Source organism: Pseudomonas graminis (assembly GCF_001705435.1).
In the GTDB taxonomy this organism is placed as follows: Bacteria; Pseudomonadota; Gammaproteobacteria; order Pseudomonadales; family Pseudomonadaceae; genus Aquipseudomonas; species Aquipseudomonas graminis_B.
In genome coordinates, this window is record NZ_MDEN01000061.1 from 227,798 (window position 1) to 285,468 (window position 57,671).

49 protein-coding genes (1 of these 49 cut by a window edge) are annotated in these 57,671 nt (G+C 61.8%); 35 read left to right on the plus strand and 14 right to left on the minus strand.

The features are described from left to right. Positions 1-251 precede the first annotated feature (251 nt). The 3 genes from BBI10_RS11700 to BBI10_RS11710 are packed head-to-tail and all read right to left on the minus strand — an operon-like array spanning position 252 to position 2,319. Positions 252-1,022 (minus strand): molybdopterin-dependent oxidoreductase, encoded by a 771-nt coding sequence (locus BBI10_RS11700; RefSeq protein ID WP_065988663.1) that lies wholly within the window; start codon positions 1,020-1,022, stop codon positions 252-254. After that, positions 1,015-1,638 (minus strand): cytochrome b/b6 domain-containing protein, encoded by a 624-nt coding sequence (locus BBI10_RS11705; protein ID WP_065988664.1) that lies wholly within the window; start codon positions 1,636-1,638, stop codon positions 1,015-1,017. Before BBI10_RS11705 ends, BBI10_RS11700 begins: the two co-directional genes overlap by 8 nt. A 57-nt stretch (positions 1,639-1,695) precedes the next feature. After that, positions 1,696-2,319: a hypothetical protein gene (locus BBI10_RS11710; protein ID WP_065988757.1), complete on the minus strand. Its 624-nt coding sequence runs from the start codon at positions 2,317-2,319 to the stop codon at positions 1,696-1,698. Between the two features lie 324 nt (positions 2,320-2,643). On the opposite strand from BBI10_RS11710, the gene BBI10_RS11715 reads away from it, so the two are divergent. Together BBI10_RS11715 and BBI10_RS11720 are read left to right on the plus strand one after the other, a co-directional pair. Next, complete coding sequence (locus BBI10_RS11715; RefSeq protein ID WP_065988665.1) at positions 2,644-3,339, plus strand: heavy metal response regulator transcription factor; 696 nt, start codon at positions 2,644-2,646, stop codon at positions 3,337-3,339. Further along, on the plus strand, positions 3,312-4,739 hold the full coding sequence (locus BBI10_RS11720) for a heavy metal sensor histidine kinase (RefSeq protein WP_065988666.1): 1,428 nt from the start codon (positions 3,312-3,314) through the stop codon (positions 4,737-4,739). Before BBI10_RS11715 ends, BBI10_RS11720 begins: the two co-directional genes overlap by 28 nt. Positions 4,740-4,742: 3 nt before the next feature. Here the strand turns inward: BBI10_RS11720 and BBI10_RS11725 are convergent, their stop codons facing one another. After that, positions 4,743-5,411: a polysaccharide lyase family 7 protein gene (locus BBI10_RS11725; protein ID WP_065988667.1), complete on the minus strand. Its 669-nt coding sequence runs from the start codon at positions 5,409-5,411 to the stop codon at positions 4,743-4,745. 570 nt (positions 5,412-5,981) lie between these two features. On the opposite strand from BBI10_RS11725, the gene BBI10_RS11730 reads away from it, so the two are divergent. The 10 genes from BBI10_RS11730 to BBI10_RS11775 all read left to right on the plus strand — a co-directional run bounded on the left by BBI10_RS11730 (position 5,982) and on the right by BBI10_RS11775 (position 17,746). Further along, entirely contained in the window at positions 5,982-6,434 is a 453-nt protein-coding gene (locus BBI10_RS11730; protein ID WP_065988668.1) for a MarR family winged helix-turn-helix transcriptional regulator, read from the plus strand. After that, positions 6,431-8,530, plus strand: a complete 2,100-nt coding sequence (locus tag BBI10_RS11735; RefSeq protein WP_065988669.1) for an FUSC family protein — start codon at positions 6,431-6,433, stop codon at positions 8,528-8,530. The genes BBI10_RS11730 and BBI10_RS11735 overlap by 4 nt, the downstream gene beginning before the upstream one ends. After that, a complete protein-coding gene (locus BBI10_RS11740; protein ID WP_065988670.1) occupies positions 8,527-8,736 on the plus strand; it encodes a DUF1656 domain-containing protein in 210 nt (69 codons plus the stop codon). Before BBI10_RS11735 ends, BBI10_RS11740 begins: the two co-directional genes overlap by 4 nt. Beyond that, positions 8,733-9,653: an efflux RND transporter periplasmic adaptor subunit gene (locus BBI10_RS11745; protein WP_065988671.1), complete on the plus strand. Its 921-nt coding sequence runs from the start codon at positions 8,733-8,735 to the stop codon at positions 9,651-9,653. The genes BBI10_RS11740 and BBI10_RS11745 overlap by 4 nt, the downstream gene beginning before the upstream one ends. Next, a complete protein-coding gene (locus BBI10_RS11750) occupies positions 9,650-11,074 on the plus strand; it encodes an efflux transporter outer membrane subunit (protein WP_065988672.1) in 1,425 nt (474 codons plus the stop codon). Before BBI10_RS11745 ends, BBI10_RS11750 begins: the two co-directional genes overlap by 4 nt. Before the next feature lie 236 nt (positions 11,075-11,310). Beyond that, positions 11,311-12,144 (plus strand): aldo/keto reductase, encoded by an 834-nt coding sequence (locus BBI10_RS11755; RefSeq protein WP_065988673.1) that lies wholly within the window; start codon positions 11,311-11,313, stop codon positions 12,142-12,144. 107 nt (positions 12,145-12,251) lie between these two features. Continuing rightward, positions 12,252-13,268, plus strand: coding sequence for a transporter (locus tag BBI10_RS11760; protein WP_065988674.1), 1,017 nt, complete (start codon positions 12,252-12,254; stop codon positions 13,266-13,268). A gap of 130 nt (positions 13,269-13,398) precedes the next feature. Then, positions 13,399-15,015 (plus strand): inorganic phosphate transporter, encoded by a 1,617-nt coding sequence (locus tag BBI10_RS11765; protein ID WP_065988675.1) that lies wholly within the window; start codon positions 13,399-13,401, stop codon positions 15,013-15,015. 345 nt (positions 15,016-15,360) lie between these two features. Continuing rightward, positions 15,361-16,497 (plus strand): FMNH2-dependent alkanesulfonate monooxygenase, encoded by a 1,137-nt coding sequence (gene ssuD / locus BBI10_RS11770; protein WP_065988676.1) that lies wholly within the window; start codon positions 15,361-15,363, stop codon positions 16,495-16,497. 145 nt (positions 16,498-16,642) lie between these two features. Beyond that, positions 16,643-17,746, plus strand: coding sequence for a sigma-54 interaction domain-containing protein (locus tag BBI10_RS11775; RefSeq protein WP_065988758.1), 1,104 nt, complete (start codon positions 16,643-16,645; stop codon positions 17,744-17,746). A 31-nt stretch (positions 17,747-17,777) separates the two neighbouring features. Here BBI10_RS11775 and BBI10_RS11780 read toward each other — a convergent pair whose 3' ends face one another. Then, a complete protein-coding gene (locus BBI10_RS11780; protein WP_065988677.1) occupies positions 17,778-18,119 on the minus strand; it encodes an antibiotic biosynthesis monooxygenase in 342 nt (113 codons plus the stop codon). 179 nt (positions 18,120-18,298) lie between these two features. On the opposite strand from BBI10_RS11780, the gene soxR reads away from it, so the two are divergent. Next, the gene (gene soxR / locus BBI10_RS11785; protein ID WP_065988678.1) at positions 18,299-18,760 is read left to right on the plus strand and encodes a redox-sensitive transcriptional activator SoxR; all 462 of its coding nucleotides are present in this window, start codon (positions 18,299-18,301) and stop codon (positions 18,758-18,760) included. 89 nt (positions 18,761-18,849) lie between these two features. Here the strand turns inward: soxR and BBI10_RS11790 are convergent, their stop codons facing one another. Together BBI10_RS11790 and rlmM are read right to left on the minus strand one after the other, a co-directional pair. Then, the gene (locus BBI10_RS11790; RefSeq protein WP_065988679.1) at positions 18,850-20,277 is read right to left on the minus strand and encodes an FAD/NAD(P)-binding protein; all 1,428 of its coding nucleotides are present in this window, start codon (positions 20,275-20,277) and stop codon (positions 18,850-18,852) included. Positions 20,278-20,353: 76 nt separating this feature from the next. Further along, positions 20,354-21,421, minus strand: a complete 1,068-nt coding sequence (gene rlmM / locus BBI10_RS11795; RefSeq protein ID WP_065988759.1) for a 23S rRNA (cytidine(2498)-2'-O)-methyltransferase RlmM — start codon at positions 21,419-21,421, stop codon at positions 20,354-20,356. Between the two features lie 235 nt (positions 21,422-21,656). On the opposite strand from rlmM, the gene acnA reads away from it, so the two are divergent. The 5 genes from acnA to BBI10_RS11820 all read left to right on the plus strand — a co-directional run bounded on the left by acnA (position 21,657) and on the right by BBI10_RS11820 (position 29,154). Next, positions 21,657-24,398, plus strand: a complete 2,742-nt coding sequence (acnA, locus tag BBI10_RS11800; protein ID WP_065988680.1) for an aconitate hydratase AcnA — start codon at positions 21,657-21,659, stop codon at positions 24,396-24,398. 276 nt (positions 24,399-24,674) lie between these two features. After that, positions 24,675-25,466: a CPBP family intramembrane glutamic endopeptidase gene (locus tag BBI10_RS11805; RefSeq protein WP_065988681.1), complete on the plus strand. Its 792-nt coding sequence runs from the start codon at positions 24,675-24,677 to the stop codon at positions 25,464-25,466. 101 nt (positions 25,467-25,567) lie between these two features. Further along, positions 25,568-27,133, plus strand: coding sequence for a methyl-accepting chemotaxis protein (locus BBI10_RS11810; protein WP_065988682.1), 1,566 nt, complete (start codon positions 25,568-25,570; stop codon positions 27,131-27,133). Positions 27,134-27,412: 279 nt separating this feature from the next. Then, positions 27,413-28,066, plus strand: coding sequence for a hypothetical protein (locus BBI10_RS11815; RefSeq protein WP_065988683.1), 654 nt, complete (start codon positions 27,413-27,415; stop codon positions 28,064-28,066). A 422-nt stretch (positions 28,067-28,488) separates the two neighbouring features. After that, on the plus strand, positions 28,489-29,154 hold the full coding sequence (locus tag BBI10_RS11820; RefSeq protein WP_065988684.1) for a hypothetical protein: 666 nt from the start codon (positions 28,489-28,491) through the stop codon (positions 29,152-29,154). Positions 29,155-29,230: 76 nt separating this feature from the next. On the opposite strand, the gene BBI10_RS27945 is transcribed toward BBI10_RS11820, so the two are convergent. Further along, entirely contained in the window at positions 29,231-30,652 is a 1,422-nt protein-coding gene (locus tag BBI10_RS27945) for an autotransporter outer membrane beta-barrel domain-containing protein (protein ID WP_244160345.1), read from the minus strand. A 1,254-nt stretch (positions 30,653-31,906) separates the two neighbouring features. Between BBI10_RS27945 and BBI10_RS11830 the strand changes: the two genes are divergently transcribed. The 3 genes from BBI10_RS11830 to BBI10_RS11840 all read left to right on the plus strand — a co-directional run bounded on the left by BBI10_RS11830 (position 31,907) and on the right by BBI10_RS11840 (position 36,413). After that, complete coding sequence (locus BBI10_RS11830; RefSeq protein WP_065988685.1) at positions 31,907-33,772, plus strand: hypothetical protein; 1,866 nt, start codon at positions 31,907-31,909, stop codon at positions 33,770-33,772. Positions 33,773-33,835: 63 nt separating this feature from the next. Next, the gene (locus BBI10_RS11835; protein ID WP_244160346.1) at positions 33,836-35,746 is read left to right on the plus strand and encodes a hypothetical protein; all 1,911 of its coding nucleotides are present in this window, start codon (positions 33,836-33,838) and stop codon (positions 35,744-35,746) included. A gap of 169 nt (positions 35,747-35,915) precedes the next feature. Next, entirely contained in the window at positions 35,916-36,413 is a 498-nt protein-coding gene (locus BBI10_RS11840) for a hypothetical protein (protein WP_065988687.1), read from the plus strand. On the opposite strand, the gene BBI10_RS11845 is transcribed toward BBI10_RS11840, so the two are convergent. Then, a complete protein-coding gene (locus tag BBI10_RS11845; protein WP_065988761.1) occupies positions 36,388-37,077 on the minus strand; it encodes an alpha/beta family hydrolase in 690 nt (229 codons plus the stop codon). The genes BBI10_RS11840 and BBI10_RS11845 overlap by 26 nt on opposite strands. 856 nt (positions 37,078-37,933) lie before the next feature. Here BBI10_RS11845 and ccoN point away from each other — a divergent pair. The 12 genes from ccoN (at position 37,934) to BBI10_RS11910 (ending at position 49,883) form a co-directional block, all read left to right on the plus strand. Beyond that, complete coding sequence (ccoN, locus tag BBI10_RS11855) at positions 37,934-39,376, plus strand: cytochrome-c oxidase, cbb3-type subunit I (protein ID WP_065988689.1); 1,443 nt, start codon at positions 37,934-37,936, stop codon at positions 39,374-39,376. Continuing rightward, entirely contained in the window at positions 39,376-39,987 is a 612-nt protein-coding gene (gene ccoO / locus BBI10_RS11860; RefSeq protein ID WP_208600750.1) for a cytochrome-c oxidase, cbb3-type subunit II, read from the plus strand. Before ccoN ends, ccoO begins: the two co-directional genes overlap by 1 nt. 5 nt (positions 39,988-39,992) lie before the next feature. Beyond that, positions 39,993-40,214 carry a CcoQ/FixQ family Cbb3-type cytochrome c oxidase assembly chaperone gene (locus BBI10_RS11865; protein WP_065988763.1) on the plus strand — a complete coding sequence of 74 codons (222 nt, stop codon included), beginning with the start codon at positions 39,993-39,995 and terminating at the stop codon, positions 40,212-40,214. Further along, the gene (gene ccoP / locus BBI10_RS11870) at positions 40,211-41,191 is read left to right on the plus strand and encodes a cytochrome-c oxidase, cbb3-type subunit III (protein ID WP_065988690.1); all 981 of its coding nucleotides are present in this window, start codon (positions 40,211-40,213) and stop codon (positions 41,189-41,191) included. Before BBI10_RS11865 ends, ccoP begins: the two co-directional genes overlap by 4 nt. Before the next feature lie 56 nt (positions 41,192-41,247). Then, positions 41,248-42,663, plus strand: a complete 1,416-nt coding sequence (ccoG, locus tag BBI10_RS11875) for a cytochrome c oxidase accessory protein CcoG (RefSeq protein ID WP_065988691.1) — start codon at positions 41,248-41,250, stop codon at positions 42,661-42,663. Positions 42,664-42,675: 12 nt separating this feature from the next. Next, positions 42,676-43,209, plus strand: coding sequence for a FixH family protein (locus tag BBI10_RS11880; protein ID WP_065988692.1), 534 nt, complete (start codon positions 42,676-42,678; stop codon positions 43,207-43,209). Between the two features lie 19 nt (positions 43,210-43,228). After that, positions 43,229-45,694 carry a heavy metal translocating P-type ATPase gene (locus BBI10_RS11885; protein ID WP_065988764.1) on the plus strand — a complete coding sequence of 822 codons (2,466 nt, stop codon included), beginning with the start codon at positions 43,229-43,231 and terminating at the stop codon, positions 45,692-45,694. 25 nt (positions 45,695-45,719) lie between these two features. Continuing rightward, complete coding sequence (gene ccoS, locus BBI10_RS11890; RefSeq protein ID WP_065988693.1) at positions 45,720-45,935, plus strand: cbb3-type cytochrome oxidase assembly protein CcoS; 216 nt, start codon at positions 45,720-45,722, stop codon at positions 45,933-45,935. Positions 45,936-46,169: 234 nt separating this feature from the next. Then, positions 46,170-46,916, plus strand: coding sequence for a sulfite exporter TauE/SafE family protein (locus BBI10_RS11895; RefSeq protein WP_083233090.1), 747 nt, complete (start codon positions 46,170-46,172; stop codon positions 46,914-46,916). A gap of 89 nt (positions 46,917-47,005) precedes the next feature. After that, positions 47,006-48,388 (plus strand): oxygen-independent coproporphyrinogen III oxidase, encoded by a 1,383-nt coding sequence (gene hemN, locus BBI10_RS11900; protein ID WP_065988694.1) that lies wholly within the window; start codon positions 47,006-47,008, stop codon positions 48,386-48,388. A 148-nt stretch (positions 48,389-48,536) separates the two neighbouring features. Next, positions 48,537-49,271: a fumarate/nitrate reduction transcriptional regulator Fnr gene (fnr, locus tag BBI10_RS11905; protein ID WP_065988695.1), complete on the plus strand. Its 735-nt coding sequence runs from the start codon at positions 48,537-48,539 to the stop codon at positions 49,269-49,271. A 63-nt stretch (positions 49,272-49,334) separates the two neighbouring features. Continuing rightward, positions 49,335-49,883 (plus strand): adenine phosphoribosyltransferase, encoded by a 549-nt coding sequence (locus BBI10_RS11910; protein WP_065988696.1) that lies wholly within the window; start codon positions 49,335-49,337, stop codon positions 49,881-49,883. A 179-nt stretch (positions 49,884-50,062) separates the two neighbouring features. On the opposite strand, the gene recR is transcribed toward BBI10_RS11910, so the two are convergent. The 4 genes from recR to dnaX all read right to left on the minus strand — a co-directional run bounded on the left by recR (position 50,063) and on the right by dnaX (position 54,519). Beyond that, positions 50,063-50,665, minus strand: coding sequence for a recombination mediator RecR (gene recR, locus BBI10_RS11915; RefSeq protein ID WP_065988697.1), 603 nt, complete (start codon positions 50,663-50,665; stop codon positions 50,063-50,065). Between the two features lie 69 nt (positions 50,666-50,734). Next, positions 50,735-51,763 (minus strand): NADP-dependent oxidoreductase, encoded by a 1,029-nt coding sequence (locus tag BBI10_RS11920; protein WP_065988698.1) that lies wholly within the window; start codon positions 51,761-51,763, stop codon positions 50,735-50,737. Positions 51,764-51,943: 180 nt separating this feature from the next. Beyond that, positions 51,944-52,270 carry a YbaB/EbfC family nucleoid-associated protein gene (locus BBI10_RS11925; RefSeq protein WP_065988699.1) on the minus strand — a complete coding sequence of 109 codons (327 nt, stop codon included), beginning with the start codon at positions 52,268-52,270 and terminating at the stop codon, positions 51,944-51,946. 95 nt (positions 52,271-52,365) lie between these two features. Further along, positions 52,366-54,519 carry a DNA polymerase III subunit gamma/tau gene (gene dnaX, locus BBI10_RS11930; RefSeq protein ID WP_065988700.1) on the minus strand — a complete coding sequence of 718 codons (2,154 nt, stop codon included), beginning with the start codon at positions 54,517-54,519 and terminating at the stop codon, positions 52,366-52,368. A gap of 231 nt (positions 54,520-54,750) precedes the next feature. On the opposite strand from dnaX, the gene BBI10_RS11935 reads away from it, so the two are divergent. Further along, entirely contained in the window at positions 54,751-55,506 is a 756-nt protein-coding gene (locus BBI10_RS11935) for a substrate-binding periplasmic protein (RefSeq protein ID WP_244160347.1), read from the plus strand. Between the two features lie 236 nt (positions 55,507-55,742). After that, a complete protein-coding gene (gene acpA, locus BBI10_RS11940; RefSeq protein WP_065988702.1) occupies positions 55,743-57,449 on the plus strand; it encodes an acid phosphatase in 1,707 nt (568 codons plus the stop codon). Between the two features lie 46 nt (positions 57,450-57,495). Here acpA and BBI10_RS11945 read toward each other — a convergent pair whose 3' ends face one another. Then, on the minus strand, positions 57,496-57,671 hold the end of the coding sequence (locus BBI10_RS11945) for an MFS transporter (RefSeq protein ID WP_065988703.1). 1,021 nt of this gene lie beyond the right edge of the window; 176 of the gene's 1,197 nt are visible here — the last part of the coding sequence; its start codon lies off the right edge, out of view — the gene reads right to left on this strand; the stop codon is at positions 57,496-57,498.

Sequence of the window (57,671 nt, forward strand, 5' to 3'; positions counted from 1 at the left end):
CGCAGACGACGCGGAGTGGGCCGAGCGGCATGGATGCCGCGAGAGCGCCGTCAGGACATGGATGTCCGTTCGGCGCGGGCCCACGGAGCGTCGTCGGAGTGAGGGAACCCGACGAAGTCGGGCCAAACCAGGAGCAGGCACCCTTGGTTACTTGGGGTGCTTTTCCAAGTAACTCGCCGAAGGCGAAACCCGAGGCCGTTAGGCCGACGCTTGTGATCTTGATCTTGATCTTGATCCTAAAAAGCCCGGGCTCAAATCCCGCTAAACCAGTTGTACCCCTGATCTTCCCAATACCCCCCGGGATAATCATTGCTCACCACAATCTCAACGATGTGCTTCGGATTCTTGAACCCCAGCTTCGTCGGCACCCTCACCCGCAACGGATAACCATACTCCGGCGGCAGCGCCACCTCGGCGAAATCCAGCGCCAGCAGCGTCTGCGGATGCAACGCCGTCGGCATATCCAGACTCGAGTAATACCGATCCGCGCACTTGAACCCGACAAACTTCGCCGTCGTGTCCGCCCCCACATGCTCCAGGAAAGTGCGCAACGGCACACCGCCCCACTGCCCGATCGCGCTCCAGCCCTCAACGCAAATCAACCGCGTGATATCACTGCGCTGGGGCAACGTGCGCAACCCCTCCAGCGTCCACGGCGCCTTGTCGCGCACCAGCCCCGACACACCCAGCTTCCAGTCCGCCGTGTCCAGCTCCGGAATATCATCCTCGCTGTAAAACGCATTGAACGGGAACGGAGTGCGGACCTGATCCTTGGTGAACGTCGGCGCCAGCTTCTGCCCGCTGAACAGCCAGGCCTGAACCCGATCGTTCCAGCGCGACATGCTCCACAGCACCTTATCCACCTGATCGCCGTCCTGCAGGTTGCAACCGGTGAGCATCGCCATCGCGCCCACGGTCAGGCCGCCTTTCAGGAAATGCCGACGCTGCAGGCTCTCCAGCTGGATCTGCTGGGCCGGCTCCAGTTTGATGCGCGCAATGGCGCGTTTCTTAGGCTCAATCATGCTCGACCTTCCCGCTCTCAATCCCACGCGTACCGCCGGTGATCATCGGCATCAGGGTTTTCGGCACCATCAGCACCAACGCCAGATGCACCACCACGAACGCGCCAATGAACGCCATCGCCGCAAAATGCACGTACCGGGCGAAGTCGTAGCCGCCGAACACGGCAGTCAATTCCTGCAACTGAATGGGCTTCCAGATCGCCAGCCCCGTCAGCACGATCAACACGCCGGCGGCCAGCACCAGCCAATACATCAGGCGCTGCACGGCGTTGTAGACGCCCTTCTCGTGCTTGAGTCGAAAACGCAGCGCATCGAGCATGTCGCGCTTGACGGCCTTGGGGGTGACCGGAAGGAAGTCGCGCTTGAAATGCCGGGTGAACAAGCCATACAGCACGTAGATCAAGCCATTGATCACCAACAGCCACATCACTGCGAAGTGCCACGCCAGCGCGCCGCCCAGCCAGCCGCCCAGGGTGAAATCCCGGGGGAACGTGAAGCTGAACAGCGGCGATGCGTTGTAAATGCCCCACCCGCTCATGAACATGCAGACCATGCCGGAGGCATTGATCCAGTGCGTCAGGCGGATGGGCCATGGATGAATTCTGGTTTTTTTCATGGTGCGAGACTCATCACGGATTCGGTGAAAGCGGCGCCGTGAGACGCCGCAACCCGCTTACATCGGCGGCTGGAAGCCGTCTTTGCCGACCGCGACACCGCGTGCGGTCTTGCCGTCTTCGCCCGGGAACACGACGATTTTCGCGCCCTTGACCAGCTCATCGACCTTGCCCGACTGCACGTAGGCAATGGGCACGTCTTCCGGCACGACCAGTTGCTTCTCGCCGCCTTTGTAGCCGACGCTCAGGGTACGGCCGTTGGCCTTGCCGCTCAGCTTGCCGACGGTGCCATTGGTCATGGTGCCGGTGGTGCCGTCAGCGTTTTCCCAACCGTAGTGGCCTTCACCGCTGCCTTTCAGGCTCGGTTCGAACACCGTCACTTCCAGGGCCTTCAGCGTGCCGTCGGGCTGTGGAGTGGCGGCGGAGCCGATGAAGCTGTCCGCTTTGATCGACGCGATGTCGGCCTTGGAGACCAGACGGATGCCGGTCTTGTCGGTCAGGCCAATGCTCTGATGGGCGCCGGAACGGGTGGTGAAATTCAGGGTGTTGCTGTCGACGCTGTCGACCGTCCCGCGCAGTGGCTTGACCACCGGCATGTCACCGGCGGCCATGCCGGCGGCGGATGCCATGACGGCGGCGCTGAGCATCAGCATGCCGAACGTGGTGGTCAGGGCTGTCTTCATCTTCATCGGTGGATTCCTTCAGGCAGTTGGGGAAAGGTGAAGCTGAGGGTCATGTGTGTTGCATGACGGCCATCCTGTACCCGCAACCGGCACCCGAGAATGACCGCCCGATTACATTTTTGTCATTCAAGCACACCAGCGTTGAGCGTGTCCGCCAGGGCGCAATCAATGACAAAAATGTAACCGACCGCGCGCCATCCGTTGGTTACACTCCACATCCGGCGCGGCCTGCAGCCCTTCGCGCCGCTTCTGTCCAATCTGATCACCCACCTGACAGCCCACGCCGGCGACGTTGCCAATGACGTGAAGCGAGCCTGACCGACGATGCACATTCTGCTTATCGAAGACGACACCAAGACTGGCGAGTACCTGAAGAAGGGCCTCACCGAGTCCGGTTACAAAGTCGACTGGACCCAGCACGGCACCGACGGCCTGCACATGGCCCTGGAGCACAGCTACGACCTGCTGGTGCTGGACGTCATGCTGCCGGGCATCGACGGCTGGCAGATCATTGAAATCCTGCGGGCGAAGCAGGACGTGCCGGTGCTGTTTCTCACCGCCCGCGATCAGTTGCAGGACCGTATTCGCGGCCTGGAACTGGGCGCCGACGATTACCTGGTCAAGCCGTTTTCATTTACCGAACTGCTCCTGCGCATACGCACCATCCTGCGGCGCGGGGTGGTGCGCGAGGCCGATCATTTCCACCTCGCCGATCTTGAACTGGACCTGCTGCGCCGTCGGGTCACGCGCCAGCAACAGGTCATCACCCTGACCAACAAGGAATTCGCGCTGCTGCATCTGTTTCTGCGCCGCGAGGGCGACGTGCTGTCGAGGGCGCAGATTGCTTCGGAAGTCTGGGACATGAATTTCGACAGCGACACCAACGTCGTCGACGTGGCGATCAAGCGCCTGCGCAGCAAGGTCGACACGCCCTACCCGATCAAACTCATCCACACCGTGCGCGGCATCGGTTACGTCTGTGAGGTGCGGCCATGCGAGCCCGACGCCAGCCATCCCTGACCCTGCGCGCGACCCTGGCGTTTTCGGTGGTGGCCATGCTCGCCGTCGCCAGCGCCGGCATGTACCTCTACGAGACCATGAAGGGCGCGGTCATGACCCGCAGCGACCATGCGGTGCTGGCGCGCCTGGATCACTTTCGCAAACTGCTGCAATACGACCTGACCCTGACCACGCTGCAAAGCAGCCCGCAGCTGTTCGAGAACATGCTCGACAGCGAAGACGACATTTTCATCATCGCCGAGCCGGGCAAGCCTGCGGTGATCATGGTCAATCCGCTGCATGCGCCGCTGCCGCCAATGCCGGTGGTGCCGGCCAACATGCCGCTGGGCGTGGCCGACATGCGCAGCGGCCTGCTGGATTCCGGCGTGCCGATGCGCGCGGCGACGGTCGAAGCGGTGTCCGGCGGCAAGGTTGTGCACCTGACGGCCGCGCACATTGCGGTCAAGGAGATGGCCACCCTGGCGGGCTTCCGTAACCGCATCCTGCTCGCTGTGTCGCTCGCGTTTGTGCTGACGGCGTTGCTCGGATATGTGTTGCTGCGACGGGGTCTGCGGCCGTTGCGCAGAATGGCCAGCCATGCCGCGGCCATCACCCCGGCGCAACTGGACAGCCGCATGGACAACCGCGACACACCGGTAGAGCTGCAGCAACTGGGCGAGGCGTATAACGCGATGCTCGACCGGCTTGCCGATGGCTATCAGCGGCTGACGCAGTTTTCCGCCGACCTGGCCCATGAAATCCGCACGCCGGTGGGTTCGTTGATGGGGCATTGTCAGGTGGCCCTGCGGCAACCGCGCACCGAGGATGAATACCAGGCGTTGCTGGCCTCGAACCTGGAGGAGCTGGAACGGATCTCGCGAATGGTCGAAAGCATCCTGTTCCTGGCGCGCGCCGATGAAGCCAAGGCCGCGCTCAATCGCCAGACGCTGGACCTGGCGGATGAAATGCAACGGGTCGCGGGCTATTTCGAAGGGTTGGCGGAAGAACGGGACATCGCCCTGCACACCGAAGGCGACGCTCGGATCGAGGCCGATCCGCTGCTGCTGCGAAGGGCCCTGAGCAATCTGGTGGCCAACGCGATCCGCTACGCCGACGAAGGCAGTGTGATTGACATTCGCGTAATCGAGAGCCGAGTGGTTGAGAACGGCAGGCAGTGCCGCATCGAAGTAGAGAACCAGGGCCCGACGCTGGACGGCGCCACCCTGGGCAAACTGTTTGACCGCTTCTATCGCGGCGACGCCTCACGGCACCAGAGCTCCGATTCCAACGGACTCGGCCTGGCGATCGTGGCCGCGATCATGCAGTTGCATGGCGGCGAAGTGTCGGTCAATCAGCCTGCGCCGGGGCGGATCTGTTTCGCACTGATGTTCCCACGCCAGCCCGGAGCCCGGCTGCTGTAGCCCTCACGCCTTCTTGTCGTGGGTGGCCTGCAGTTTGTAGAACGTCGCCGCCCCGCCTTCGGTGGCATAGCCAGCGTTGTCCTGGGTGTACACGCCCGCCTTGAAATACAGCGGCTTGCCTTTCCAGGTCAGGTCCAGCTTGGCGCCCCACTGCATGTCGTAGGCATTGACGGTCAGGTTGCCAGCCTGGGTCAGGTGGATGGTGTAAGTGAAGCGTTGCTTGAGCAGCACGCCGGTTGCCACTTGAATGACTTCGGGCTCGGACGTCGGCGTCGCGCGATACTTCACCACGAGGTTGCCGGTCTTGGTTTTTTCCTTGTACTGGTATTCGAGCTTGAGGAGCGGCTCGGTACTGCCAAAGGCGTGGATCTGACCGATGACGATTTTGCCCGAAGAAGGCACTTGGTCTACGGTGAGCGCGGCACGCAGGAAGTTGTCCGCGTCAGAGTAGGTCCAGTTGTGAACCGCACCGTTGGCGTAGGTTTCACGCAGCTCCGTGCGGGGAAATTTGGCATTGTCAGTCCTTGACCCTGTAACCGGCGCCCAGAAGAACAGCGTGTCCCCTGAACGGAAGTAACCATCCTGGTAACCGCCGACGAGTTTCGGCGTGTCGATGGTGGCGGCTGCGATACCGACCGGTATAGAAAGATTCCAGATGGCGAGATCAATCATGGGTGCACTCATGGTGCGCGAGGCGCACAGCAAAGAAGGTGTCTGGAACAGGCCTGTCACTGCCGTTCCCGTCATCTTTGCTATCGGCTGAACCGTTTGATCTTTAGTCGCCCCCGGAGTCAAGAAACCGCCGAACCTGCAGAAGCAGCCCCCAAAGAAAGCACAGTGCCACTATTAAGGCAAAGTGGCTCATTGCCCCCATGTTTTGCCCAACCAGCGGAAACCGGGGAGAAGGGCTAATAATTTGGCGCCATTTTTTTGGAGGAGCGCTTAGACGACGCTCAGAAAATTAGTTCAGCCAGCGAGGATTCAGCCGACAGACGGTATCGGAAAATTCCTGCTTCGGGTCGTCTCGCCTTCCTACTCAGCGATGAGAGCCATCTGGCGCGCCCTATGCTCTCTGTCAGACATCCGGCCAGACCGTCCTGCGACAATCCGCCCGGCGCTCCAGGACAGATTCCATTTGACGACCCCACAGTGTTACAAGATATTATTAGTTAGCAACCTAATAATGCAGCGCCTAATCATTCAGGCCCTAACCAAACTCCGTATCGTTCCAATGGCCTCTTCATGAACCCTGACACCCTGCAAATGCGCATTACCGGCGGCGTCGTCGCGGCCTCCCGGCAGTGGCGTCGTGTCTGCCAGACCACGCTGATCAACGTTGGCGTCACCGAAGCCTGCGCCGGCCCGTTGCTGATGATCGCGCGCCTGGGTGAAGGGGTGCGTCAGGTGACGGTGGCCCAGGCCTGCGGGCTGGAAAGCCCCTCACTGGTGCGCCTGCTCGATCAGCTGTGCAAGGCCGGACTGGTGCAGCGCACCGAAGACCCCACCGACCGCCGCGCCAAAGCCTTGAGCCTGACCGATCAGGGCCGGGCGTTGGCCAACGCCATCGAGGAGGAGCTGATCCGCCTGCGCCGCGACATCTTCAGCAATGTTGACCCGGCCGACCTGGAGGCGACGTTACGGGTGTTCAACGCCATCGCCCAAGCCACGCCAATGGCGCCGGAGTCGTCATCTTGAGCGGCAGGTTCAACGGGTTTTTCGACGGCGTACCGCCGGGTCGCGACTGGTTCTACGGCGTGCGCACGTTCGCGGCGTCGATGCTGGCGCTGTACATCGCGCTGATGATGGAACTGCCCCGCCCCTATTGGGCGATGGCAACGGTGTACATCGTTTCCAGCCCGTTCGTGGCGCCGACCAGTTCCAAGGCGCTGTACCGCGCCGCCGGCACGCTGCTCGGCGCCGCAGCGTCGGTGATGCTGGTGCCGATGTTCGTGCAGACGCCGTTTTTGCTGGCCGTGGTCATCGCACTGTGGACCGGCACCCTGCTCTTCTTGTCCCTGCACTTGCGCACCGCCAACAGCTACGCGCTGATGCTGGCGGGTTACACCATGCCGCTGATTTCCTTCCCCGTGGTCGACAACCCCCAGGCGGTGTTCGACATCGCCGTCTCGCGCACCGAGGAAATCTTCCTCGGTATCGTCTGCGCCGCGGTGGTCGGCGCGATGTTCTGGCCGCGTCGGCTGGCGCCGGTGCTTGTCGACGCCATGGGCAAGTGGTTCAAGGACGCCTCGGCCTACAGCGACCTGTTCCTCTCGCGCAGCGCCACGCCGGAAGCCGTCGGCGGCCTGCGCACGGCCATGGTCGGGACCTTCAACAGCCTGGAGCTGATGATCGGCCAATTGCCCCACGAAGGCGCCCATCGCCAGACCGTGCGCAACGCCAAGGAACTGCGCGGACGGATGATTCATCTGTTGCCGGTCATCGACGCCCTGGACGATGCACTCTGGGCGCTGGAGCGGCGTTCGCCCGAGCACGTCGCCGACCTCGCCCCGTTGTTGATCGAGTGCCGCAACTGGGTCGAGCAGACCGCAGAAGGTGCACCGATCACGTATTGGAAAGCCCTCCACACCGAGCTTGATCGCCTGCAACCCACCCCTGCGCAGATTGACGATCGCCGGCACCTGCTGCTGTCGAACGCGCTGTATCGCCTGCGCGAGTGGATTGACCTGTGGCAGGACTGCCGCAGCCTGCAGCACGCCATCGAGACCGATGACCACTCGGCGTGGCGCGCGGTGTATCGCCATTGGCGGCTGGGGCGGCTGTCGCCGTTTCTCGATCGCGGGATGATGCTGTATTCGGTGGCGACCTCAGTCAGTGCCATCATCGTCGCGTCGGTGCTGTGGATCTTGCTGGGCTGGCAGGATGGCGCGAGCGCAGTGGCGCTGGCGGCGGTGTCGTGCAGCTTCTTCGCGGCGATGGACGACCCGGCGCCGCAGATCTACCGCTTCTTCTTCTGGACCATGATGTCGGTGATCTTCGCCAGCCTCTATCTGTTCGTGGTGCTGCCTAACCTGCACGACTTCCCGATGCTGGTGCTGGCGTTTTCAGTGCCGTTCATCTGCGTCGGCACCCTGACCGTTCAGCCGAAGTTCTACCTCGGCACGCTGCTGACCATCGTCAACACTTCGTCCTTCATCAGTATCCAGAGCGCCTACGACGCCGATTTCGTCAACTTCGTCAATTCCAACCTGGCCGGGCCGGCGGGTCTGGCATTCGCCTTCGTCTGGACGCTGATCGTCAGGCCGTTCGGCACCGAAGTGGCGGCCAGGCGCCTGACCCGCTTCAGCTGGCGCGACATCGTCTCCCTCAGCGAAGACGCCACCCTGGCCGAGCACCGGCACATGGGCGTGCGCATGCTGGACCGGCTGATGCAGCACCTGCCGCGCCTGGCGATCACCGCGCAGGATTCCACCACTGCACTGCGCGAAGCGCGGGTTGCCCTGAACATGCTGGACTTGCTGGCATACATGCCACGGGTCGACCCCGCGCCGCGCCAGCTGTTGCGCCAGGTCGCGACCGAAGTCGGTGCGCATTTCCGCGCCTGCCTGAAAGCCCGGGAGCGTTTGCCCGCCCCTAAAGGTCTGTTGATGACCATGGACCGCGCCCGCCGCGCGCTGGCGTTCAACGGCGAAGATGATGACGACGCGCGGCTGAATCTGCTGCACGCCCTCAGTGGCTTGCGCCTGGCGCTGCTGCCGGGTGTGGAGATCGTCGATGTGCTCGCCGAGCAGGAAGAACAACCGCCCTATGGCATCGATGGAGCGCCCTTATGATCGGTGATGTGGACATCAGCGGGATCTTCCTGCCGACCTTTCTGGTGCTGATGGGCATCGCTTACCTGATTTTTCTGGTGGTGCACGCCGTGTTGACGCGCGCCCGCTTCTACCGCCTGGTCTGGCACCGGGCTTTGTTCAACGTCGGTCTATACGCTCTGTTGCTCGGCGTCGTGGATACCCTAAGTCGATACCTGATGAAATGAAAAAACCTCTACTGACGCTGGGCCGCGTGGTCCTGACCCTGCTGGTTGTCACCCTCGCCGCGATCGTCGTGTGGCGCATGGTGATGTATTACATGTACGCGCCCTGGACCCGCGACGGGCACATCCGCGCCGACGTCATCCAGATCGCGCCGGACGTTTCGGGGCTGATCGAGAAGGTCGCGGTGAGCGACAACCAACTGGTCAAGAAAGGCCAGTTGCTGTTCACCATCGACCAGGACCGTTTCCGTCTCGCCTTGCGCCAGGCCCAGGCGACCGTGGCCGAGCGCAAGGAAACCTGGGAACAGGCCCAGCGCGAAAACCGGCGTAACCGCAGCCTCGGCAATCTGGTGGCCCGCGAGCAACTGGAAGAAAGCCAGTCCAGGGAAGCCCGCGCGTTGTCGGCCCTGAACGAAGCCCAGGTGGCGGTCGATTCGGCGCAACTGAACCTGGACCGCTCGGTGATCCGCAGCCCGGTGGACGGCTACCTCAACGACCGTGCGCCCCGGGACCGCGAATTCGTCAGCGCCGGGCGGCCGGTGCTGTCGGTGGTGGACAGCAACTCCTTCCACATCGACGGCTACTTTGAAGAAACCAAACTGGACGGGATTCACATCGGCTCCGGCGTGGACATCCGCGTGATCGGCGACAACGCCCGCCTGCGCGGCCATGTGGTGAGCATCGTCGCCGCCATCGAAGACCGCGACCGCAGCAGCGGCTCGAACCTGCTGCCCAACGTCAATCCGGCGTTCAGCTGGGTGCGTCTGGCCCAGCGGATTCCGGTGCGCATTGCGTTCGACGACGTGCCAGCGGATTTCCGCATGATTGCGGGGCGCACGGCGACGGTGTCGATCATCGATGACGCCCGCGCAGATACTCAGGGAAATGATCAAACCGTCCAGCCAGGAGCGCCCAAATGAAACACCGCGCACGCCTGCTCACCGTCGGCATGGGCTTGCTGCTGTCGGCTTGCACCGTGGTCGGCCCGGATTACACGCTGCCTGAGAAAGCCGCCGTGAATCGACCCGATCTGCAAGGCGAGCTGGCCGGTTCGTCGACCAATGTGGTGTCGGCGCCGGTGCCGGCTGACTGGTGGCGGCTGTATCACGATCCGAAGCTTGATGAATTGGTGGGTCAGGCGCTGGTGTCGAGCACCGATTTGCGCGTCGCGGCGGCGAACCTGCAACGGGCGCGCTTTCAGATGAACGAAGCCGATGCGGCCGGCGGCTGGAGCGGCACGGCCAAAGCCGGTGCGCAGCGCTTGCAGGAGTCCGGCCAGGCCTATCTGCTGCCGGAGAAAGTACCGGTGGCGAACGTCGGCGATGTCGGCCTGACCACTTCGTATCAGTTCGACCTGTTCGGCGTGCTGCAGCGCGGGATCGAAGCGGCCCAGGCCAACGCCGACGCGACCCAGGCGGCGGCCGACACGGCGCGCATCACGTTGGTGGCCGATGTGGTCCGCGCGTACACCCAGGTGTGCGCCGCCAACGAAGAACGCAACATCGCCCTGCACTCCCTCGACCTGCAGAAGCAGGGCCTGAGCCTGACCCAACGCCTGCGCGATGCCGGCCGTGGCGATGAAACCCAGGTGACGCGCTCGCAAACCCAGTTCCGCTCGCTGCGTGCTGACTTACCGCGTTATGAAGCGGCGCAGAAGTCGGCGTTGTATCGGTTGTCGATGCTCCTCGCCCGGCCGCTGAACCAGTTGCCGCAAGGGGTGGCGGAATGCGCCGAGCTGCCGCACATCGCTCAAGTCATGCCGGTGGGCGATGGCGCCGCGCTGCTCAAGCGTCGCCCCGATGTCCGTCAGGCAGAACGCCGCCTGGCGATGTCGACCGCGGCCATTGGTGTGGCGACCGGCGAGTTGTATCCGGACATCAGCATCGGCGCGACCGTGGGCACTGTGGGGATTCTCGATGAACTGGGCGATCCGTCGACCAATCGCTGGGGCTTTGGTGGGGTGATCAATTGGACCATCCCGTCCAATGGCGCACGGGCGCGAATTCACATCGCCGAAGCGTCGAATCAGGTGGCGCTGGCGCGTTTTGATGGCGTGGTGCTGAACGCGATCCGCGAAGCCCAGACCGGGCTGTCGCAATACACCGCGCTGCTGGAACGCCGCGATGCGTTGGTTGAAACCGAGGAGTCGGCGCGCCAGGCTGCGGACCAGACCCATCGGTTCTTCCTGGCCGGCCGCGAATCCTTCCTCGCCGACCTGCAAGCCACCCGCACCTACACCGACGTCACCGCGCAACTGGCGGCGGCGAATACCCAAGTGGCAATGGGACAGATCGACCTGTTCCTGGCGCTGGGCGGGGGTTGGGGGAACGGGCATCAGTGAGTTCTCGCGGGTTGGCACGCACTGCTTTTTGTGGGACCGGCTTTAGCCGGGAAGGCGTCATCTGTCACGCCGCAAAACTGATGTCGTTCACGCAGGCCTTTTCCCGGCTCAAGCCGGTCCTACAATAGACACGCAGTCACGCTCACGCACTGCGCATTCGCTTGAAATTGAACCCCTGCCGGCCAGTACTGCCTGACTCTTAATCATTCAGTCCTATCCGCCCGGAGGCACCCCCGATGCGCACGCTTGAACTGGCAGACAAAACCGTCCCCGTTATCGGTCAGGGCACCTGGCACATGGGTGAGGACCGCCATCAGTTCGAGGCGGAAGACTCGGCGCTGCAACTGGGCATCGACCTCGGTCTGACGCTGATCGACACCGCCGAGATGTACGGCGAAGGCGGCGCTGAGAAAGTCGTCGGCCAGGCCATCGCCGGGCGCCGCGACGAGGTCGTGCTGGTGAGCAAGGTCTACCCGCACAACGCCAGCCGCGCGGGCATTCCGGCGGCGTGCGAGCGCAGCCTCAAACGCATGAACACCGACTATATCGATCTGTATTTGCTGCACTGGCCCGGTCAGTACCCGTTGGAAGAAACCGTTGAAGCCTTCGAGCGTCTGCGTGAAGCGGGCAAGATCGGTCGCTGGGGCGTGTCCAATTTCGACGTGTCAGACCTGCTTGAGCTCGACGCGTTGGGCCTCGGCGGCGGGTGCGCCACCAACCAGGTGCTGTACAACCCGGAAGAACGCGGCATCGAATACGACCTGCTGCCCTGGATGCAAACCGCCCGGATGCCGCTGATGGCGTACTGCCCGATCGGCCAGGCCGGCAACTTGCTGATGAACCCTGCCATCCTCGAAGTCGCCGAGCGCCACGACGCCACCCCGGCGCAGATCAGCCTGGCGTGGGTACTGCGTCAGGACGGCGTGATCGCCATTCCCAAGGCCGTCACTCCCCATCACCTGGAATTGAACGCTGCGGCGGTTGATATCGAGCTGTCCATCGAGGATGAATTGCTGATTGATACCTCATGGCCGGCGCCCCTGCGCAAGACGCGGCTGTCAATGGTCTGAACAAGATCGCTGACAGACACAAACCGTCACAAAACTGTCAAAACCCCTTGCGATGATGCCGCTTTCGATCTCGTGCCCTGCGGGGCACTTCCCGTCTGCGAGCCTTCATGAATCAACGCATTGCCCATCACCAGGACTCAGATCTGTTTGGCTTGCTGTACGGGTTCCGCTTCCGTCCCGAGGAACCCGGCCGTGAGCTGGATTCGACGTCTGCGCTGGAGTGCCTGCGCCACCCGACCGAGCCCGACGAGTTCGTCTGGCTGCACCTGAATCTCGCACACGCCAGCTGCGAACGCTGGCTGAAAACCAACCTCGACCTGCCCGACGAGTTTCTCGAAGCCCTGCACGAAGGCTCACGCTCCACGCGCATCGAACACGTCGACTCCGCCCTGCTCGCGGTGGTCAACGACGTGGTCTTCGACTTCAACCGCATCTCCACCGACATCGCCACATTGTGGGTGTGCGTGCGCAGCAACCTGATGATCTCCGCACGCCATCAGCCGCTGCGCTCGGTAGACCGGCTGCGCTCCTCGGTCAAACAAGGCGAAACCTTCCGCTCCCCCCTCGAACTGCTCGCCCACCTGCTGCGCGATCAGAGCGACGTGCTGAGTCAGTTCATGCGCAAGACCAGCCTCAGCGTCGACAAAATCGAAGACCAACTCCTCTCCCAACGCCTGAGCAACAACCGCTCGGAACTGGGCGCCATGCGTCGGGTGCTGGTGCGCCTGCAGCGGCTGCTGGCGCTGGAGCCCGGCTCGCTGATGCGCCTGCTGCACCGACCGCCGCAATGGCTGCTGGAAGACGACCTGCAAGAACTGCGGCAATCCACCGAAGAGTCGGCGCTGGTGATCAGCGACCTCACCGCCTTGGGCGAACGGATCAAACTGCTGCAGGAAGAAATCGCCGCCAACCTCAACGAACAAAGCAGCCGCACGCTGTTCACCCTCACCGTCGTGACCGTGCTGGCGCTGCCGATCAACATCGTCGCGGGTTTCTTCGGCATGAACGTCGGCGGCATCCCCCTGGCCAGCGATCCCCACGGGTTCTGGGTGCTGGTCGCGCTGGTGGCAACCTTTACGTTTATTGCGGGACGGTGGGCGTTTCGCAAGAGTCGGGATTATTGACGGCAGCATTATTGGCGCGCCCACTGGTCCCTAACCCCAGTAAATCCAGCCAAAACGTGACCCGTGTCGCATCTCTGTCACATTTTGTAATGATCATGGTCACCATCCCACCTCAACAGGATCGCGACCCATGGCAACCCCCTCACTGGCTCAACGCCCTCTGCAACAGGGGCCCGGACTGAGTGCTCAATTCGGGCGCAAGCCTGGCGTGCTGACGATGGTGATTTTCTGCGTCGTACTGGTATTGGGCCTGTTTTACACCGGCTACAGCCTCAAGCAGGACATGGACGATCTGGGTACCGTCGTGCTGACCTGGACGCCGTTCATTCTGCTCGGCGTGGCGCTGGTCATCGCGCTCGGCTTTGAGTTCGTCAACGGTTTCCACGACACCGCCAACGCCGTCGCCACCGTCATTTACACCCACTCCCTGCCGCCGAACTTCGCCGTGGTCTGGTCGGGAACGTTCAACTTCCTGGGTGTGCTGTTTTCCAGCGGCGCGGTGGCGTTCGGCATCATTGCCCTGCTCCCGGTCGAGCTGATCCTGCAAGTCGGCTCATCGGCGGGTTACGCGATGATCTTCGCCCTGCTGATCGCGGCGATCCTGTGGAACCTCGGCACCTGGTGGCTGGGTCTGCCGGCCTCCTCTTCCCACACACTCATCGGCTCGATCATCGGCGTCGGTATCGCCAACGCCTTGATGCACGGCCGCGACGGCACCAGCGGCGTGGACTGGTCTCAGGCGACCAAAGTCGGTTATTCCCTGCTGCTCTCACCGCTGGTGGGCTTCACCTGCGCCGCGCTGTTGCTGATGGCGCTGCGCATGTTCGTGAAGAACCGCGCGCTGTACAAAGCGCCGGAAGGCAACAAGCCGCCACCGATCTGGATTCGCGGCCTGCTGATCCTGACCTGCACCGGCGTGTCATTCGCCCACGGCTCAAACGACGGTCAGAAAGGCATGGGCCTGATCATGCTGATTCTGGTGGGCACGCTGCCGATGGCCTACGCGTTGAACCGCGCCATGCCGGCCGACCAGTCGGTGCAGTTCGCGGCGGTCGCCCAAGTCACCCAACAGGCCCTGAGCAAAGCGGCGCCCCTGCCCGCGCCGGCCGATTCCCGACAGACACTTTCCGTTTACATCCGCGACAAGCAGGCGACCCCTGAACTGGTCCCGGCGCTGGCCGTCATGGCCGGCAAGATCGGCGATCAGGTCGCCAGTTACGGGTCACTGGCCAAGGTGCCGGCCGAGGCCACCGCCAACGTGCGGAACGACATGTACCTGACCTCCGAAGCCATCCGCCTGATGGACAAAAACAAGGTCGGCAACTTCGACGCGGACACCCAGGCCAAGGTCGACACGTTCAAACAGCAGATTGATACCGCGACGCGCTTCATTCCGCTGTGGGTCAAGGTGGCGGTAGCGATCGCGCTGGGCCTGGGCACCATGGTGGGCTGGAAACGCATCGTGATCACCGTCGGTGAGAAAATCGGCAAGACTCACCTGACCTACGCCCAGGGCGCATCGGCTGAAGTCGTCGCGATGCTGACCATTGGTGCAGCGGACATGTATGGATTGCCGGTGTCGACCACCCACGTTCTGTCCTCCGGGGTGGCCGGCGCCATGGTCGCCAACGGCTCCGGCCTGCAGATGCGCACCCTGCGCAATCTGGCGATGGCATGGGTGCTGACCCTGCCTGCCGCGATCCTGTTGTCGGGCAGCCTGTACTGGCTGTTCACCCAGATTTTCTGATTTCGAAGAGTCTCCCGTACTCTCTTTCAGGCGCTTCGGCGCCTGTTTTTTTTTGCGCGGTGCTTTTCAGTGGGACCGGCTTCAGCCGGGAAGAGGCCTGTGTCGACACCCTCAATCCTGCGGCGTGACGCCCGCCGCCCTCCCGGCTAAAGCCAGTCCCACAAAGCGCGCTCCTGCAGGTTTATTCGCCACTCAAGCATTCTTTTCCCTCTTGATAAGCAAGAAACAGGGCATATCACTAACGGTTATAAAAATATGGAATTCAGTTCTTTTACGGAATAAATCGGAGCCTTTATAACGGGTGCACTTGTCACAAGCCCACCGATTCCGCTCGAAGGATTTCTCATGGATGTTTTCTGGTTTCTACCGACACACGGCGACGGCCATTACCTGGGCACGACCAAGGGCGCGCGCCCGGTCACGCTCAATTACCTGAAGCAGGTCGCCCAGGCCGCCGATGATCTGGGTTACCACGGCGTGCTGATTCCGACCGGCCGTTCCTGCGAAGACTCCTGGGTGATCGCCTCGGCCCTCGTGCCGTTGACCGAGCGTTTGCGTTACCTGGTGGCGATTCGTCCGGGGATCATTTCTCCGACCGTTTCCGCGCGCATGGCCGCGACCCTGGATCGCTTGTCCGGCGGACGCCTGCTGATCAACGTCGTGACCGGCGGAGACCCTGATGAGAACCGTGGCGATGGCAGCTTCCTCGATCACAGCGAACGTTACGAAGTCACCGACGAATTCCTGAAGATCTGGCGCCGCGTGTTGCAGGGCGAAGCCGTGGACTTCGAAGGCAAGCACCTGAGAGTGCAGAACGCCAAAGCCCTGTATCCGCCGATCCAGAAGCCCTATCCGCCGCTGTACTTTGGTGGTTCCTCCGAAGCGGCCCATGAACTGGCTGCTGAGCAGGTCGATGTTTACCTCACTTGGGGCGAGCCCCCTGCCGCCGTGGCCGAGAAGCTGGCGGACGTGCGTGAGCGCGCCGCGCGCAACGGCCGTACGGTCAAATTCGGCATCCGTCTGCACGTGATCGTCCGGGAGACCAGCGAAGAAGCCTGGAAAGCCGCCGACACCCTGATCGAGCACATCAGCGACGACACCATCGCCGCCGCACAGAAATCTTTTTCGCGTTTCGACTCCGAAGGCCAGCGCCGCATGGCCGCATTGCACGACGGCCGTCGCGACAACCTGGAAATCGCCCCCAACCTGTGGGCCGGCGTCGGCCTGGTACGGGGCGGTGCGGGCACGGCGCTGGTGGGTAATCCGCAGGAAGTCGCCGAGCGGATCAAGGAATACGCGGACCTGGGCATCGAAAGCTTCATCTTCTCCGGCTACCCCCATCTGGAAGAAGCCTATCGCTTCGCCGAGCTGGTGTTCCCGCTGTTGCCCGAGCCGTATCGCAGCCTGGCAGGCCGCGGCATCACCAACCTCACCGGCCCGTTTGGCGAGATGATTGCCAACGACTTGCCACCGCAGAAGTAAGTTTCGCCGACCCCCTGGAAACACCCGTTTGCTGCGCAACCGCGCAGCGCGTGGGAAACGGTTGATCTGCCATCGCGACAACGGCCATCGCGACAAGGAGTCCTTCATGACAGCCAGCTTACCGTTCCAACCACAAGTGACCCCCATGCAGCTATTGACCCTACCGCCCTCGCCGGCCCTGGCGACTTCGATTCGTGCCACCGCGCAGGTGTTCGAAGACCCGAGATCCCAGGCGCTGCTGGCCCATATCGAACAAGTCGCGCCCAGCGATGCCAGCGTGCTGATCATCGGCGAAACCGGCACCGGCAAAGAGCTGGTGGCGCGTCACATTCACAACTTGAGCAGCCGTCGTCATCAGCCATTCGTGGCGGTCAACTGCGGCGCGTTTTCGGAATCACTGGTGGAAGCGGAGCTGTTCGGCCAGGAAAAAGGCGCGTTCACCGGTGCCCTCACCGCCAAGGCCGGCTGGTTTGAAGAAGCCAACGGCGGCACGCTGTTTCTCGACGAAATCGGCGATCTGCCCCTGGCCATTCAGGTCAAGCTGCTGCGCGTCCTGCAGGAGCGCGAAGTGGTGCGGCTGGGCTCGCGCAAAAGCACGCCGATCAACGTGCGGGTGCTGGCCGCGACCAACGTGCAGCTGGAACGCGCGATCAACGCCGGGCACTTTCGCGAAGACCTGTTCTACCGCCTCAACGTCGTCAATCTGGAGCTGAGCACCCTGCGCGAACGGCCGGGCGACATCATGCCGCTGAGCCGGCACTTCATCGACGTCTACAGCCAGCGTCTGGGCTGCGGACCGATCCAGATCAGCGCCGAGGCCGAGCACAAGTTGCGGACCTACGGCTGGCCGGGGAATATTCGCGAGCTGGAAAACGTCATTCACCACACCCTGCTGATCTGCCGCAACGGCGTGATTCAGTCCAGCGATCTGCGCCTGTCGAACCTGCGCCTTGAGCGTCAGGAAGATTCTGCCCCCATCGTCGACGATTCAACCGAAGCGCTGCTGGCCAGGGCGTTCCAGCGCCTGTTCGAAGAGCAGGCCGGCGCGCTGCACGAAAAGGTCGAAGACGCCTTGTTGCGCGCGGCCTATCGCTTCAGCCACTGCAACCAGGTGCACACCGCGCAGTTGCTGGGGTTGAGCCGCAATGTCGTGCGCGCGCGGCTGATCAAGATCGGTGAACTGGCCGTCAACAAGCGCCGCCCCGGCGAGCAGACCCAGGGTGAACGGATGCTGCATTTGTCGGTGTGAACCTACAGCGATGCAACCGGTGGGACTGCGCTCATCCCTGACGCGGTCCTACGATTTCCCCCGCCACTTCGTACGCGTTGAAGATCATCGACGTCGCCCGGTGTTGACGAATCAACTCCCACAAATCCCCTTCGCCCTGCTCGGCGTTTTCGAACGCGCGCTCGCAGTCGGTCTTCGACAGCCATTGCACGTGGCTCAGCACCCGCTGGCGGTCTTCACTGACCTGCACGCTGGCGCGGACAAAACCTGGGTAGGTGCGGGTGAATCGCTCGAAACGCTCGTTGAGCGCCCCGACCAGCCCGGCCTGATGTCGGGGGTCGACGGCGAACTCGACGAATTGACTGAAAGGGAGATGAGCGGCTGCTGGTGTCATGAACGTTCTCCACGGATGACGGTTGTTGCTGAACAGGATGCTGCGCAAACCGGCATGGCCCCATACGTTTCTTGCGCCGGTGCCCCACTTGCCAAGCCGGTCCGGCCAAGCGATGCTGCGCAGGATAAAACCTCCAGTTAACTGGAGGTCAAGCGTCGTTCGGCACACAGGAAGATTGCATGCTCACCCAGGACATCCCGCCCATCGCCCGCGAACTCACCGTCGGCCAGTTGTCCGCGCGCAGCGGCGTGGCCATCACCGCGCTGCGCTTTTATGAGGCCAAAGGCCTGATCAGCAGCCAGCGCAACGCCGGCAATCAGCGGCGCTACCCCCGGGATGTGCTGCGTCGGGTGGCGTTGATCAAAACTGCCCAGCGCCTGGGCATTCCGCTGGCGACCATTCAAACCGCGCTACAAACCCTGCCCCAAGACCGCCCGCCCAGCCTTGACGACTGGACGCGGCTGTCCGAGCGCTGGAAAGCCGATCTGGATGAACGCATCAACCGTCTCACCGCCCTGCGCGACCAGCTCAGTGGCTGCATCGGTTGCGGCTGCCTGTCGATGGAGGCCTGCCCGCTGCGTAACTTCGGTGACAGCCTGAGCGAGCAAGGCGCCGGGCCGCGCCTGCTGGATCAGGATTGAAGGTTTTGCGGACTGACCCGGGTATCGGCAAGAGTCTGGTCGACCAGTGACAGATAATTGCGTCGTGGGGGACGCAATCTCCTGGTTATTCAGATTGGCACGTTGCACACCGCCGCCAGTCGCGCCGCCAGCAGCTTGGCCTGCAACGCCACGTCGGTCACCGCGGTGCTTTCCCACCACAGCCCGCGCAAGGGCGGGCCCATGGCGTAGAGCCGCGCCGAAATCCGTCCTTCGGCGTCCATGACCGCACCACCCGCGTCGGCGGCAATGCCAAGCGCCAACGGCCCCGGCTGAATCAGGCCATGGGCCAGCAGATTGCGCGGCAAGGCCCGGTCAACCCGGCGCCAGTCGTATTGAATGCCGGTCGAGTTGATCAGCGCTGCGCCACTCTCCGTCGTGGCCATGTCCTGCCCGCGATAGCGAACGCTGATGGAAATCTGCCCGGCCTCGGCGCCCTCCACCCTGAGCAACGAGGCGGCGTGGATGTGCAGGCGCCCTTCGTCGATCAGCCGCTCCAGCAACTTCGCACTGGGCGGCGGCGAGCGGTGATGATGGCTTTCCCACCACGGCCGCACGTGGCGTACGAATTGGCGGCGCTGCAGGTCAGAGGCCTGACTCCACAGCCGTGGAATATGCACGCGCACAGTGTCGAGCGGCGCCTGCCAGTCGATGCCCTGCTCCGCCGCTTGCGCGCACTGCTCGCGCAAGGCCCTGACCAGTTGCCGGGTGCTGCGTATGTTCAGGTCGGCGGCGAGAAAGTCCGGCCATGTCGGCGGTTGGCGGCGAACGTGGGGCAGCAGGCCGTGGCGGGAAAACACGTCAATGGGCCCACGGTGACCGGCTTGCTCCAGGGACACCACGGCGTCGACCATGGTCAGGCCCGAGCCGATGATCAGCACCCGGCCTTGGGGGGCGAGCTGGCCCATAGCATCGACATCCCATGGATCGACGGCAGCGGCGTTGAGGGCGTTTGAATCGCGCTGAGGCGTGCGCGCGGCGGCGAACATGCCCGTTGCCAATACGCCGAATCGGCCAGTCAGGTGTTCGCCGCTGGCGAGGGTCAGGCGCACGCCGGCTGCGTCAGCCTGCAGGTCGGTCACTTCGCCGCGCACGTGCTCGACGGTGGAACCATAGCGCTCGCCGACCACCCGTGCCTCGGCCAGACGCTGCTGAACGTACAGCCCGAAAATCCCGCGGGGCGGAAACAGCTCGGCCACCGGCACGTGCTGCTGGTCAGACTCCGGCCAGCCACCGGCGGCAATGTAGTCGGTCAGCCAGCGGGTGAGATCGTCGACGTCGTCCGGGTCGACGCTCATGCGTGCGGCGTTGCCGTTCAGCGTGTGGCCCGGCTCGGTGGCGCTGTAGGCCTCACCCCGGCCCAACTCGCTGCGTGACTCGACGATAACGATGCGCCGTTGCCCCGGCAGGCGCAGCAGCTGCACCGCGAGCATGGTGCCGCTGAGGCCACCGCCGACGATGAGGATGTCGGCATCAGGTCCATTGTGTTCAGCGCTCATTGCTTCCCCCCTTCTCTTCGCCTCGCAGGCGCGCATGGCTGATTATGGACAGCGTGGCACCGGATTCAACCCAACGTCAGCCCTTGCGTTTCATGTCCAGGCGCCGCAGATGGCAGGTCACTTCTTCGCGGTCGTGGTACAGCTGCTTGCAGCCGATGGAAACCTTGACGCCGCGGGCCTTGAAGCCGTCTTCGATGCGCTCCAGCAAGCGTCGCACTTCGGCGTAACGCTGCTTCATCGGCAACTTGAGATTGACCACCGCCTCGCGGCACAAACCCTCGCCCAGCCAGGTTTCCAGCAGCGCGGCGTTGCGTGCGGGCTTTTCGACGATGTCGCAGACCATCCAGTCCACCGGCTGACGGGGCTTGAAGGTAAAGCCGTCGGCCATCAGGTGCTGCACCAGCCCGGTGTCCATCAGGCTTTCGGCCATCGGACCGTTATCGATGGCGGTGACCAGCATGCCGCGCCGCACCAGTTGGTAGGTCCAGCCCCCGGGCGCCGCGCCCAGGTCGACGCCGGTCATGTCGCCCGACAGGCGCTCGTCCCACTGATCACGGGGGATGAAGTGATGCCAGGCCTCTTCCAGCTTGAGGGTCGAGCGGCTGGGCGCTTCCCGGGGGAATTTCAGGCGCGGAATGCCCATGGGCCACATCGCCGAGTTGTTCGCGTCGGCCAGCCCAAGGAACACTTCGCGCCCGCTTTTAAAAGTCAGCAGCAAACGCGGCAGGCTCGGGTTGTCGACCAGTTTGCCGGCCTTCTCCAGCGCCTTGCGCAATGGCGCCTCGAACTTGCGGCAGAACGTCGAAAGCTCCTTGCCGTCGTTGGTGTCGACCACTTCCAGCCACAGGCTGCCGCACGGCGCAAAGCCGGCCATGTACTCGAGGATCACACTGATGCGGTCGGTTTCCGGCAGCTGGACAAACACGCCACGGGCCCACTGCCGGGGGAAAATCAGCTCGCGGAACTTCAGGCTGTTCATCAGCCGCTCTGCACCCTCGGGCTCGGTGCAGATGAATTCCGCAAAGGCGGCGTCGGTCTTCGCCTTGGCGTAGCCGGACACCTCAAGGCGGGCGGCGTACTCGCTGAGCTCCGAGCAGACCTCGCTTTCGAAGCCGGGGCGGCAATGCATGAAAAGGGTGTTCACGGGACGGTCTCCTCGCGCGCCACGAATCGAGTCGCGGCGCAAGCTGTACATGAGGATTAACCTCAATGACTCGAAAGCGGCGCATGATAGCCGAATCAGGAACCACTGGCTCAGCCGGTGGGTCCAGTACTACTCAACGATCATTTAAAGCCGCCAACCAGAGCGCTGCTGCAAGCCCCGTCTTACCGTCGATCGCCCGTCCGCGCGTGCTGCGCGGACCGTCAAGGAGTCAGTCATGCCCTCCCTCGATAGCCTGAAAAGCCTCAAAACCCTCGAAGTCAGCAACAAGACCTACCACTACTTCAGCCTCCCGGATGCCGCGCGCACGCTGGGCAATCTCGACAAACTGCCGATGTCGCTCAAGGTGCTGCTGGAAAACCTGCTGCGCTGGGAAGACAACCACACGGTGACCGGTGACGACCTCAAGGCCCTCGCCGACTGGCTGACCGAGCGCAAATCCCACCGGGAAATCCAGTACCGCCCCGCGCGCGTGCTGATGCAGGATTTCACCGGCGTGCCGGCCGTGGTTGACCTGGCCGCCATGCGCGCCGCCGTGGCCAAGGCCGGTGGCGATCCCCAGCGCATCAATCCGTTGTCGCCTGTGGATCTGGTCATCGATCACTCGGTCATGGTCGACCGCTTCGGCGACGACAAGGCCTTCGGCGAAAACGTCGACATCGAGATGCAGCGCAACGGCGAGCGTTACGCGTTCCTGCGCTGGGGCCAGAACGCGTTCGATAATTTCAGCGTAGTGCCGCCGGGCACCGGGATCTGCCATCAGGTCAACCTGGAATACCTCGGCCGCACCGTGTGGACCAAGGAAGAAGACGGCCGCACCTACGCCTTTCCGGACACGCTGGTCGGTACCGATTCCCACACCACAATGATCAACGGCCTCGGCGTACTTGGCTGGGGCGTCGGCGGCATCGAGGCGGAAGCGGCCATGCTCGGCCAACCCGTGTCGATGCTGATTCCGGAAGTCATCGGCTTCAAGCTCAGCGGCAAACTGCGCGAAGGCATCACCGCCACCGACCTGGTGCTGACCGTGACGCAAATGCTGCGCAAGAAAGGCGTGGTTGGTAAGTTCGTCGAATTCTATGGCGATGGCCTGGCGGACTTGCCGCTGGCGGATCGGGCCACCATTGCCAACATGGCCCCGGAATACGGCGCGACTTGCGGCTTCTTCCCGGTCGACGACGTCACCCTGGATTACCTGCGCCTGTCGGGCCGTCCGGACGAAACGGTGCAATTGGTCGAGGCCTACTGCAAGGCCCAGGGCCTGTGGCGTTTGCCCGGTCAGGAACCGGCGTTCACCGATGCGCTGGAGCTGGACATGGGCTCGGTGGTCGCGAGCCTCGCAGGGCCTAAACGTCCGCAAGACCGCGTCGCCCTTCCCGATGTGTCCAAGGCCTTCAGTGACTTCCTGGGCCTCGCAGTCAGCCCGAGCAAACACGAAGAAGGCCGACTGGAAAGCGAAGGCGGCGGCGGTGTCGCGGTGGGCAACGCCGCCCAGGTGGGCGAGGCTGAGTATGAATACAACGGCCAGACCTATCGCCTGAAAAACGGTGCAGTGGTCATTGCCGCCATCACCTCCTGCACCAACACGTCCAACCCGAGCGTGATGATGGCGGCCGGTCTGCTGGCGAAAAAGGCCGTGGAGAAAGGTCTGCAGCGCAAACCGTGGGTGAAGAGTTCGCTGGCGCCCGGCTCGAAGGTCGTGACCGATTACTACAACGCCGCCGGTCTAACGGAGTACCTCGATAAGTTGGGCTTCGACCTGGTGGGCTACGGCTGCACCACCTGCATTGGTAACTCCGGGCCGCTTCCTGACCCGATCGAAAAAGCCATTCAGCAGTCGGACCTGACCGTCGCGTCGGTTCTCTCGGGCAACCGAAACTTTGAAGGCCGCGTGCACCCGCTGGTGAAAACCAACTGGCTGGCCTCACCGCCGCTGGTGGTGGCTTACGCCTTGGCCGGCACCGTGCGCACTGACCTGAGCAGCGAGCCTCTGGGCGAAGGCAGCGACGGCCAGCCGGTTTACCTCCGTGATATCTGGCCGACCCAGCAGGAGATCGCCGACGCGGTCATGAACGTCAGCACCGGCATGTTTCACAAGGAATACGCGGAGGTCTTCGCCGGCGACGAGCAGTGGCAGGCGATTGAGGTGCCCGAGGCGGCGACCTATGTCTGGCAGCCGGACTCGACCTACATTCAGCACCCGCCTTTCTTCGAGGAGGTCGCCGGGCCATTGCCGGTCATCGCCGACGTGCAGCAGGCTCGCGTGCTGGCGGTGCTGGGGGATTCGGTGACCACTGACCACATCTCGCCCGCCGGCAACATCAAACTGGACAGCCCGGCCGGGCGCTACCTGCGCAGCAAGGGCGTGGAATACAAGGACTTCAACTCCTACGGCTCGCGGCGCGGCAACCATGAAGTGATGATGCGCGGCACCTTCGCCAACATCCGCATTCGCAACGAAATGCTCGGCGGCGAAGAAGGCGGCTACACGCTGCATGTCCCCACTGACGAGAAGCTGCCGATCTATGACGCGGCCATGCGTTACCAGGAAGAAGGCACGCCGCTGGTGGTCATTGCCGGTCAGGAATACGGCACGGGCTCCAGTCGCGACTGGGCGGCGAAAGGCACGAATCTGCTGGGCGTCAAAGCGGTGATTGCCGAGAGTTTCGAGCGTATCCACCGTTCCAACCTGGTCGGCATGGGTGTCCTGCCGCTGCAGTTCAGGGCGGGCGAAAGCCGCAAAACCCTGGGCCTGACCGGCAAGGAAGTGCTGAACATCACCGGGCTGACCGGTGCCACCCTGCAACCGGGCATGGGCCTGGCGGTGCAGATCACCCGCGAGGATGGCCAGCAGGACAACATCGACGTGCTGTGCCGGATCGATACCCTGAATGAAGTGGAATACTTCAAGGCGGGCGGGATTCTGCATTACGTGCTGCGGCAGTTGATTGCGTCCTGAGGCGATGTCTGGCTAGAAGATGATGGCGCTTGTCCGGGCCTCTTCCCGGCTGAAGCCGGTCCTACATGTGGGACCGGCTTTAGCCGGGAATGCGTCGTCTGCCTCACCGCAAGTTGCCAGTGTCCAAACCAAATCCGTCGTTATCAGAAACGCCCTACACAACCTCCGCCCTGCATCCCCGAAATAATCGGACCAACTCCACGTTTGATCCGACATACACCCGTGTTTAATCAACGTTAAAATCGCCAGCCTATTCCGACACTCAAGGTCGACTCCATGTCGGTGCAACGCTGGACTTCCCTCTTTCTGCTCTCTCTCGGCTACTGCCTGGCGCTGCTCTACGGCCAGCTCAGCGTGCCCGTGGTTATCACGTTCGGACTGCTGATCATGGCCGGCATCTGCGTCAGCCATTTCCAGCACCGCGCCGTGCGCCTATTCGGTCACGCCCTGTTCATCGCCATCGCGGCGGGGCTGGCCAGTCACTGGTTGCCCGGTTTCCTCAGCGCCAGAGCGATTGCCGGCGTGCGCCTCAGCCCCGAGGCCGCGCCGTATTCGATGTACCTGAACCTCGACAATCCTCTCATCGGCTTCTGGATCGCCATCGCCTGCCCCTGGGTGTTTATCGCGTTGAGTCCCAAACGCTGGCTGGGCGTCACCAGCATCGCGCTGCCCGTCACCGCCGCCGCGTGTTTATCAACCGCAATGTTGATGGGCCTCGTCGGCTGGTCGCCCAAGTGGCCCGAGCAAACGGGCATCTGGGCGCTGAACAACCTGCTGCTGGTCGCGCTGACCGAGGAACTGCTGTTTCGCGGTTACCTGCAGGGCAGTTTGAAAAGATGGCTGCAACACTTCCCCTGCCACGACGCCCTCGCAATCGGGGCGGCATCTGCGCTGTTCGGCCTCGCGCACATCGGTGCCGGGTGGGAATGGGCGCTTGTGGCGGGCATCGCGGGCGTGGGTTATGGCGTTGCCTGTCGCCTGGGCGGTCTGCCCGCTGCCGTGCTCACCCACTTCGGCCTGAACCTGCTGCATTTCAGCGTGTTCACCTACCCGATGTTCGACCGGTAAACGCCTCCACGACACCCGACCTATGACGCAGTTCACAAAAGCTTAATATTTTTTCGCATCGGGCCGATAACCCTTCACAGCCTTCCTGGATCGAATAGCTCATGCGAAATAACCAGCCCATCACTCAACGCGAACGGACCTTCCCGGCGCAGCAACGGTTGATCTCTACCACCGATGCGCGCGGCGTCATCACCTATTGCAACGACGCCTTCATTGAAATAAGCGGTTTTTCCCAAGATGAACTGATCAAGTCGCCCCACAACACCGTGCGTCATCCGGACGTGCCGGCGGCGGTCTTCGAACACATGTGGGCCACGCTCAAGCAGGGCCTGCCGTGGATGGGGATCGTCAAGAATCGCTGCAAGAACGGCGACCACTATTGGGTCAACGCTTACGTCACGCCGGTCTTCGAGAACAAGCAGGTAGTGGGCTTCGAGTCCGTGCGCATCAAGCCAACCGCTGAACAGGTGCGCCGCGCCGAAGCACTCTACAAACGCCTTAACAGCGGCAAAAGTGCCGTGCCAAGCCGCGACAAATGGCTGCCGATGTTGCAGGACTGGCTGCCGTTCATTCTGGTCAGCCAAGTGAGCTTTTTGATTGGTGTGTGGCTGAATTCCCATTGGGGCTTCCTGCTCGCCGCCGGGCTGTCGGTCCCCCTTGGCCTGCTGGGGTTGAGCTGGCAACAGCGTGGCCTCAAGCGCCTGCTGCGCCTGGCCGAGCAAACCACGTCCGACCCGCTGATCGCGCAGATGTACACCGACAGTCGCGGCGCACAGGCGCGGCTGGAAATGTCGATCCTCAGCCAGGAAGCGCGTCTCAAGACGTGCCTCACCCGCCTGCAGGACACCGCCGAACACCTCAACGCTCAGGCGCGTCAGTCCGACACCCTGGCCCAGGCCAGCTCCTGCGGCCTGGAACGTCAGCGCGTCGAAACCGAACAGGTCGCCACCGCCGTCAACCAGATGGCTGCGACCACCCAGGAAGTCGCCAATCACGTGCAGCGCACCGCTGACGCCACACAGCAGGCCAACGAGCTGACCCGTCGCGGCCGCGAGATCGCCAGTGACACCCGCGAAGCCATCCAGCGCTTGTCCACGTCGGTGGGCGAAACCGGCCTGACCGTGACTCAGCTGGCCAAGGACAGCAACGAAATCGGTGGCGTCGTCGATGTCATCAAAGGCATCGCCGACCAGACCAACCTGCTGGCCCTGAACGCCGCCATCGAAGCCGCTCGTGCGGGCGAAATGGGTCGTGGCTTTGCCGTCGTCGCCGATGAAGTCCGACAACTCGCCCAACGCACCACAGAATCCACCGGCCAGATCCACGCCCTCATCGCCAAGCTGCAACAGACGGCCACCAACGCGGTGCAGACCATGGACACAGGCCGGCGCCAGGCTGAAGAAGGTGTCGAGCAAGTCATGGAAGCCGACAGGGCGCTGGTGGGCATCAGCGACGCGGTGGCCAACATCACCGACATGACCACGCAGATCGCCGCTGCCACTGAGGAGCAAAGCTCGGTCGCAGAAGAGGTCAGCCGCAACATCAGCACCATCGCGCATCTGGCCGACCAGACCTCCGACGAGGCCCGTCGCTCTGCCGCGCTCAGTGCGGAACTGACCCACACAGCCAACACGCAATACTCACTGGTGGAACGCTTTAACCGCTGAGTGATTGACGGGTTAAACGAAGGCCCCGGCAGATCGTCTGCCGGGGCCTTTTTGTTTGTGTCGGGGTTTAAGTAGGACATTTCTGAAAATCATTTGGGAGTGCGGTTTTTGGTTTGTAGCGGGGGGTTGGGTGTTGACAGGATTTGTAGAACTCTATTAGTTGATTATTGAAAGACGATAGATAGTTACCACCATTAGTGGGGTATTTGTTGATCTGAATAATTAATCATATGCACTTTCTGCAAATAGCGTGTAGAGATGCGTCAAGTGGAGATACTTATGAAGTCGGCAGGTCTAGCTGCACCTTCTGTACCCGTGGCTGAGAGTGATGGCCTCATAAAGCTCGCGAATATAACCCAGAACCTTTCTGTAGTTGTGGAGGCATGGGCGTACTCAGATGAGGGGGATGTCTTTCAGCTGATGGTCAACGGCATTACTGTTGGGCAGGCCCAACCAATACCTGTGCCGCTGCCGCTACCAGGAACGCTCTTGTCACTTACATTGCCCATAGAAGAACTGGAGAAAGGAGGACACTACCGAATCGCTTACAGAGTCACAAACATGCCAGGTGGCATTACCGTTGAGTCGCCGTCGACCACAATTCGCATAGACCGCACAAAACCCGGCGCCACCCTCCTCGCCCCCCTCATCTTCCCCACCGCCACCCTCGGTGATCAACTCATTGGCCTCCTGCCAAGCTACGCCGGCATGGCACCTGGCGATGTCATCCAGACATTACTCAACGGCGTTGCAGGCCCGTCCCATCAGGTCCAGGCGGATGAGCTCACCCTCAGACCCGTCGAAATCGCGTTCAGCCGCGAACACCTGCAAGCCCATGCAGCCGAAACGGTGTCCGTCGAGTACTTCGTCACCGACCGGGCGGGCAACGTCTCCATCACCAGCCTCCCGACCCTGGTTTCAATTAAATTGTAACCGGCGTTCGCGCCATTCATCTGAATACCAAAAGTAACCACCTCCACGCTAATGCGTGGAGGTTTTGTCAACAAATTCGCCTTAAGAAAATAATTTAAATTATTTTTGGGCATCTCGATTCCACAGAACCTACATCTCCGTAGGAAGTGTCTGATGGACTACCAAAATTTTATAGACTACGCGCGATACATAATTATTTAAATCGCTCAAAAAACCCCTGAAAACGGCCGGACTCACACATTAAAGATCTATTCAACCGCGAATTTTTTTCAAAGAAGCCATGCAATCCCATGCACTTCGCTTGTTTGACAGTACTATTTTTCGAATCGATCATAGGCATGTGCAGCGCCGCAGTCCTACAAGCAAGCGCACAACACACAATCCTGTAATCCTCGCACTAGCGATCTGATCAAGGAGTTCCAATGGAAGATGAAACGGATATCCAGCCGTCACCCCACTCACAACCGATCGAGCCAGATAACAATAAAAAATTAACAGTACCAAACCCGAAAAATACTCGCAGGACCAAACGCAAACCACCCGGCAAGAGTTCAATCCCGCTCTACGAAGATCTGCAGGCGGTGCCACCCGTGGCCAAGAGTGCGGCTGAACAGGCGATGGTCTACGCCGGCCAGCTTCAAAACGCCCCAGGATTTCCCTGGCATCACGAAATGAAGGACCCACCTCCGGCGCCTGTATTCGAAGCGCCTTTCATCACCGGTGCCGACCCCGAAGGCCCGACCGACGCCCAGTTGAACGTGGGCATCTACATCAACATCCCGCGCTCTCCGAAACTGTGGTTTGGGGATCACCTGAAGCTGCGCTGGGGTCACAACACGTTCTACACCACCGTCGGCAAGGTAGAAGGTCGCAAAGGCCCTCGCCTGGTTCAGTACCTCAACAATGAAACTCTCGCGGACTACGAGAGCGGGTGCGTCGAGGTGCGCTACGAAGTGGTGAGGCGCGCCAGGCTCGTGGGCATTTCGGAAACGCTCACCGTCAACCTGCCCCGCCTGAGGAAGCGACGCGGCAAAGGCTCGCCCCTTGGCCGTCCACCGCGACGGCGCCGGATGCAGCCCAAACCCTGAGCCCACGTAAAAAAGCCCCGACTGCATCGCTGCAGCCGGGGCTTTGGAACCGCGTTTCAATCAACTGACGCGAATGTCAGAACGCCAGACGCACCCCCACGTTCGCACCCCAAGGCTGCTCAACATGCTCACCCTTCATGTAATCGAAATCAGCGTGCACCTGGAGTCGCTCGGACAGCGACACCGAAACACCTGCACCCAATTCCGCGCGGGAGCCGAACAAGTCGTTGTCAAAACGCTGACCGTTCACGCTGACGTCATTACTGCGGGAGAACTCGTGGGCCATCGCCACTCGCGCGTACGGTTTAACAATGCCGCCGTCTTTCAGCGTGAAGCTGCGCCCCACGGTAGTGCCGACCTTGCCCAGCATAGACTGCGTCTGGTTGGTCCTGGCCTGCATGCCGTTGTCCAGCGCGTAGCTGCTGCCATCGATCCAGACGCTGGACACCTGCGCGAACGGCTCGACGAAATACTCATCGCCCAGCTTTATATGCTTGCCGACTTCCAGCGATCCACCCAATGCCTTGCTGCTGTAATCGCCTTTTGCTTTGGTGCCATCGCTCATCGCCACCTTGGACTGGTTATGGAACTGGTTCAGTTTCACCACGCCGTCCAGGTAATAACCGCCCTCCGACAACCACGTGCCATACGCGCCGACGTAGTAGCTGTCGACCTGACCCGACGTGCCTCGACCGATGTCCAGATCCGACTTGCTGTAACCCCCCATCAAGCCGAGCAACAGCTGACCGTTGCTCACGGGCACGGGCGCATCCGCACCGAACGACAAACCCTGCTGCTTCTGGCTGTAGTCGACACCGGAATCCAGCGCCGCATTGAAACGACTGCCATAGGTACGCATCCAGCCGCCGCCCTGCCCTTGGCCGCGCACCTCCCCCATGCGACTGCGCAACGTCGTCAACTCGCTGTTCCATACCGTCGGTGCGGTATTGAACAACGCCAGCGCACTTTTCGTGGAAGGGCTGATCTCCTTGCCGGAGCCGACGATAAACCAGTCAGAGCCCTGGCGTTCGAGCTCGTAGGAATACACCCCAAGATCTGCCCGACCGCCCACCAGCCCGAACTCCGCATCCCCGCCTTCGGTGTGAACCACCCGAAGCGGATCGAACTCGGCGGGGACGGCTTCAGTGCCGGTGTTCTGGATACGCAGTCGATGCCTGCCCGACGCCTCCCCATTCACGCTGAGCAGGTCGCCGGTGCCGTCGTCGAGGTTGATACGCATATCGAACAGCCCGGAGCCGGACAGCTTGCCCAGCGAAAGCGAATGAAAGCCGTCTCCGGTGAAGCCAACGCTGCCGCCGTCCAGCGCGAGCGAATTAACGCTGTTATCCGCCGCAAGCTGCCAGCGACCACTGGAATCGATGGTCACGGAATCGCCATTGACGATATTCCCGTTCAACTGCCCGTGATTGCGCAGCACCACGTTGAGGGTGCTGGTGTCGTCGGCGACGAAATCACCGGAGAGGGTGCTGTTGATCACTTTTACGTTGGCGGTACTTTCTGACTGGACACTAATAAGTACTCCCGAGCCTGACTCAAGGCTAGATCCCTCGCGAATTATTATGTCCGCTGTCGTCTCTTGAGCCCTGCTGCTAAGCCTATCAACCACTATCGCGGCCCCAGTTCCAGCGCTTATAGAGGAATTAGCAATATCCAGATGGTTTTCCTGCTCGGTTATGTTAGATGCACCGTTAACTATGTAGATGGCATTCACTTCACCCACGATGCTGCTGTTATCCGTTACATGAGCGACTCCACCGCTAAGACGCATACCTCCGGCCTTAAGCGCCCCATCAGCACTGATTCCCTTCACTACTGAATTGGCGAGCCAAATCTCCCCCGTTGCACCGACCCCCAGTCCGTACAGACTTCCAGTGATAGAGCTATTAGTAACATGAGCTTGAGAGCGCGTGATCAGATCGGTTTCAGTAAGCAGGAGTTGCAATCCCAGCCCTTGCGCATTTTCAACTGTTGTGCCGACTAGTTTCAGGTCTCCAGAGCTTACAGCAATCCCATTCCTCACTAATCCAGCATGAACATTCACCTCCGAATGACTCATAGCGATGGAGTTAACGACCCCGCCTTCCAAGACATTTAATATGCCACCGTTCGTCACCAAATAACTTTGAGAGGCCGCTGAAGAATCCACGTTAACAATAGTGTCGTCGACTGGCACGAAGGACTCGTCGGATTTCTTCGGCGTCGGTAGGTTATAACGGTCGACATCCGCGAACTTGGTAAATTCAAGCGCCGTCGGCACGAAGCTTACCTGTTGAGCCCAAAGCGCTGGCGAAATCACACCCATCGCCAGTGCTAAAACGTTTGGTTTCGCTCCTAATAGCAAAACTTCCCTGAGTGACGACACATCGCCTCCGATATCTGTGTATGGAAAGCAACGAGTATGGGCGCGCGATCGGCAACTAGGGAAAGTGGCCAAAAAATATCGAGTAGGAAACATCCGAAAAATATGAAGTCTGCGGCCTACATCTTTGAGGCTGAAACGCTAGCAAAACCGAGGATTCACGACCTAATAAGTGCATGACTGTATTACGACAAGGAAATATTCATCTTACACAGACCTGGCTTTCCTACAAATCCGATCTTACCGCTTCGTTGACACGCCCTAGAAAACGCTATTATTTAAATCAGGAAATGGCACTCCACCACTTCACAAAGATCCTGTCGGATGCATACAAATCCGAACAACAAAATAAGCGAACTCAAGGAATCAAACATGTCCAATATCAAAATAGCACCCACCATTATCCGCTCTCGAAGCAGCCGAGAGCCGCTGCCATTAAAAGCTCCCGACGTTGCAGTCGCATTTCATGACGCAGACAATCTCGGTCTGATCCCTGTGGTAAACCTGAGTACCCCTGTAATTGTCGACCTCGAGGTATGGGATGCCGCTGAACCCGGATATACCTATCAATTAACATGGAACGGAACTCCGTCCGGACCAGAAAAGGTCATTCAGGCGAATGAGAAACCGGGAGATCCCCTTACTCTCGAGATACCGGTCGACTTTCTCAAAGAGGGCGTCCATAGACTGACGTACCGAACTTACAGTCCTGCTGCCGACTCAGAAAATTTCTCCGAAGAGTTTCCTGTGGTTATCGACCGCACGGCTCCTGGCATGCCTCAGCTCGCCGCAATCCAGTTCCCTGTGGAAGTTCAGAATGGCCTGACGTCCGTTGAGCTGGCCCAGCTGGGCAATAAGCTCGAGGTTCAGGTTGCTGGGTACACTGGCATGGCGAAGCATGACGTCATCCATACGTACTGGGGTGAGGTGGCTGGTCCGATAGCCGTCGTAGACCAAAATGACATGGGCCTCAACAAAGTGGTGTTCAACTTCGAGCGGGACTTTCTTGAATCAATTACATCTGGAGGCCACGATGTACTCTATCGGGTGGTAGACAGGGCGGGCAACATTTCTGAGGAGTCGCTCGCGGTAAACGTGGTGCTGTTGCTTGAGGAGATTCCGGATAACTATCCGGCACCTCTACTTGATCCTGCCATCGGTTCACTGATTGACTACATGGAAGCCAAACCCGGAGTACAAGTGGATATTCCACACTACCCAGGGGCGGCAGCGTTTGATCAAATTACACTGTACTGGGGTAAGAATTATCCGATGCTCCCAGTCCAAATCCCCCCTGGCAATGAAAACGAAGATATTTTGCTATCCCTGAAGGTTCCTTACGAAACCTTAGCGGTGGCGCCGATCGGTAATATTTCGATCACCTACAGTGTTACTCGACAGAACCAGCCAAATGGTACTTCGCTGCCAACTGTAGTAGACGTTTATCTCACCCTACCAGTACCTGAACTCTCAAAAGCACCCACCATTCAGGGTACCAGCCTTGCAAGCCCAAACAAGGATGATAATTTTATTGATGAGGAAGATTACGAGTACAACAGTAGGGCAATCATCAGTTGGAGCGAATCTTTCAAAGTAAATGACGACCTACATCTTTTTTGGGGAGATCAGCAGCGACTGCAATGGTACCAGATTAAAGAAGAGGATCTTATTGCTTCATCGGACCTCGTGATTCCGGTCGCTAACTCGATTATGAAAGCGCAAGGCACAGGGGCCGAGATCCCGGTCCGTTACGCAGTGGCTCGGCAGGGTAACCCTAACCTGACTCTATCCCCAGTTCAGCAGGTTACTGTCCGCTCAAAAGAGAATCTTCCGGGTGGACCGGAAGGAATCGAAGGTCCGGCGTTTAAGCTGAACCCGGCAGGCTATATCTCTCAGAGCGTAGCGCCTGACGGCACTGATGGGTACGTAGTGCCCTACGCCAATATCACCGAAAATCAAAAATTGTTTTTTACTTTCAAGGGCTTTGATAGAGAAAACAACCCACTCGATTCTGCCACCTACACCGCGAGTCGCGAGCTTGATGATCAAGACATTGTGAACGGGTACAGCTTCCGAGTGCCATACAATATTTTGAGAACCATTTGTCGCGGATTTTGTGAAGCATATATCAGAGTTGATCCAGCGCCTGGCAGCAACCAAAGCTCGGTAACTTCAAAGGTCACACGCGTGCCTGTTGAGATGCGCGAGTCGAGCGAAGCAGTCTGTTCCATTAACTAACGAAACTAGCGGACAGGACTGATTCAACCGGGCCTGTCCGTCTATTCTTAAGAGGCAATACTAATGACATCGCAGCATGTGACCAGTGCAACCGCTCCAATCCCGTTGGCACTGCCAACTATTCCAGCAGCACTCGCCGAAGGATTAATTCCTAACAGCGAGTTGACCACGCCGATTACTGTTAACTTTCCGGTTTGGCAGGCAGCTGAGCCGCAATACACTTACCAGCTAGTATTTGATGGGGAGCGCGTCTTGCCGGAAAAGGAAATCCAGTCAACGGATAAGCCTGGAGACTTGCTGACCGTTCAGATCCCTGTGTCGCTGCTCTCAGAGGGCACTCATGCCGTCTCTTACCGTGTCTACAGTCCGTTCAGCGACTCTGAAGTTTTCTCCGGCACAACCCCCATCCAAATCGACCGAACCGCCCCAGGCGCACCACAACTCGCCCCCATCATCTTCCCCGACGTGATCCAGAACGGCCTGACCTCCTCCGAGCTGGAAGGCCTCAACAATATCCTCCCGGGCAAGATTGCAGGGTACAGCGGCATGGCCGCTGGCGACGAAATCCGCACCTATTGGGGTCCGCTGGAGGGGCCGATGACCGTCGTTGATGCCAACGACATGGGCCTGAACCGGGTGATGGTGGACTTCACGCGTCCGTTCATGGAACAGGCGGACTGCCAGACGTCCGCGGTCACCTATACCGTCACCGACCGCGCGGGCAACGTGTCGATGGTCTCCGATCCGGTGATGATCCAGCTCGACCTGGGGATGCGCCAACCGCTGCCGGCACCGGTCATCCGCGAAGCCAATAATCAGATCCTGGACCCGGCCGATGCGGTGAATGGCGCCACATTGGTGATCGATGCCACGGCTGATCTGCGCGAAGGCGAAACGGTCATTGCTCACTGGAATGGTCCGAAGGGCAACGATCGCCAGGAGAACATCATTTCGGCCGCTGAAGCCGGGCAGGCCCTGGCGCTGGTGTTCCCTGGCAGCGTAGTCGCGGTCAATGACGGGCAAAACGTCGAGGTGTCATACACCGTGACGCGCGGCAGCGGCATCGTGCAGGAATCGGCCAAACTTGCGCTGAAGATCATGAGTGCTGCGCTGGAACTGCCCGCGCCAACGGTCGACACGGTCGGGCCAGACGGCGTTCTGCGTCCTTCACTGATTACCGGCTGGGACGCGATGGTGCGTGTCAGTTATCGCGGGATGGACCCTAGGGATCTGGTGCGAGTGCGCTGGGTCGGCGCACGCACGTTCGAGACCATGATGATGAATGTCGGCAGCATGACGGAACTGGTCTTTGGCGTGCCCAAAATGTTGATCGAGATGAGCATCGGCAGCACCGCGACCCTCAACTACATTGTGACGCGCAATGGCGTCGACATGGAGTCCGAGCCCCTGCAACTTCAGGTGCGCGAGGGCATGATGTTTGACACGTCTCCGGTGACCCTGGCCGGTAAGGTCTACCTGCTGCCCGCTTATCCGGATTTGCTGCCGGCATTCCCGAGTGGTACTACGGTCCATCGCATCGCCAGCGGCGGTAGCCCTCCTTATACCTATTCGACCAGCGATGCGAAGGTGGCCGTCGTAGCAGCGTCCGGCTGGACATCGGTGCGCGGCAACGGCGTGGCAACCATCACCGTCACCGATTCAGCAGGCGAACAGCAGAGTTACGACGTAACCGTCACCGGCGTCATCGAATGCCACGGCATCGGCTCCGGCAACCTGACTCAAATCTCCAACGCCGCGAACCGCATCGGCGGGCGCATCCCGAGCATCCATGAGCTGATCGAGATCTATAACGCCTATGGAAACCGCTGGCCGATGGGCAACGGCAACTATTGGTCCTCCACCGTTGCCAAGAACGTGTTCGGTGCGAAGTGGTACTACGTGAAGAACCTCAACACCGGCAAGGATTTCAAACTGCTGCACATCAATGGCAGCCTGGGCGTTGCAATTCGCTGATTCGCCAGTTCGCTAATCTGTCACTCGCGCGAGCCTGCGAGCTTCACCACCTGGCATTAATGAAATAAGCAGCACCCCCTTTCAAAGACGTCGTCGCCACCCGACGGCGTCTTATAAGTGTGCGGTGCCCACCCAGCCCCTAAAACCCATTCACGGAAATCTCGGAAAAATGCCGGCAAAACCACCCCTTCGACGACCGCAGGCAGCGGCGGCGCGCGGCACGTTCAGCGCCACTGTCAACGGCCACCCTTTCATCACCCATAGCCTGAGTGCCATGGCGTGCCTGCGCCCGGGCCGGTCGGATCCGACCACGTGCCGAATCTGGAAGATCCTCGCCACCGGCACGGTTCGTCGGCACCGCACCATGATCGGCCTGTTCATCGACGAAACGGTGCAGCCCGGCAACCACAACCTGCTGCGCAACGATCAGATCACCGTTATCTATCACCTGACCCCCACGCGGATGGCGAAGATTTATCACTCGCGTGATCTGCAGCAAGGCAACCTGACGCTGCTGGGCTGCGATGCCGCATCCGGCGCGCTGCACGGCAACTTCGAGTTTGCGGTCCCGACCAAGGACTTCCACGTGACCGACGGCCGGTTCGACCTGGTCTGTGACCTAAACGCCGAGGAACATCCTGCTATCCGATCAGCCGACGCGCCATAAGCTCGGCGATTTCCTGCATGCACGCCTCGACACTGAGGCCGGATGATTTCAACGGCTTGAGGTCATGGTTGGCCGTCGGCACCCAGTGCACGTCAATGGCCTTCGACAGCTCGTACGCTTCAACTGCCTCTCGATTGCCCAGCGCATCCCGTTCGCCCTGAATGATCAGCGTCGGCGTCTTAAGTTCCGCCAGGTGCGCGACCCGCGGCTTCTCGGGTTTACCTGCCGCGTAGAACGGATAGCCCAGACAGAACAACCCATCGGCTTCCACGTCGTCAGCAATGACACTGGCCATGCGTCCGCCCATGGATTTGCCACCGATCGCCACTCGCCCGCTCACTCCCCCACGCACCGCGGCGTACACCCCGTGCCAGCACTCCAGCAATTTCGGCTGAGGATTGGGAGGTCGTCTGCGCCCGTCGATTCGGCGCTGGGCCATGTAGGGGAATTCAAAGCGCAGCACGCCAACACCCAAGGCCGCCAGACGCGTGGCGATGTCGTTCATGAAGTCGCTGTCCATCGGGGCGCCCGCGCCGTGAGCGAGAATCAGCGTCGATGGTGCGTCCGCCGCCGGGCCGGTCGGCGCATTCCAGACCCAGCCGTGCTCATGCGCCAGTTGCGCGCAATGATCGGCCGTTCGCCTCGCCGCCTGTTGTTTGCTCATGCCGGTCTCTTCTTTCAAAACATTGATCACCCACCGACTGAGGCGGGCACCACGGCCGCCATTATGCAGCAACGTCGGCGTGCCATGACCCTGCGCGCCAATTGCCCCGTGCCGACAGCAAGGGTTCAGCTCCCAGGCGTTATTCTGGCGCGGCACTTCGGCAACGAGCACCGAATCCTGAGCGCCCCAACCTGCACACAACCGGGCGGTTTCATCGACGGAATATGCTTTTTGTCCGCTCCGGACGATCACCCGTGACGATCGCCGGCCTTTCTGCCAGCTCGGGCCAATTATTTTTGGGCAGAACCAAGTGCCAATGTCAGCGGCTTTTTGTATACAACTTCGTTGTGGAAACGCTCTCTCGACGCGCAGGAACAGCAGGCAGAGAACCGTTTCAGCTATCTCCGGAAATGGTTGATCGCCGCGTCCCGGCCAAGGCGCGGCAACTTCCCCTCGAGCGCGGCCAAGTGTCGCAGGTGCGGCGCCAAAGCCTTCCCTCCGCGATCATTCGCGTCTAAGCTGTGTCCGCACAGTGGACCGGCGACAGCTAGCCACAGGCCCAGCGACAAGATTGTGCCCGGCAACGCAACCCTCTTGCAGACAAGCAGCCCCAGCGCTGTTTTCACCCGCAGGGTTGTATCCAATCCCTCCCACTCACGCGCGCGATCCAGCTCGACCTGTCTTCCTTCCTCCAGGCCACTCAGCCAGAACCCTCCCACGCCTCGGCGACCGGGCGTCTGCGTGCACCGCGTCTATCGCTTCCTCGATCCCCAGCCACGCCACTGCGTGACGGGTGACGCGCGATCGAAGGTGCGGCTGTTACCACACTAATAAAATACACACCGTGGAACCTGACATGAGCACAGCACCCAGTCCGACTGCTTATAACTACAAGGTCGTCCGCCAGTTCGCCATCATGACGGTGGTCTGGGGCATCATCGGCATGGGCCTGGGCGTCTTCATCGCCTCCCAGTTGGTGTGGCCTGACCTGAATTTCGGTTTGCCGTGGACCACATTCGGTCGACTTCGCCCCCTGCACACCAACCTGGTGATCTTCGCGTTCGGCGGCTGTGCACTGTTCGGCACCTCTTATTACGTGGTCCAGCGAACCTGTCAGACGCGGCTGATTTCCGACGGACTGGCGGCCTTTCATTTCTGGGGCTGGCAGGCGGTGATCATCGGCGCCATCGTCAGCCTGCCGATGGGTTACACCACCACCAAGGAATACGCCGAGCTCGAATGGCCGATTGCGATCCTGCTGACGGTTGTCTGGATCGCCTACGGCGCGGTGTTTTTCGGCACCATCGTCAAACGCAAAACCAAACACATTTATGTCGCCAACTGGTTCTATGGCGCGTTCATTGTGGTCACGGCGATGCTGCACATCGTCAACCACATCTCGCTGCCGGTGAGCCTCTTTAAATCCTATTCCGCCTATGCCGGCGCCACCGATGCCATGATCCAGTGGTGGTACGGGCACAACGCCGTCGGCTTTTTCCTCACCACCGGCTTTCTCGGGATGATGTATTACTTCGTGCCGAAACAGGCCGAACGCCCGATCTATTCCTATCGCCTGTCCATCGTGCATTTCTGGGCGCTGATCACCCTGTACATCTGGGCGGGCCCGCACCACCTGCACTACACCGCCCTGCCCGACTGGGCGCAATCACTGGGAATGGTGATGTCGATCATCCTGCTAGTGCCGAGCTGGGGCGGCATGATCAACGGCATGATGACCCTCTCGGGCGCATGGCATAAGTTGCGCACCGACCCGATTCTGCGCTTCCTCGTGCTGTCGCTGGCGTTCTACGGGATGTCGACGTTCGAGGGGCCGATGATGGCGATCAAGACCGTCAATGCGCTTTCTCACTACACCGACTGGACCATCGGCCACGTTCACTCGGGCGCGCTGGGCTGGGTGGCGATGATCACCATCGGCGCCGTCTACCACATGATCCCGAAACTCTATGGCCGTGCGCAGATGCACAGCGTCGCGCTGATCAACACGCACTTCTGGCTCGCCACTGTCGGCACCGTCCTCTACATCGCCGCGATGTGGGTCAACGGCATCACCCAGGGGCTGATGTGGCGGGCGATCAACGATGACGGCACCCTGACCTACTCGTTCGTCGAGGCCCTGCAGGCCAGTCATCCGGGGTATATCGTCCGCGCCTTGGGCGGTGCGATTTTCGCCAGCGGCATGCTGTTCATGGCCTACAACGTGTTCCGCACCATTCGCGCAGCGAACACGGAAGAAGCCGAAGCCGCCGCGCAGATTGCTGTCGTGGGGGCCCACTGATGATCAAGCACGAAGCACTGGAAAAGAACATCGGCCTGTTGTCGATCTTCATGGTCATCGCGGTGGCGATCGGCGGGCTGACGCAGATCGTCCCGCTGTTCTTTCAGGACGTCACCACCCTGCCCGTCGAGGGCATGAAGCCGCGCCCGGCGCTGGAGCTCGAAGGCCGCGACGTCTACATCGCCAACGGCTGCGTGGGTTGCCATTCGCAGATGATCCGGCCGTTCCGCGCCGAAACCGAGCGCTACGGGCATTACTCGGTGGCCGGTGAGAGCGTCTGGGATCACCCGTTTCTGTGGGGCTCCAAACGCACCGGGCCGGACCTGGCGCGGGTCGGCGGTCGCTACTCGGATGACTGGCACCGCGCCCATTTAAACAACCCGCGGGACCTGGTGCCGGAGTCGATCATGCCGGCCTACCCCTTCCTGGCGGACACCAAAATCGACGGCCAGCTGACCGGCAAGAAGATGGAAGTGCTGCGCAGCCTGGGCGTGCCGTACACCGATGCCGACATCGCCGGCGCGAGCGACGCGGTGAAGGGCAAGACCGAAATGGATGCGCTGGTGGCCTATCTCCAAGGCCTGGGCACCCTCATCAAGAGCAAACGGTGATCGCCATGGACATGGGAACGATTCGAGGCCTGGGCACCGTTGTGGTGATGGTCGCCTTCATCGGTCTGGCGTTGTGGGTGTACAGCCCGCGGCGCAAGGCGGAATTCGACGATGCAACGCTGCTGCCGTTTGCCGATGACCCCGAGGCGATTGCGCAGGTCAGGCAGGCGCAGGACCAGAGCAAAGCGCACACACACTCGAACGCCGAAAGGAGCCCGAAACCATGAGCACCTTCTGGAGCCTTTACGTCACGGTGCTGACCCTGGGCACGATCTTAGCGATGGGCTGGCTGCTGATCGCGACGCGCAAGGGCCAGCGCACCGACACCACCGATGAAACCGTCGGCCACGCCTTCGACGGCATCGAGGAGTACGACAACCCGCTGCCCAAGTGGTGGTTCTGGCTGTTCATCGGCACGATCATCTTCGCCTTGGGTTATCTCGCGTTTTACCCGGGCCTGGGCAACTGGAAGGGCCTGTTGCCGGGCTATGACTACGCCGACAACGACAAGAAAATCCCGTTTTCCGACGGTGCCACCGGCTGGACCGGCGTGCACGAATGGGAAAAGGAAATGGTCCGCTCGGAGGCGCGCTACGGGCCGATCTACGCCAGATTCGCAGCGATGCCCATTGAAGACGTGGCCAAGGACCCGCAGGCACTGAAGATGGGGGGACGCCTGTTCGCGTCGAATTGCTCGGTCTGCCACGGCTCCGACGCCAAGGGCGCCTACGGCTTCCCCAACCTGACCGACGCCGACTGGCGCTGGGGCGGTGATGCGCAGAGCATCAAAACCTCCATCCTCAACGGCCGTCATGCGGTGATGCCGGCGTGGGGGGCGGTGATCGGCGATCAAGGCGTGCGCGACGTGTCGGCTTACGTGCTGACCCAACTGAACGGGCGCACACTGCCGGCTGATGCGAAAGCCGATCCGGTGGCAGGCGCGAAAATCTATGCCACTACTTGCGTTGCCTGCCACGGGCCGGAGGGCAAAGGCGTTGCCGCACTGGGTGCCCCGGACCTGACCCACCCCGGCGCGTTCATCTACGGCGCCAGCTTTGCGCAGCTGCAACAGACCATCCAGTATGGCCGCCAGGGGCAAATGCCAGCCCAGGCGTTGTTGCAGGGCAACGACCGGGTGCACTTGCTGGCGGCGTACGTTTACAGCCTTTCCCACGGTGAAGAACCGGCGGCAAAGCCCGAGTGAAGGATATCGCCGTCGCACACGCTGATGATTCGGCCCGAAGGGCGTAGGACGCTGCCATGAGCAATCAGATTCCGCTGCACAACGTCACGCCGCCGACTGAAAAGGACGGCGACACCGTTGACCTGTATGCCTCGCGGGAGAAGATCTACACCCGCGCGTTCACCGGGGTGTTCCGCACGCTGCGCATGGGTGGCGGCGCGGTGTTGTTCCTGCTGTATTTCGGCACGGTCTGGCTCAACTGGGGCGCGCATCAGGCGGTGTGGTGGAACCTGCCGGAGCGCAAGTTCTACATCTTCGGCGCGACGTTCTGGCCGCAGGATTTCATTCTGCTGTCGGGCATCCTGATCGTCAGCGCGTTCGGGCTGTTCTTCATTACCGTGTTCGCCGGGCGCGTCTGGTGCGGTTACACCTGCCCGCAAAGCGTGTGGACGTGGGTGTTCATGTGGTGCGAAAAGGTCACCGAAGGCGACCGCCATCAGCGCATCAAACTCGACAAGGCGCCCATGGACGCCAACAAGTTCGCGCGCAAGTTCGCCAAGCACAGCCTCTGGCTGCTGATCGGGTTGGTCACCGGTCTGACTTTCGTCGGCTACTTCTCGCCCATCCGCGAACTGCTGGTGGATTTCTTCACCGGCCAGGCCGATGGCTGGTCGTATTTCTGGGTCGGTTTCTTCACCCTCGCCACCTATGTCAACGCCGGCTGGCTGCGGGAACAGGTGTGCATTCATATGTGCCCCTACGCGCGCTTTCAGAGCGTGATGTTCGACAAGGACACACTGATCGTTTCTTACGACCCACGGCGCGGCGAGGCACGGGGTGCGCGCAAGAAGGAAACGGATTACAAGGCTGAAGGTCTCGGCGACTGCATCGATTGCACGATGTGCGTGCAGGTCTGCCCCACCGGCATCGACATCCGCGACGGCTTGCAGATCGAATGCATCGGTTGCGCGGCGTGCATCGATGCCTGCGATTCGATCATGGACAAGATGGACTACCCGCGCGGCTTGATCAGTTACACCACCGAACACAACCTTTCCGGTCAGGTAACCCATACACTGCGGCCGCGGTTGATCGGCTATGGCCTGGTGTTGCTGGTGATGATCGGCGGGCTCACCGCTGCGTTTCTCACCCGCTCGCTGGTCGGTCTGGACGTCAGCAAGGACCGCATGCTGTACCGGGAAAACGCTGACGGCCGGATCGAAAACGTCTACAGCCTGAAAATCATGAACAAGGACCAGCTCGACCACACCTATGTGCTCGACGCCACAGGATTGCCGGACCTGAAGCTGCAAGGCCGTCGCGAGATCAAGGTGCCGGCGGGCGAGATCATCAGCCTGCCGGTGGAGCTGTCGGTCGCGCCCCAGCAACTGCCGTCGAGCAGCAACGAGGTCAGTTTCATCCTCAGGGACGTCGAGCAGAGCGGCACCGAAGTCCACGCCAAGAGCCGTTTCCTCGGCCCGCCCATTCGCTGAGAGAGGTCGGAAATGACCCCAGTCACCGCAGCACGTCCCTGGCACCGGCATCTATGGCCGTGGATCATCATCGGCATTCTGGCCTGCTCGGTGGCGTTGACCCTGGCCATGGTCACCATCGCCGTCACCCACCCGGACAACCTGGTCACCGACAACTATTACGAGACCGGCAAAGGCATCAATCGCTCACTCGATCGCGAGTTGCTGGGTCAGTCCCTCAACCTGCACGCCCGCGTGGCTCTCGACGAGCTGACCGGCGAAGTGGATGTGCAACTGAGCGGCACCAGCCAGCCGGAAACCCTGGTCCTGAACCTGATCTCCCCAACCCAGCCGGACAAAGACCGCAAAGTGGTGCTGGCGCGCACGCCGTCGCAGCCGGGGCGCTACGTCGGGCAGCTGGCCGACAGGGTCGAAGGCCGGCGTTTCGTCGAATTGCTGGGAGTGGAGAACGCCCAGACCTGGCGCCTGTTCGAAGAAGAACGGATCGTTCCCGGGCAGCCACTGACCCTGGGCGACGAGCCGCTTCAGGGCGCTGGCGGGCATTGACGTGAAAGCGACTGAGGGAATTACCCTGCGGCCTTGCTACCACTGCACGCTACCGGTCCCGCCGGGCGGGCGCTTCGTCGCTTCGGTGCTGGGTGAGGCGCGGGAATTCTGCTGCCCCGGCTGTCAGGCCGTGGCCCACGCCATCGTTGCCGGCGACCTGGAAAGCTACTACCTGCATCGCAGCGAAGCGTCGGTCAATCCGCAGGTGTTGCCCTCGCCGTCAGCCGATGAACAGGCCCTCTTTGATCGTCCCGACGTGCAAGCGCCCTTTGTCCGCCATGACACCCCCTCTGGCGATGTCGCCGGCGATGTGGCTGAAACGACGCTGATGATCGAAGGCATCACCTGCGCGGCGTGCGGCTGGCTGATCGAGCGGCATCTGCGCATGTTGCCCGCCGTGGTCGAAGCGCGGCTCAACCTGTCCAATCACCGCTTGCACCTGCGCTGGCATGACCAGCCATTACCCTTGAGCGAGGTCCTGTCCGAGCTGCGCGGCATCGGTTACGCCGCTCACCCTTATCAGGCGGATGCAGCCACCGAGCGCCTGGCCCTGGAAAACCGTCGCAGCCTGCGTCAACTGGGCGTCGCCGGGCTGCTGTGGTTTCAGGCGATGATGGCGACCATGGCGACCTGGCCCGAATTCAACATCGACCTCAGCCCGGAAATGCACACAATCCTGCGTTGGGTGGCGATGTTTCTGACGACGCCCATCGTGTTCTACAGCTGCGCGCCGTTCTTCAAAGGGGCGCTGCGCGACCTGCACGCCCGCCATCTGACCATGGACGTTTCGGTGTCGCTGGCGATTGGCGCGGCGTACGTTGCGGGCCTCTGGACGGCGGTCACCGGGGTCGGCGAATTGTATTTCGACGCGGTCGGCATGTTCGCGCTGTTCCTGCTTAGCGGCCGCTACCTCGAACGCCGCGCCCGGGAACGCACCCGCTTAGCGACCGAGCAACTGGTCAATCTGCTGCCGGCCTCCTGCCTGCGACTGGATGCGGACGGTCAGACCGAGCGTGTCCTGACTGATCAGTTGCGTGTGCACGATCACGTGCTGGTGCACCCCGGCGCAATGTTGCCGGCGGACGGCCGAATCATCGCGGGTCGCTCGAGCATCGACGAATCGCTGCTCACCGGGGAGTACCTGCCTCAGCCGCGCCAGGTGGGAGACGCCGTTACCGCCGGCACCGCCAATAGTGAAAGCGTGCTCACTGTGGAAGTGCTCGCGTTGGGCGCTGACACCCGGCTCTCCGCCGTCGTCCGACTGCTGGACCGCGCACAATCGGAGAAGCCGCCCCTGGCGCAGATGGCGGACCGCGCGGCGCAGTGGTTTTTGCTGATTTCGCTGGTGCTGGCGGCGTGTGTCGGTGTGGTCTGGTGGCAGCTCGATGCCGGCCGCGCATTCTGGATCGTGCTGGCGATGCTGGTCGCCACTTGCCCGTGCGCCTTGTCGCTGGCGACCCCGACCGCGCTGACCGCCGCCACCGGCACGCTGCACAGGCTCGGGCTGCTGCTGACCCGAGGCCATGTGCTGGAGGGGCTGAACCGGATCGATACGGTGATCTTCGACAAGACCGGCACGCTGACCGAAGGGCGCCTGACGTTGAGGGCGGTTCGCAGCCTTGGCGCCCTGAGCAGTGACGACTGTTTGAGCCTGGCAGCGGCGCTGGAAAGTCGGTCTGAACACCCGATTGCCCGGGCGTTCGGCAAAACGCCGCTGACCGCTGAACGGGTGGTCGCGACGCCGGGCCTGGGCCTGGAAGGCGAGGTCAACGGGCGCCTCTTGCGCATCGGTCAGCCCGGGTTTGTCTGCGCCTTGAGTGGCGTCGCCGTGCCCTCCATGCCGGAGGAGCCCGGTCAGTGGTTGCTGCTGGGGGATGACACCCAAGCCCTCGCCTGGCTGGTGCTGGATGATCGGCTGCGGGACGACGCCGCAGGGTTGGTCACCGCGTGCAAACAGCGCGGCTGGCAGACGTTGTTGTTGTCCGGCGACAGTTCGCCCATGGTGTCCATTGTCGCGACTCAGTTGCAGATCGATGACGCCCGGGGCAGCCTGCGGCCGGATGACAAACTCGCCATTCTGCAAGGGCTGCGCGCCGAGGGCCGGACCCTTCTGGTGATCGGCGACGGGGTCAATGATGTGCCGATGCTGGCGGCGGCCGACATCAGCATCGCCATGGGCTCGGCCACCGATCTGGCCAAGACCAGCGCCGATGCGGTGCTGCTGTCGAATCGTCTGCACGTGTTGGTCGATGCGTTTGGCCTCGCTCGGCGCACGCGGCGGATCATTCTGGAAAACCTGGCGTGGGCCGGGTTGTACAACGGGCTGGTGCTGCCCTTCGCGGCGCTGGGCTGGGTGACGCCGTTGTGGGCGGCGGCGGGAATGTCGGTGAGTTCGCTGGTGGTGGTGTTGAATGCGTTACGTCTGACGCGGATGAAGCCGATTTCTGCAGAATCCATGGCTGCCCGTCAGACGGTGACCCCATGAACCCACGCCCCGATTCGGAGGCCCGATGCCTGCGCTCTACATCATGATTCCGGTGGCGCTGCTGATTGTGGCGGTGGCCATTTATATTTTTTTCTGGGCGGTGGACAGCGGTCAGTACGACGACCTCGACGGCCCGGCCCACAGCATTCTGTTCGACGATCAGGATCCAGGGCACAAGGCTGGGGTGGATGAAGCGTCGGGGAAAGAGACATCGGCCGTCAAGAAGGATTCAGCCACATGAACCCGGTCCCTGTGGCAGTGAGCTTACTCACGAAGGCCGACAATCGACCGCTGCATATCCGTCGGATGTACCGGCCTCTTCGCGAGCAAGCTCGCTCCCACAGTCCATGCGTTGGCAGATATATCTGCGATGCCGTCAGGCTTGATGCATTTTCATGTGGGACGACCGGGGTAACGCTCCACCTTGCTCCCGAAGGCGTATCAACCGTCAACGCGAGATTCTCGGGTCGAAACCATGCATGACCTCTTCCCCCAACTCCTCTCCGCCCTCGTGCTGGGCCTGCTCGGCGGCGGTCATTGCCTGGGCATGTGCGGCGGTCTGATGGGCGCGCTCACCTTTGCCATCCCCCCGGAGCAACGCGGAAGACGCCTGCGCCTGCTGGTGGCCTACAACGTCGGACGTGTTTTCAGCTATGCCTGCGCGGGATTGCTCACAGGCATGCTCGGCTGGGCCGTCGCCAACAGCCCGGGGGCGATTCTGTTGCGGGTGATCGCGGGGCTGCTGATGATCACGATGGGCCTGTACCTGGCCGGATGGTGGAGCGGCCTGACCCGCATCGAAGGCCTGGGCCGCTGGATTTGGCGTTACCTGCAACCGCTGGCCCGCCGCCTGATGCCGGTGTCGACGACACCCCGGGCTTTACTGATGGGCGCGGTGTGGGGCTGGCTGCCATGCGGGCTGGTTTACAGCACGTTGCTGTGGTCGGCCAGCCAGGGCAATGCGCTGCACAGCGCATTGTTGATGCTCGCGTTCGGCGTCGGCACCTGGCCGGTGCTGCTCGCCACGGGCCTGGCCGCCGAGCGCATCACCGCCCTGCTCCGTCGGCGCAGCGTGCGCGTGGCTGGCGGAGTGCTGGTGATTCTGTTCGGCCTGTGGACACTCCCCGGCCCCCATCAACAGTGGCTCATGGGTCACACGCATCACACGATGAATCACGACATGCATCCCGCCATGGATCATGCAGGCATGGGCCACGAGTAACCCAGCCCCCATCCGTTGACCCAGATCAATGCCCTCACCGGCGGCTTCCCTACACTTCCCGCACCGCCATCCTTATCGGGAACGCCCCCATGCTCGACGACCTTCGTTGGGATTCTGAACTCATCCGTCGCTACGATCTGGCAGGGCCGCGTTACACGTCCTACCCCACCGCCGTGCAATTTCATACGCAGGTTGGCGCCTTCGAGCTGCTCCATGGGCTGCGAGACAGCCGCAAGGCGTCGCGGCCGTTGTCGCTGTACGTGCACATCCCGTTCTGCGCCAACATTTGCTACTACTGTGCCTGCAACAAAGTCATCACCAAGGACCGCGGTCGCTCCCAGGCCTATCTGCAGCGGCTCGAACGCGAGATCAGCCTGATCGCCGCCCACGTCGATGACCGTCAGGTGGTGGAGCAATTGCACTTCGGCGGCGGCACGCCGACCTTTCTTAGTCACCTTGAACTGCGCCAGCTGATGGCCCATTTGCGCCAGCACTTCACCCTGCTGGATGACCACTCCGGTGACTACGGCATCGAAATCGATCCGCGCGAGGCGGACTGGTCGACCATGGGCCTGTTGCGCGAGCTGGGCTTCAACCGCGTCAGCCTCGGCGTCCAGGACCTTGATCCGCTGGTGCAGCGGGCAATCAACCGCCTGCAAAGCCTGGAAGAAACCCGCGCCATCGTCGAAGCCGCGCGCACCCTGCAGTTTCGCTCGGTGAACATCGACCTCATCTATGGCCTGCCGCTGCAGACACCAGAGGGTTTTGCCCACACCGTCGAGCAAGTCATCGCCCTGCAGCCCGACCGGCTGTCGGTGTTCAACTACGCCCACCTGCCCGAGCGCTTCATGCCCCAACGGCGCATCGACACCGCTCAGTTGCCCAGCCCGGAACAGAAGCTGGAGATGCTCCAGCGCACCATCGAGCAGCTGACGCGTGCAGGCTATCGCTACATCGGCATGGACCACTTTGCGCTGCCCGATGACGACCTCGCCATCGCTCAGGAAGAAGGCACGTTGCAGCGCAATTTTCAGGGCTACACCACCCATGGCCACTGCGACCTGATCGGCCTCGGTGTCTCGGCGATCAGCCAGATCGGCGAGCTGTATGCACAGAACACCGTAGACCTCACCGAGTACCAGACCCTGCTGGCCAGCGACCAACTGGCCACCAAACGCGGTCTGCTCTGCAACGAAGACGATCAGCTGCGGCGCACCATCATCAGCCAGCTGATCTGTCATTTCCGCCTGGATTTCGCCGCCGTCGAAAACGCATTTGCCATTCACTTTCGGGAATATTTCCGCGAGCAGTGGCCGCAATTGCTGACCATGGCCACGGACGGGCTGATTCATATCGACCCGACAGGCATCACCGTCACCCCGGCAGGACGCCTGCTGGTGCGCTCGATCTGCATGGTGTTCGATGCGTATTTGGGCACGCAGAACCGTCAGCGCTATTCCCAGGTGATATAGGCCCGCGTGATATAGGCCCAGGTGATATAGGAATGTTCCGCCTGGCGCGGAGGAATGATTTCGGGCCAAGGAAGGCGCGTGGTAGTCGCAGGGCTGACCCTGAGTTACCCTTACGACTTATGTGTGTTTCTTCACAAGGAATTACCCGATGTCTGAGCCAGTCAAACTGCGTGCTCACACCCAGGCTCATTGCAAGGATTGCAGCCTGGCCCCGTTGTGCCTTCCGCTTTCATTGAACATGGAAGACATGGACGCACTGGACGAAATCGTCAAACGCGGCCGCCCCTTGAAGAAAGGCGATGTTCTGTTTCGTCAGGGCGACACCTTCGCTTCCGTCTACGCCGTCCGTTCCGGCGCGTTGAAAACCTTCAGCCTCAGCGACAGCGGCGAAGAACAACTCACCGGTTTTCACCTGCCCAGCGAACTGGTCGGGCTGTCGGGCATGGACGCCGAGGCGTATCCCGTCACGGCCCAGGCCCTGGAGACCACATCGGTGTGCGAAATCCCCTTCGAACGGCTGGACGAATTGTCGGTGCAACTGCCGCAATTGCGTCGCCAGTTGATGCGGGTGATGAGCCGGGAAATCCGCGATGACCAACAAATGATGCTGCTGCTCTCGAAGAAAACCGCCGACGAGCGCATCGCCACGTTTCTGGTCAACCTCTCCGCCCGCTTCCGCGCCCGGGGTTTCTCCGCCAACCAGTTTCGCCTGAGCATGTCGCGCAACGAGATCGGCAACTACCTGGGCCTGGCGGTGGAAACCGTGTCCCGGGTGTTCACCCGCTTTCAGCAAAACGAGTTGATCGCCGCCGAGGGCAAGGAAATCCACATCCTTGACCCGATTCAGCTCTGCGCGCTGGCCGGGGGATCGCTGGAAAGCTGATGCATGATGGTCCGGGCGGGCTTAGACTGGCGTCTTTTGAGTCATGTCCTGCCCGAGATCCTTATGATTTTCGACGAAGTCAGCATCAAATCCCTCATCCGCCCTGTGGTGGACTTCCCCAAACCCGGCGTGATTTTCCGTGACATCACCCCGCTGTTCCAGTCACCCAAGGCCCTGCGCCTGGTCATCGACAGCTTCATCCAGCGTTACATCGACGCCGAGTTCACCCACGTCGGCGCCATGGACGCGCGCGGGTTTCTCATCGGTTCGATCGTCGCCTACGAACTGAACAAACCGCTGGTGCTGTTTCGCAAGCAAGGGAAGTTGCCGGCCGATGTGCTGGCCGAGGCCTATCAGACCGAATACGGCGAAGCGCTGCTGGAAGTCCACGCCGACAGCTTGTGCGACGGGGATTCAGTGGTGATGTTCGATGACCTGATCGCCACCGGCGGTACCCTTGTCGCCGCGGCCAACCTGATCCGCCGCATGGGCGCCAAGGTTCACGAAGCCGCTGCGATTATTGATTTGCCGGAGCTGGGCGGTTCACAACGCCTGCGCGACATGGAAATCCCGACGTTCTGCCTGACCCAGTTTGCGTTGACGGAGAAGTAAGGCCACGATCAAAGTCGATCGGTTCGCCGGATGTCTGTAGGACCGGCTTTAGCCGGGAACAGGCCAGTGAGGGCACCCTGGATTCGGGGTGTGACACCTGCCGCCTTCCCGGCTAAAGCCGGTCCTGCACCCGAGTTCACTCCGACAGGTACTCAGCGCATTGAAGACGGAGAGACTCGTTACAACTGAATCGGCTTGCGCCCTGCAAACGAGTGCGCCAGCGTGCCGCCGTCGACCAGTTCCAGCTCGCCACCGAGCGGCACGCCGTGGGCAATGCGCGAGGTGACCAGGCCTTTGTTGGTCAGCAGTTGGGCGATGTAGTGCGCCGTCGCTTCGCCTTCGACCGTCGGGTTGGTGGCGAGGATAACTTCGGTGAACGAGCCCTGCTCTTCGATCCGTGCCACCAGCTGCGGAATGCCAATGGCTTCAGGCCCCAGACCGTCCAGCGGCGACAGATGCCCCTTGAGCACGAAGTAGCGCCCGCGGTAACCGGTCTGTTCCACCGCATAAACGTCCATCGGGCCCTCCACCACGCAGAGCAGCGTGTCGTCGCGCCGGACGTCCGAGCATTGCGGGCAGAGTTCTTCTTCGGTGAGGGTGCGGCATTGTTTGCAGTGACCAACGCCTTCCATCGCCTGACTCAACGCCTGGGACAGACGCGAGCCACCACTGCGATCACGCTCCAGCAGCTGCAACGCCATGCGCTGGGCGGTTTTCTGACCGACGCCGGGCAGGATGCGCAGGGAGTCGATCAACTGGCGAATCAGGGGGCTGAAGCTCATTGGAGAAACGTCCGACAAAAACACGAGACGCGGTTTATACCCGCGCCTCCGATTACCGTCAAATCAGGGTCATGAGACCTTGACCACCAGCTTGCCAAAGTTCTTGCCGTCGAGCAGGCCAATGAACGCGTCCGGCGCGTTCTCCAGGCCTTCAACCACGTCTTCGCGGAATTTCACCTTGCCGTCCTTCACCAGCGGAATCATGGCCTGCATGAATTCGTCCAGGCGATCGTAATACTCTTCGTAGACGATGAAGCCCTGAATCTTCGCACGCTTGGTCAGCAGCGTGCGCATCAACAGCGGCAGCCGATTCGGCCCCTCTGGCTCACTCTGGGCGTTGTAATGGGCGATCAGGCCGCACAACGGCACCCGCGCACGCTCATTGAGCAGCGGTATGACCGATTCCAGCACCTTGCCGCCGACCAGTTCGAAATAGATGTCGATGCCGTCCGGAACGGCCGCCTTCAGCTGCTCGGCGAAGTCCTCGCTGCGGTGATCGATGCAAGCGTCAAAACCCAGCTCATCGACCACGTAACGGCACTTGTCTTCGCCACCGGCAACGCCCACCACCCGCAGGCCATTGAGCTTGGCCACTTGGCCGACCACCGAACCGACTGCCCCCGAAGCCGCCGCGACGACCAGGGTTTCGCCCGCTTTCGGCTTGCCGATGTCCATCAAGCCCATGTAACCGGTGATGCCCGGCATACCGAGCACGCCGACCGCCATTGACGGGCTGGGCAGGTCCTTCGGCGCCATCAATAGATTGCTGCCATCAGAAATGCTGTGGGTCTGCCAGCCGGTCTGACCCACGACCAGATCACCTTCCTTGAATGCAGGATTGCGCGACTGCTCGACCACGCTGACCGCGCCGCCCTCCATCACCGCGTCGATTTCCACCGGTGCCGCGTAGGACGGCGCGTCGCTCATGCGACCGCGCATGTAGGGATCGAGGGACAGGTAGAGCGTGCGCAGCTGCACCTGACCGTCTTGCAGGTCAGGCAGCGCCTCGCGCTCGAGTCGGAAGTTTTCCGGGGTCGGCGCGCCCTGGGGGCGGGATGCCAGGACGACACGCTGGTTGAGGATCAATTCTTGGGTCATCGGAATGGGCTCCATGATGAAGGGTTGCAAGGGTATAGAAAGCAGACCGTGGGCAGCCGGACGGGTTCGGTCGGATGTGGGCTCCCTATGGCGCGCTTCGTGCTGACGGCTTGCCGCCGTGCCCAAACGAAAATGCCAGGCACGAGGGCCTGGCATCTTGATGTCGCAACCGCCGTCCGATCAGAACGGCATTTTCATGCCCGGCGGCAGCTGCATGCCGGCGGTCATGCTGGCGGTCTTTTCCTGGCTGGCCGCTTCGATCTTGCGCACAGCGTCGTTGACGGCCGCAGCGATCAGGTCTTCCAGAATTTCCTTCTCTTCCTGCATCAGGCTGTCGTCCAGGCTGACGCGCTTGACGTCATGACGCCCGGTCATGACCACGCTGACCAGACCGGCGCCAGACTGGCCGGTCACTTCAGCGTTGGCCAGTTCTTCCTGCATCTTGGCCATTTTTTCCTGCATCTGCTGAGCCTGCTTCATCAGGCCTGCCATGCCACCTTTCATCATGGGAGTTACTCCTCGGAAGTCATCGGATAGAAAGTCATTGAACAATTAGGGGCGCCCTATCAGCTTAGCGCCCCCGGGAATCATCGGGCGTGGACTTACGCCTGCGTCGGCGCATCCACCGGAACAATGGTGTCATCGCGAATCGACGCACCGAACTGCTGCATCATCTGCTGAATGAACGGATCGCTGTGGATCGCCGCCTCGGCCTGCTTCTGCCGATCGGCACGCCGACGCGCCGCCGCCTGAGCCGGGGTTTCCTGCTCGGGCTTGATCAGTTCGATACTCAGGTTGAGGGTGCGTTCATGGTATTGGTTCAGCGCGTCGTTCAGACGGCGCTGCTGCGTCGAGTTGAACAGCGCACTGTGGGCCGGATCAAGGTGCAGCAGCCAGTTGTCGCCTTCCACCGAAATCAGCGTGCAGTTGGCGGCGATGCTGCCGGTCATGCCGGAAATCGGAAGTTTCGGGAACAGCTCAAGCCAGTCCGCCGCAAGACCGGTGGCAGGTTTGGAGGCCGGCAGCAGCTCGGGCTCCTTCTCCACCGCTTCGACGGCTTCGTGGGCCAGGTCATCGAGATAAGCGAACGACGCCGGGTCGATGTCGATGTCCGGCTCGATGTAGTCGTCATCGGGCGGCGGCTCGTCGTCGCGCTCCATCGGCGCCGGCACGTAAGGTGCGGCATCGGGCACGTGCTCGATCATTTGCGGTGTCACCGCCTCGGCAGCGGCTTGCAGCTGTTCTGACGATGCGAGTTCGGGCGCGTCCGGCACAGGGCTCGCGGGGGCCGGTGCCGGCATTGGCGTCAGGTCCGGCTGCTCGGCGACGGTGTCGAGGACGGCCTCGGGCCTCTCGGCCACGGGCGCGGGCTGTGGGGACGGCTCGTCCTCGGGCTCAGGCTCAGGCTCAGGCTCAGGCTCAGGCTCAGGCTCGGCAGTATTGGCTGGCGCCGCAGCTTTTGGCTCGTTCCACGGCAGATCGATCTCTGCCTCCGCCTTTGCCGCCACAGGCTCGGGCACGGCGACAGGCGCCGACGTGTCGATGACAGGCGCCGGGGCGGTCTGGGGTCGGGATGCTGCGGATGCTGAACTCGCCACCGCTGTCCGGGAATCAACCGTGGCCGGGCTGATCCCCACTGACTTTAACGGCTGCGTCGGCGCGTTGTCGACGTCTGCGGGCCGGAACGCCAGCATGCGCAGCAGCACCATCTCGAAACCGCCCCGGGGATCCGGCGCCAGCGGCAGATCGCGGCGACCGATCAAGCCCATCTGGTAGTAGAACTGCACGTCTTCGGCGGGCAACGCCTGGGCCAGGGCCAGCACGCGATCGCGATCGCCGTGGCCGTTATCGACCCCTTCAGGCAGCGCCTGGGCGATGGCGACCCGGTGCAATACGTTCAGAATCTCCGAGAGCACGCCGCTCCAGTCCGGCCCCTGTTCGGCCAGATGCCGCACGGCTTCAAGCAACGAACGGGCATCGCCTTCGATCAACGCAGCCAGTACGTCGAACACCTGGCCGTGATCCAGCGTGCCAAGCATGGCGCGCACGTCGGACGCCAACACTTTGCCTTCGCCGAAAGCAATCGCCTGGTCGGTAAGGCTCATGGCGTCACGCATCGAGCCATCGGCCGCGCGACCGAGCAGCCACAGCGCATCGTCTTCGAACGGAACGTTCTCCACGCCGAGAACGTGGGTCAAATGCTCGACCACACGCTCAGGCGTCATGTTTTTCAGGGAGAACTGCAGGCAGCGCGACAGAATGGTGGCGGGCAGCTTCTGCGGGTCCGTTGTGGCGAGGATGAACTTGACGTAGGGCGGCGGCTCTTCCAGCGTCTTGAGCAACGCGTTGAACGAGTGGCTGGAGAGCATGTGCACTTCGTCGATCAGGTAGACCTTGAAGCGGCCGCGACTGGGCGCGTATTGCACATTGTCGAGCAACTCGCGGGTGTCTTCGACCTTGGTGCGGCTGGCGGCGTCGATCTCGATCAGGTCGACAAAACGGCCCTCGTCGATCTCGCGGCACACCGAACATTCGCCACACGGCGTTGACGTGATGCCGGTTTCACAGTTCAGGCACTTGGCGATGATCCGCGCGATGGTGGTCTTGCCGACCCCGCGTGTGCCAGTGAATAAATAGGCGTGGTGCAGGCGCTGGCTGTCCAACGCGTTGATCAAGGCCTTGAGCACATGGGTCTGGCCGACCATTTCGCGGAACGAGCGCGGACGCCATTTACGTGCAAGAACCTGATAACTCATTGAAAACCGTCGCGACTGGGTTGCGGAAGACCGCCAATGCTAGCGGAGCAGGGGCAAAATTGCATCTGGTGTCCGACGCTTATCGCTTTATTATGGCTGGCCTGGCTCCGCAAGACGGCTCCGCGAGACGGTTCCCTCACAAGGTCCCACACCTGGATTCCGAAGACACAGCAGGCTTGAAACGTCGCACTGTTACTTCGAGGGATCCGGATGCGAGTGTGGGTGAGTGGCTTGGGACTTTCGAGTGCCTTGGGGTTATGGAGCGCGTCGGCGCTCGCAGACGGTCCGCCGTTGCGCTTTGCCGTGGCCGACAGTTGGTCGATGCCGCTGATGCAGGTGGGCCCCGACGGGCCAGAGGCCGGGATTCTGTTCGACATCATGGAAAGTCTGGCCCGCCAGATCGGCCAGACCGCCCAGTACCGCGTGTACCCGCGGCTGCGTGTGCAGGCGGCCACCGAGCGCGGTGACGTTGACGTGCGGTGTTACGCCGCCCAGTCCTGGTTGCCGGACATGTTGGGGGACTTCACCTGGAGCCTGCCGCTGCTGACCCAGCGCAACGTGCTGGTCGGCAGCGCCTACGACACCACCCCCTTTGAACTGAGCGCAATTCTCGGCGATCACATCGGTACGGTGCTGGGCTACGCCTACCCGGTGCTGGACCCGCTGTTCGCCACCCGCGATCTGATCCGCGAAGACGCGAGGTTGCAGGAGCAGGTTCTGCAAAAGCTCTCGGCCCACCGCTACCGATACGCCGTGGACACCCAGTGGTCGCTGGACTGGTACAACCGCGATCAGAAAGCCGACGAGAAACTCAGGGCCGTGTGGGTCATCGATGAGCAGCCGGTGGGCTGCGTCGCCCGCAACGACCCGAGCGTGCCGGCGCAACGCATCATGCGCACGCTGCTGAGGATGAAGATGTCCGGGGAGATCGAGCGGATTGTCGAGCGGTATCAGGTGCATTCGGGGAATCCGGCCGATCCCTATTGAGCCTGCGCCGTTTTCCTGATGTGGGACTGGCTTTAGCCGGGAAAGCGTCATGTGACACACCGCAAGACTGATGGCGTTCCCACTGGCCTCTTCCGTGTAGGACCGGCTTTAGCCGGGAAGGCGTCATGGGGCACACCACAACTTTGATGTCACCCACCGCTGTAGCAATCCCGTCATATTCCCTCGCTAGGCTCCGGCGACACATGTTGTAACAACTCGACCTGCGAGCGCCCGCCATGAGCAAGAAACCGGAAGATCCAGCACAGGCTTCAGTCCCCCGGCCACAGGTGGATGACAGCCGCCGACGCTTCCTCGGTGGCGTGGCGGTGCTGGGCGCAGGCGCGACCCTGAGTGGCGTGGTGGGCGCTGCCGAATCAGGCGTTGAAGGCAAGCCTGCAACGGACGCCCTGCTGACCGGCCCGGCGCTGGACAAAGCGCTGCAGGACAACGTCAAGACCATCGTGGTCATCTACGGCGAGAACCGCAGCTTCAATAACCTGTTCGCCAACTTCCCCGGCGTCGAGCACCCGCTTTCCGCCGTGAAAGCCGACCACTACCGCCAGCGCGACCGCGACGGCAAAGTCCTCGACACCCTGCCGCAGTGCTGGGGCGGTGTCTGCCAGATCGGCCCGCAAAGCGTCGACGGCGTGACCTACGCCACAGGCGTGCAGTACCAGGAAAACCTGCCCAACGCGCCCTTCCCCCTCAAAGGCCCGAGCGGCGAGGACCTGCCACTCAGCGTCGTCACCCGGGACTTGTGGCACGTGTTTTACCAGAACCAGATGCAGATCAATGGCGGCAAGAACGACGCCTTCGTCGCTTGGGCGGATTCCGGCGGCCTGACCATGGGCTATTACGCCCAGACCCAATATTCCCTGCGCCTGTGGGACGTCGCCAAAGAATTCGTGCTCTGCGACAACTTCTTCCAGGGCGCTTTCGGCGGATCGTTCCTCAACCACCAGTACCTGATCTCGGCCCGAGCGCCCTTCTACCCGGACGCGGCGAACTCCCCGGCCAAATCGCAGATCGCCGTGCTGGAAAGCAGCGACCCGCTGGACTATCGGCTCAAACCCCTGGAGAAGTCACCGGTCAGCGCCATGACCGGCCCGCCACAATTCGGCCCGAGCGCGCTGACGCCGGACGGTTACGGCGTCAACACCATGGCCCCGCCCTACTGGCCGACCTGGCTGCGGGACAAGGAGAAACCGGACTATTCGCAGCCGGGGCTGGCCAACGTCCTGGTGCCGCAAACCCATGAACACATCGGCGACAAGCTCTCGAAAAAGAACGTCGACTGGGCCTGGTACGCCGGCGCTTGGCAGGTGACGCCGGACGAGTACAAGGACTCGACGGGCATCCCGAAAATCCCGAACTTCCAGTACCACCACCAGCCGTTCAACTACTTCAAGCAGCAGGGCCCCGACAATCCGGCAGAGCGCAAGAAGCGCCTGCGCGACGGCGGCCTGGGCGACGAGTCCTCCAGTAATAAATTCCTGGCCGACGCCGAGGCGGGCAAGCTGCCCGCAGTGACCTTCTACAAACCCCAGGGCAACCTCAACATGCACGCCGGTTACGCCGACGTGGCGGCCGGCGACCGACACATCGATCGCGCGATCAAAGTGCTGCGCAACAGCCCGCAGTGGAAGAACATGGTGATTATCATCACGGTCGACGAAAACGGCGGCTGGTGGGACCACGTTGCGCCGCCGAAAGGCGATCGCTGGGGACCGGGCACGCGGGTGCCGGCGATCGTGATTTCACCCTTCGCGCGCAAAGGCACGGTCGACCACACGGTGTACGACACCGCCTCGATCCTGCGTCTGATTACGCGGGTGCATGGTCTGGAAAAACTGGACGGACTGACCGAGCGCGACAACGCCATGGCCGCACGGGGTCAGGCACCGATGGGTGACCTGAGCAACGCGCTGCAGTTTCCGGCGTAGACAGGCGCGCAACCATCGCGGGCAGGTGAGCTGATCTTATGTGTAATCAAGCCGCCTGCCGACCGCCGCGCTCGTTCGGCAAGCAGGCGGTCAACACCGCCAGCACAACGGCAACTCCTGCAATCACCCCATACACGGCAACGAACGAGCCGCTCAGGCTCGCCAGCAGCCCGGCGCAGTAATTGCCGAGCATGCCGCCCACGCCCTGCATTATGTTGGCGA

What these genes read in the sequence shown, in the direction of transcription:
- BBI10_RS11790 (WP_065988679.1), bottom strand. Translation starts at nt 20,277, where the DNA reads ATGAGCGCTGAACACAATGGACCTGATGCCGACATCCTCATCGTCGGC.
- BBI10_RS11750 (WP_065988672.1), top strand. Translation starts at nt 9,650, where the DNA reads ATGAAACACCGCGCACGCCTGCTCACCGTCGGCATGGGCTTGCTGCTG.
- BBI10_RS11755 (WP_065988673.1), top strand. Translation starts at nt 11,311, where the DNA reads ATGCGCACGCTTGAACTGGCAGACAAAACCGTCCCCGTTATCGGTCAG.
- ccoN (WP_065988689.1), top strand. Translation starts at nt 37,934, where the DNA reads ATGAGCACAGCACCCAGTCCGACTGCTTATAACTACAAGGTCGTCCGC.
- BBI10_RS11740 (WP_065988670.1), top strand. Translation starts at nt 8,527, where the DNA reads ATGATCGGTGATGTGGACATCAGCGGGATCTTCCTGCCGACCTTTCTG.
- BBI10_RS11840 (WP_065988687.1), top strand. Translation starts at nt 35,916, where the DNA reads ATGCCGGCAAAACCACCCCTTCGACGACCGCAGGCAGCGGCGGCGCGC.
- BBI10_RS11880 (WP_065988692.1), top strand. Translation starts at nt 42,676, where the DNA reads ATGACCCCAGTCACCGCAGCACGTCCCTGGCACCGGCATCTATGGCCG.
- BBI10_RS11830 (WP_065988685.1), top strand. Translation starts at nt 31,907, where the DNA reads ATGTCCAATATCAAAATAGCACCCACCATTATCCGCTCTCGAAGCAGC.
- BBI10_RS11820 (WP_065988684.1), top strand. Translation starts at nt 28,489, where the DNA reads ATGGAAGATGAAACGGATATCCAGCCGTCACCCCACTCACAACCGATC.
- BBI10_RS11745 (WP_065988671.1), top strand. Translation starts at nt 8,733, where the DNA reads ATGAAAAAACCTCTACTGACGCTGGGCCGCGTGGTCCTGACCCTGCTG.
- ccoP (WP_065988690.1), top strand. Translation starts at nt 40,211, where the DNA reads ATGAGCACCTTCTGGAGCCTTTACGTCACGGTGCTGACCCTGGGCACG.
- BBI10_RS11895 (WP_083233090.1), top strand. Translation starts at nt 46,170, where the DNA reads ATGCATGACCTCTTCCCCCAACTCCTCTCCGCCCTCGTGCTGGGCCTG.
- ccoG (WP_065988691.1), top strand. Translation starts at nt 41,248, where the DNA reads ATGAGCAATCAGATTCCGCTGCACAACGTCACGCCGCCGACTGAAAAG.
- acnA (WP_065988680.1), top strand. Translation starts at nt 21,657, where the DNA reads ATGCCCTCCCTCGATAGCCTGAAAAGCCTCAAAACCCTCGAAGTCAGC.
- dnaX (WP_065988700.1), bottom strand. Translation starts at nt 54,519, where the DNA reads ATGAGTTATCAGGTTCTTGCACGTAAATGGCGTCCGCGCTCGTTCCGC.
- BBI10_RS11710 (WP_065988757.1), bottom strand. Translation starts at nt 2,319, where the DNA reads ATGAAGACAGCCCTGACCACCACGTTCGGCATGCTGATGCTCAGCGCC.
- BBI10_RS11725 (WP_065988667.1), bottom strand. Translation starts at nt 5,411, where the DNA reads ATGATTGATCTCGCCATCTGGAATCTTTCTATACCGGTCGGTATCGCA.
- BBI10_RS11920 (WP_065988698.1), bottom strand. Translation starts at nt 51,763, where the DNA reads ATGACCCAAGAATTGATCCTCAACCAGCGTGTCGTCCTGGCATCCCGC.
- recR (WP_065988697.1), bottom strand. Translation starts at nt 50,665, where the DNA reads ATGAGCTTCAGCCCCCTGATTCGCCAGTTGATCGACTCCCTGCGCATC.
- ssuD (WP_065988676.1), top strand. Translation starts at nt 15,361, where the DNA reads ATGGATGTTTTCTGGTTTCTACCGACACACGGCGACGGCCATTACCTG.
- BBI10_RS11815 (WP_065988683.1), top strand. Translation starts at nt 27,413, where the DNA reads ATGAAGTCGGCAGGTCTAGCTGCACCTTCTGTACCCGTGGCTGAGAGT.
- ccoS (WP_065988693.1), top strand. Translation starts at nt 45,720, where the DNA reads ATGCCTGCGCTCTACATCATGATTCCGGTGGCGCTGCTGATTGTGGCG.
- BBI10_RS11720 (WP_065988666.1), top strand. Translation starts at nt 3,312, where the DNA reads ATGCGAGCCCGACGCCAGCCATCCCTGACCCTGCGCGCGACCCTGGCG.
- BBI10_RS11910 (WP_065988696.1), top strand. Translation starts at nt 49,335, where the DNA reads ATGATTTTCGACGAAGTCAGCATCAAATCCCTCATCCGCCCTGTGGTG.
- BBI10_RS11810 (WP_065988682.1), top strand. Translation starts at nt 25,568, where the DNA reads ATGCGAAATAACCAGCCCATCACTCAACGCGAACGGACCTTCCCGGCG.
- BBI10_RS11705 (WP_065988664.1), bottom strand. Translation starts at nt 1,638, where the DNA reads ATGAAAAAAACCAGAATTCATCCATGGCCCATCCGCCTGACGCACTGG.
- fnr (WP_065988695.1), top strand. Translation starts at nt 48,537, where the DNA reads ATGTCTGAGCCAGTCAAACTGCGTGCTCACACCCAGGCTCATTGCAAG.
- soxR (WP_065988678.1), top strand. Translation starts at nt 18,299, where the DNA reads ATGCTCACCCAGGACATCCCGCCCATCGCCCGCGAACTCACCGTCGGC.
- BBI10_RS11760 (WP_065988674.1), top strand. Translation starts at nt 12,252, where the DNA reads ATGAATCAACGCATTGCCCATCACCAGGACTCAGATCTGTTTGGCTTG.
- BBI10_RS11925 (WP_065988699.1), bottom strand. Translation starts at nt 52,270, where the DNA reads ATGATGAAAGGTGGCATGGCAGGCCTGATGAAGCAGGCTCAGCAGATG.
- BBI10_RS11780 (WP_065988677.1), bottom strand. Translation starts at nt 18,119, where the DNA reads ATGACACCAGCAGCCGCTCATCTCCCTTTCAGTCAATTCGTCGAGTTC.
- ccoO (WP_208600750.1), top strand. Translation starts at nt 39,376, where the DNA reads ATGATCAAGCACGAAGCACTGGAAAAGAACATCGGCCTGTTGTCGATC.
- hemN (WP_065988694.1), top strand. Translation starts at nt 47,006, where the DNA reads ATGCTCGACGACCTTCGTTGGGATTCTGAACTCATCCGTCGCTACGAT.
- BBI10_RS11805 (WP_065988681.1), top strand. Translation starts at nt 24,675, where the DNA reads ATGTCGGTGCAACGCTGGACTTCCCTCTTTCTGCTCTCTCTCGGCTAC.
- BBI10_RS11700 (WP_065988663.1), bottom strand. Translation starts at nt 1,022, where the DNA reads ATGATTGAGCCTAAGAAACGCGCCATTGCGCGCATCAAACTGGAGCCG.
- BBI10_RS11765 (WP_065988675.1), top strand. Translation starts at nt 13,399, where the DNA reads ATGGCAACCCCCTCACTGGCTCAACGCCCTCTGCAACAGGGGCCCGGA.
- BBI10_RS11845 (WP_065988761.1), bottom strand. Translation starts at nt 37,077, where the DNA reads ATGAGCAAACAACAGGCGGCGAGGCGAACGGCCGATCATTGCGCGCAA.
- BBI10_RS11835 (WP_244160346.1), top strand. Translation starts at nt 33,836, where the DNA reads ATGACATCGCAGCATGTGACCAGTGCAACCGCTCCAATCCCGTTGGCA.
- BBI10_RS11775 (WP_065988758.1), top strand. Translation starts at nt 16,643, where the DNA reads ATGCAGCTATTGACCCTACCGCCCTCGCCGGCCCTGGCGACTTCGATT.
- BBI10_RS11730 (WP_065988668.1), top strand. Translation starts at nt 5,982, where the DNA reads ATGAACCCTGACACCCTGCAAATGCGCATTACCGGCGGCGTCGTCGCG.
- acpA (WP_065988702.1), top strand. Translation starts at nt 55,743, where the DNA reads ATGAGCAAGAAACCGGAAGATCCAGCACAGGCTTCAGTCCCCCGGCCA.
- BBI10_RS11715 (WP_065988665.1), top strand. Translation starts at nt 2,644, where the DNA reads ATGCACATTCTGCTTATCGAAGACGACACCAAGACTGGCGAGTACCTG.
- BBI10_RS11865 (WP_065988763.1), top strand. Translation starts at nt 39,993, where the DNA reads ATGGACATGGGAACGATTCGAGGCCTGGGCACCGTTGTGGTGATGGTC.